The organism is Chryseobacterium luquanense (assembly GCF_026460945.1).
In the GTDB taxonomy this organism is placed as follows: Bacteria; Bacteroidota; Bacteroidia; order Flavobacteriales; family Weeksellaceae; genus Chryseobacterium; species Chryseobacterium luquanense.
Window position 1 is genome coordinate 115,344 of the sequence record NZ_JAOVZV010000008.1, and the last position, 57,671, is coordinate 173,014.

Genomic DNA, 57,671 nt, shown 5'->3' on the forward strand with positions numbered 1-57,671 from the left:
AAGGAAGTTTGGGGAGTAGGAACAGCAGTTGTTACAACAGTTTTCCAGGCTTTAGGTTATAATGGTGAAAAATTAGAATTGCCAAGACTTTCAGATGAAGAAAGTTTCGCAGTAACATTGAAAAATGATTTGGTTAATTTACAAACTAACCTTTCTGAAGATCCTTTCGGATGGAGAGTTTTGGTTGATCATGCTTTAGAAACAGTTTAATTTTAGAATTAAATATCAATATAAAGTCGGGAATTGCTCCCGACTTTTTTGTTGTTTGAAAATGTGAAAAATTTTCCTAAATTTCATTATTGTCAACTTTATTTCTGGATTTTAAAAGTATAAAAGCTAATCCTAATCCAAGTCCGGCAACCAAAGCAATTTTAGTTTTCTTTCCGGGAACAGGAACAATAGTTTCACCATAAATTCGATGCGGTTCTGAAGAAGGTTCAAGAACGTTACCTGATGTAGGTTCACCATTCTTCAACTTCATCATCAATCTCATTCCTGCAGAAGCAGTATTAATAATCATTTTTGGAAACATTTCATAAAGATTTACTAAAACTCTCGATTTTACATCCGGAAAAAGATCTTTCTGAGGTTCTTTTGCCAATTGTACAATTTTCTCAGCCGTATCTCTCGGATCTGATGCAAATGGCGGAACTTTAAAATCTAGTCCTGAAAATTTTGCAGAGTGAGAATTTCCTGTAGAACGCTGAATTTGTGGATAAAGATTAGCAATATGGATGTTTGCATAATCTGAAATTTCACCATGAAGACATTCCATCATTCCACGGATTCCAAATTTTGTTGAAGAATAAACTGCGCTGTAGGGAGCGGGCATAAATCCTCCAATCGAAACATTATTAATTAAAATTCCTTCGTTTTGTTCTTTAAAAAGAGGTAAAACTGAATATGCTCCATGCATATATCCGAAAAGATTGGTTTTAATAACCTGTTCGTGAACATCCATCGGGATTTCTTCAAATTTTCCGCTTGCCATAACTCCGGCGTTATTTACCCAGATATCGATTCTGCCAAATTCTTTTACAGCAGTTTTTAGCAAATTATCTACTTCTTCAGCTTTTGAAACATCAGTAGAAACGGCAATAGCATTTACACCAAGATCATTACAGATTTTTAAAGTTTCATCCAAAGCTTCCTGACCTCTTGCTGCAATAACGATATTGCAACCTTCAAAAGCAAAAGCTTCAACAGCAGCTCTTCCTACACCGCTGCTTCCGCCTGTTATAACGACGGTTTTACCCCGAAGACTTCTTTTTTCTAAACTGTTTTGTGATTTCATATTGTGGTATTTTATATTTAATATTAAATGTTAACAATAACCTATCTATTTTTACACCAAAAAGAGTTTTTAGCTATTAATTTTAAATGAAAACATTATATAATAAAAAAAACACGAACTTAAATTGTCCGTGTTTGATTTGAAATAATATTTAAATTGAGTGTTTTATCTGTATAAATCGAGTTCCAGAAAATTATTATTTTTCTGTAGTTCTTCTTTTCTTTCTTTTTCAACTAGTTTTAGCATCTCATCCTGTGAATACGTTTTTCCGTCAAAACTCACTGATACTGATATCGGAGCTGAAATATCTGACGAGCTTGAAATTTTACGCATATCTTTAACAGGATCTTTCTTATAATCTGCCCAAAGCTTTCTGAATTTTTCTTCATTTACTACGATTTCTCTGTTTTTCTTGTTGAGAATTTCATCAGAATCAACGACTAATTTTTTTGTTCCGATGAGCGTAAATTGATGATCTCCTTTAGAGTCTTCAGCTTTTACAATTAAACCGGGAAGACCGCATAATTCGTGAGGTCCGTCTTGGATTGGAAGTTCAGGAGCAAACCAGACATTCCATTTTCTTCCGTGGAAAATTGTTGTTGCTTTTTGAACATCATAACCTAAAACTTTAGATTTTTCTTTGCCGATTTTCCAATCTAATTTTTTATCATTAATAATTAAAAATTGATTTGAACTAATGCTTCTTTTTAATGTTCTTTTATAATCAGGATATGTTTTTATAACCTCTGTGCTTACTTTCGACTGTTTAAGATTTGTAAAATCAAAATGAGACTGTTGCGTTGCTTTTGCATTTTTAAAAGTTGCTGTCATTGTAGAATCATAAACTTGTTTTACCTGACTGTAAAATTTAGACCCTTTTGGTGTAGTCTGCAAAACCATGTTTTCAGAATCAGATTTGTCGCAATTTAGCGAGTCTGTTTTAAATTTGTATTCGTAAATAAACTGGTTAGATTGCGCAAGACAGAGCCCTGTAATCAGTAATAACAGGATAGAGAATTTGATTTTCATATAATTGATTAGTATTTAGAATGTAACGCTTTCTTCTTTATAATTGTAAATAATTACATGTGAATCTTCTCTTTTACCTGTTTTGTGAACAGATTTTGCTGCAAGTATTTTAAAGTTTTTCGGATGATAAATGGTGTATGTTCCATTTTCTGGATCGTAGATTACTTTTTCGGCGTTTTCAAAAGAAATATTTTCATCTTTCATCATGACATTTCCTTCGTAAATGGTAGTTTTTTCTTCTACATTTTTTTTAGATTTATCGGATTTAAATGTGAATGATTTGATGGTCTGTTTTTCCTGAGCAGTTGTATTCTGAGAAAATAAAAGAAGCATAAATATGCTTGAAATTGTAAACAGTTTTTTCATATATTAAATTTAGTAAAACGAAAATACAGATAAATCTCAATACAGTGGAAAATTTAATATTTCTTTATGAATTATAAAGAGACTTTAACTATATTTATCGTGATAATAATTAAAACAGATAGTTAAGCTGGGTAATTTTTTCTATTTATATCCTTTCAATTTTTAATTTCTCTGTTTCTTTTTAAGCTTTTCGATGAAATATTATTTTCAAAAGTGAAAGGAACAGATTTTAAAGTCATATTTTTTCCTGGAATTAGAACATTGAAATGTAAGTGTTCACCAGAAGTAAAACCTGTAGCTCCGCTCAAACCTATCGGTTGATTTATCTTTACAGCATCACCAACTTTTACAAAAGCTCCGTCTTTTTTTTAATGAACATAATCTGTAAATAATCCGCTGTGAGGATGATAAATGGTGATAAAATTAGCATAAGGAGTCCATTTTATATCATCTTTTCCAAATTCATAATCCTTAATTACGCCTACAACAAAACCATCATCTGCACTTGTGATTGTATCGCCAACTTTCAGATTAAAATCTATAGCATATCTTGAACCGTCTTCATTATGGCTAAAATTTTCGTTACTTGATTGCATAATGCTGTATGTTTTTCCTTTAGGAAAGGGAAGTGCAAGTTTGTTCTGCTTAATTTTTTTTCTTACATCTCCAAGTCTCTGTTTGAATCTAAAATTAAATTGTGAGTCATCCAGTTTTTTTGCTGATAATTTGATAGTAACTTCTGAATTCTCTTTGATAACTAATTGAATATTGTCATCAATAATCTTTTTATCTTTTAAATATTCCGAAAAAACATTTACTCTTAACGGAGAATATAAAGGATTTTTAATAGTTAAAGTAATTGTATCATTTTTATATTCAAAATTTCTATAGTTAGAAAATTGATAATACGTTTCTTTTGGAATTTCCTGTGCGTTATGAAAAGAAAAACAAAAAAGAAGAATGAAAAATATTTGTTTATGGAAATTCATGTATTGTATTTGCTTCAAAAATAAAAATTTTATCCCATTTTTTTGAAAATTAAAATACGGCATCTTATTTTTGGCTACAACAATCTTTGATTCGGTCACATTACTATTTTCATCATTTACCAACTTTGTACTGTAAAAATTAATCAATTAAAATTATTTAAAAATGAACACAAAAAAAGTATGGTTTGTAACCGGAGCATCAAAAGGTTTAGGTTTAACATTAGTAAAAAGATTATTGAATGAAGGATATTCTGTAGCTGCAACTTCTAGAAACCTATCTGAATTAAAAACTGCAGTCAATTCTGAAAGCGAATCTTTTCTTCCTCTGGAAATGGATTTAATCAACGAAAAAAATGTAGCCGAAGCAATTCAAAAAACAGTAGAATATTTCGGAAAAATTGATGTCGTTGTAAACAACGCAGGTTACGGACAATTGGGAACTTTGGAAGAATTAACTGACGACGAAAGCCGTAAAAATTTCGACACGAATGTTTTCGGTTCTCTGAATGTTATCAGAAAAATAATGCCACATTTGAGAGCTCAAAAAAGCGGTTCAATTATTAATATTGCTTCAATTGGCGGTCTTACCGGTGAATTTGCAGGTTGGGGAGTTTATTGTGCGACTAAATTTGCTGTTGTAGGATTCACAGAAGCTTTAGCGGCTGAAATAAAAGAATTTGGAGTGAATGCAACAGTTGTTTATCCGGGATATTTCAGAACAGATTTCCTTACCGGAGGTTCACTTCGCACTCCTGAAACCGAAATTACTGATTATACAACAGCAAGACAACTTCAAGTTGCGCACGAAGACGAAATTAATGGAAATCAGCCGGGAGATCCTGAAAAAGCTGCGTTAGCGATGATAGAATTGGCAGAAATGGAAAATCCACCAGTTCATTTAGTTTTAGGATCTGATGCATTTGGTATTGCAGGAAATAAATTAAATGCGCTTCAAAGTGAAATTTCTGATTTCAAAACTTTGAGTACATCAACAGATTATTAACTTTGTAAAGGCAACAGTTTCTTGCTGTTGCCTTATTTTTAAATTATGAATAACAGAAAATTATATTCCGTCAATAGTATCTCTGAGTTTCATAGAATCTCGGGATTGCCAAAACCGCAACATCCGCTCATCAGTTTGGTAGATTACAGCCTTGTAGATTATCAGATTGAAGAATCCGAAATCAGCTGGGTTCAGGATTTGTATTTTATGGGTTTTAAAAGAGACATTCAGGGGAAACTTCATTACGGGCAAAGTCAATATGATTTTGATGAGGGTTTGATGTGTTTTATTGCTCCTAGACAGGTGGTGAAAATGATAATCGGCAAGTCTGATGTAAAACCTTCAGGATATCTTCTCGCTTTTCACCCTGATTTTATTTGGAATACCTCTTTGGCAAAAATTATTCACAAATATCCGTTTTTTGGTTATGATGTAAATGAAGCTTTATTTCTTTCGGAAAAAGAAGAAGAAACGTTAATTGGTATTTTTAAAAGTATAGAGCAAGAATACCAATCCGGAATAGATCAGTTTACTCAAAACATCATTATTTCGCAGATAGAAGTAATTCTCAATTATTGTGAAAGATTTTACCAACGACAGTTTATTACACGTAAGAAAACCAATCATCAGGTTTTAGATAAGCTCGAAATTTTGCTTGAAGAATATTTTACCAATGAAAATATCATTAATAATGGACTTCCAACTGCGCAATTAATCGCCGAACAGTTAAATGTTTCGACCAATTATTTAAGCAGCTTGTTAAAATCTCTTACCGGACAAACCACACAGCAACACATCCACGGAAAACTGATTGAAAAAGCCAAAGAAAAACTGTCAACAACAGAACTTTCTGTAAGTGAAATTGCTTACGAACTGGGTTTTGAACATTCACAATCTTTCAGCAAATTATTTAAAGCTAAAACTGATATTTCGCCTTTAGAATTCAGGAAGTCTTTCAATTAAAATTTTAAGATTACATCTTTTCAGCTACAACAAATTACTTTTTGGATACAGATCCCAACAGATGAAAACTGAACTTTGTATCATTAAAAATATTTAAAATGAAAGTATTTGTTACAGGCGCTACAGGTTTCGTGGGAACTGCTGTAGTACAGGAATTATTAAAAGCTGGTCATACTGTTTTAGGATTGGCAAGATCAGAAGAATCGGCAAAAAAATTAATTGGTGCAGGAGCGGAAGTTCATCATGGAGATCTGAATAATTTAGAAAGTTTAAAATCTGGTGCTGAGATTGCTGACGCAGTGATTCATTTAGGTTTTGTACATGATTTTTCGAGATTTGAAGAAATGTGCAAACTTGATGGAAAAGTAATTGAAACCATCGGTGAAACGTTGATTGGAACGGATAAACCTTTTCTTATAACTTCAGGAACTGCTTTGTTTTCCAGAGATGGCTTAACCACTGAAAATGATTTGTCGGCAAACAACCCGCATCCCAGAATTGCTACAGAAAATGCAGCCGATGAAATGGCAGCGAAAGGTGTGAAAGTTGCGGTGATAAGATTATCGCCATCGGTTCATGGAGAAGGAGATAAAATCGGTTTTGTTCCATTATTAATTAAAATTGCAAGAGAAAAAAACGTTTCAGCGGTGATTAATGACGGAAATAATCATTGGCCGGCTGTTCACAGGTTTGATGCTGCAAAATTATATCGTTTGGCTTTGGAAAAACCATTTGAAGCAGGAATAAGATATCACGCCGTTGCCGAACAAGGAATTCCATTTAAAGCAATAGCTACAGAAATTTCAGGAAGATTGAATATTCCTTTAATTTCGATGAATTCTGAAGAAGCTGCGGAACATTTTTCATGGTTTACGCATTTTGCGAAATTAGATAATCTAACTTCAAGCGAAATAACAAGAAAAACCTTAGATTGGAATCCGCAACATCCGACTTTGCTTGAAGATTTAAATGGTTCTGTTTATTTTCCTGAACCTCAATAATTTGTATCTTTAATTATTAAAATCTGATTTAATTCTAAAAATTCAAATCATGTCTGATAATCAGCCCATAAGACTAAAAACAATATCTGAATTTCATACGTTACGGGGTTTACCAAAACCAAAACATCCATTAATCAGTGTGATTAATTTTGAAGATATGAAGAAAACTTCAGAAATCGGAAGGCAAAATCTGATGTTTGATTTTTTTATGATTTCCGTAAAACGGGATATGAGTCACAAATACAGATACGGTCAACAGGATTATGATTTTGATGAAGGCGTGATGTTTTGTATGGCGCCACATCAGATTTTGAGTGTAATAAGAGAAGAACAGGGTAAAAATCCTTCCGGATGGATGTTGATGATTCATCCGGATTTTCTTTGGAACACATCTTTGGCATCATCTATCAAGAAATATGAGTTTTTTGATTATTCGGTTAACGAAGCTTTATTTTTATCTGAAGATGAGGAAATAAAAATTCAACAAATCATCGAAAATATTAAGCAGGAATATCAATCGAATATTGATAAATTCAGTCAAAATATCATTATTTCGCAGTTGGAAACTTTGCTGAATTATTCCGAACGTTTTTATCAGCGTCAATTTATTACCCGTCACAAAGCTCATCATCAGTTTTTAGAAAAGCTTGAAATTTTGCTTAATGACTATTTTAAAGGTGAAAATATTATCAAAAATGGTTTGCCGACAGTTCAGTTTTTGTCTGAACAATTAAATATGTCGCCACAATATATGCGAAGTCTGCTCAAATCTTTAACCGGACAAACCACACAACAGATTATTCACGAAAAACTTATTGAAAACGCCAAAGAAAAGCTCTCAACAACCGAACTTTCCGTAAGTGAAATTGCTTATGAACTTGGGTTCGAACATTCTCAGTCTTTCAATAAATTATTTAAAGCTAAAACTGATATTTCACCTTTAGAATTCAGAAAATCTTTTAATTAAATTATTTTACGAGTTCACTTTCTAAGACAACATTTTTAACCAGACTTTCAAAGTAATAAAATAAATCGCTATTCTCATTCATCTGATTTTCAAGAATAATAATATTTAAATCTTTTTATGTTTTTGAGAAAAAGTATTGATACTTAAAGAAAAAACAATAAAAGCAGAAATTATCTTTTTTGAAATCATTATTTTGTGAATTTTAAAGATTCCAAGAATACTTATTTGAATGATTATCTAAATCTGAAATATTCATTTTATTTATATATTCTAAAAAATGGCGTGTTAATCATTATCTTTACCTAAGTTTTCTCATCAAAGAGATTTTCAAACTTACATTTTCATGCTCAATTCTACTCAATCAACTATTTCCAGAACGGTAATCTGGTCAATGTCAATTATTTCAGGTCTTGTCGTTGCCAATAATTATTACAATCAGCCTTTGTTAGGACTTATTTCAAAAGATTTAAATGTTACCGAAAGTGCAGCAGGAAAAATCTCTGTTTTAACGCAAATAGGGTACGCTTTCGGATTATTGCTGATTGTTCCGTTGGGCGATAAATTTTTAAGAAAAAGACTGATTTTAATTGATCTGATTTTAGTTTTTACAGCACTCTTGTGGATGACTTTCGCAACAGAATTATGGATGCTGTATGCAGCAAGTTTACTCATTGGAACCACTTCTGTTATTCCTCAGTTATTTGTACCAATTGCTGCAGAATTGTCTTCAGAAAAGGAAAAAGCAGCAAATATAGGACTGGTTGTTTCAGGATTATTATTAGGAATTTTATTATCTCGTTTTATTGGCGGAATTGTAGGAGAAATGTGGGGCTGGAGAAGCATGTTTGGAATTGCAGCGGGATTAATGCTTTTAGTGTGGGTTTTTGTCTACAAAATGATTCCTGAAATGAAACCCAATTTCAAAGGAACTTATTTCGAACTGATGAATTCTGTCTGGAATCTTGCAAGAACACAACCTGTTTTACAATTGGCATCTTTCCGTGGAGCAATGGCTTTTGGGTCGATGTGTGCTTTATTTACTACTTTAGTTTTTCACATGGAAAGACCACCGTTTGAAGTCGGAGCTTCTATTGTAGGAAGTTTTGGTTTGGCAGGTGCAGTTGGAGCTTTAGCCGCTGCAAAGGTTGGAAGTTTACAGAATAGAATGAGCATCAACAGAATTATTTTATATGCTCTTTTGATTTTGATTGGAAGTTGGGGATTTACTTATTTTGCAGGAAATACTTATTGGGGGCTTATTGTAGGAGTAATATTTGTTGATTTAGGAGTGCAGTCAAGTCATATTATGAATCAAACCAATTACTTTTTATTAAAAACCAATGCGGTAAACCGTTTAAACACTGTTTATATGGTTTCTTATTTTATCGGTGGTTCAATTGGAACTTACACTGCTTCTGTTGCATGGCAATATGCAAAATGGGAAGGTGTTTGTTTTGTGGGAGCTATGATGGGCTTGTTGGCTTTGGGTGCACATATTTTGTTTGCTAGGAAAATTAATGCCAAAAAATAATTAATATATTTATAAACAAAAGTAAAAATGAAAATAGAAATCTGGTCAGATGTAATGTGTCCGTTTTGCTATATCGGAAAGAAAAATTTTGAAAAAGCATTGGAAAATTTGCCTTTCAAAGATGAAGTAAAAGTAGAGTGGAAGAGCTTTCAGCTTGACCCGACTTTAGAGCAATCAGAAACAAAATCTACTGCCGAATATTTCAGAGAGAAAAAAGGTTTTCCTGAAGAACAGGCAAAACAAATGACGAATCAGGTAATTCAGATGGGAAAATCTTCCGGAATTGATTTTAATTTTGACAAAGCTTTGATTACCAACACCTTTACCGCTCACAAACTTCTTCATTTAGCTAAAAAATACAGTAAGTCTTCAGAAATGGAGGAGGAGTTATTCAAAGCTCACTTTTTAGATGGAAAAAATGTCGCAGATATTGAAACTTTGGTTTCTTTAGCTGTTTCATTGGGAATTGATGCTGAAGAAGCAAAAAACTCTTTAGAATCAAATGAATTTGATTACGAAATCAATCAGGATATTTTGGAAGCAAGAAATAACGGAATTACCGGTGTTCCATTTTTTATTCTGAATGGAAAATACGGAATTTCAGGAGCACAACCTGCAGAAGTTTTAAAAAATGCTTTGACTCAAACTTACGAAGAAACCATTGTTCCTTTTAAGGATAATTATTCTCAAGACAATCTTTCGTGTGATGCAGATGGTTGTTCAATTTAACATAATATAGTTTCATGATTTCATTAAATAACGAATTAACATATCCGATTTCAGAAACACTTTTTGTTTTTGCGTTGGATTATGAAGCAGGAAAAGTTTTCGATCACACCAGGAAATTGATTACAGGAATTGGAAAGGTAAACGCAGCAATTGCACTCACAAAAGCCATTCAGGAAAAGAAACCAAAACTGATTGTCAATCTCGGTTCAGCAGGAGGTTATGGCTTTTCAAAAGGTGGCTTGATTTGTTGTACAAAATTTATTCAAAGAGATATGGATGCTCAAGGTTTAGGTTTTAAAAAATTTGAAACGCCACTTTCCGGAATTCCAATAATTTTGGAAAACGGCCTCAAAATGGATAATTTACCAGAAGGAATTTGTGGAACGGGAGATAGTTTTGAGATGAATCACATCAACACAGAATATAATGTTATCGACATGGAAGCATATCCTTTAGCACTTATTGCGATGCAGGAAAATATTCCTTTTTTGTGTTTAAAATATATTTCGGATGATGCAGGAAGTGACGCAGCCGAAGATTGGTCGGTTCAGGTTCATCTAGCTTCAGAAGCTTTTAAGCAAATTTTATTTACAGAGATTTAAAAATTTAATACCAATCTAAAATCAAAAGATGAAAGCAATTATCTTAGAAAACGCAGGCGGAACAGAAAATTTAAAGATTACAGAAATTGAAAAACCATCGATTAAACAAGATGAAGTTTTAGTTGAAGTAAAATCTATAAGTATCAACCCAATAGATGTAAAAACCCGTTCAGGTAAAGGAGCTTATCAAAAACTAAAAGATGAAAATCCGTTGATTTTAGGTTGGGATATTTCTGGAATTGTTGTTGAAAGCAATTCTTCAAAATTTAAATTGAGTAATGAAGTTTTCGGGATGATCAACTTTCCAGGACATGGAAAAGCGTACTCAGAATTTGTTGTTGCTTCTGAAAATAATTTGTCATTAAAACCAAAAAACATCAATTTTGAAGAAGCTGCAGCATCAACTTTAGCGGCTTTAACGGCTTTACAGGCGATTCAAAAAGCAGAAGTAAAAGAAGGTCAGAGCGTTTTAATTCATGCGGCTTCGGGTGGAGTTGGGCACTACGCCGTTCAGATCGCTAAACATTTAGGAGCTTTTGTTACAGGAACTTCATCAGAAAAAAACAGAAATTTTGTCCTTAATTTGGGAGCCGATCAACATATTGATTATAAAAATTTTGATTGGGGAAAATTTGAAGAAAAGTTTGATTTTATTTTAGATACGATTGGCGGCGAAAATATCGATAATTCCATAAAAGTTTTAAAAGAAAACGGTATAATCATTAGTATTCCAAGTGGTTTGAATGATGATGTGGAAGAAAAAGCAGCTTCTGTCAATGCAAAAGGTTTTAAAATGTTAGTTAAGTCTGATGGAAAAGACATGGAAAAACTTGCCGAATTTTTGGAAAAAGGAGTTTTGAAACCTTACATTTATCAGGCTTTTAAGTTTGAAGAAATGGCAAAAGCACACGAAGAATTGGAAAAGGGAAGAACGGTGGGGAAAATTGTGGTTAATTTATAGATTTGAGGTGATTTTTTAAGATAATTTTAAAACAGGTTTCAGAATTAAATAAATAGTTTTACCATGAAAACTTCAACATAAATGAATCAAGCATATAATTTCTCATCATAAAATTTCGTCTGCTATTTTAACTTATGTTTAACTTCTAAATAAAGTTATTTTGGGAAGTATTTGAGAGTTTTAGCCGTACATTTATCAACTATAAATTTATAAATGATGGGGATACTTGATATGTTTACGGAGGAGATTGCAATAGACTTGGGAACTGCTAATACTTTAATCATACATAATAATAAAATTGTTATCGACGAGCCATCTATTGTTGCTATTGACCGTTTAACGGGAAAAGCAATTGCAGTAGGAACACAGGCAAAACTGATGCAGGGTAAAGCTCATGAAGATATTAAAGTGATCAGACCACTTAAAGATGGTGTTATCGCAGATTTTCATGCTTCTGAGCACATGATAAAAGAATTTATAAAACAGATTTCTGAAATCAAGGGAAAATTTATAAAACCGGCACTTAGGATCGTCATTTGTATTCCATCCGGAATTACAGAAGTTGAAAAAAGAGCGGTAAGAGATTCTGCCCAGAAAGTAAATGCAAAGGAGGTAATATTAATTTACGAACCAATGGCAGCGGCTATTGGAGCAGGTATTGATGTTGAAAGTCCTGAAGGAAATATGATTGTAGATATCGGAGGAGGTACTACAGAAATAGCGGTTATTGCATTAGGCGGTATTGTTGTAGATAAATCAATAAAATTGGCGGGAGATGTTTTTACGAATGATATTTCGTACTTTATCAGATCGCAGCATAATTTGGACATCGGTGAAAGAACAGCTGAAAGAATTAAAATCGAAATTGGTTCTGCTTTAGAAGAATTAGATTTTCCTTTAGATGATATTTCTGTTCAGGGAAAAGATTTAATTACTGGTAAGCCGAAAGAAATTATGGTTAGTTATAAGGAAGTTTTCAGAGCCTTAGACAAATCTATTATGAGAATTGAGGACGCAATTTTGGAAACTCTTTCCGTTACACCGCCAGAACTTGCAACAGATATTTATAAAACGGGAATTTTTCTTGCAGGAGGAGGCGCATTGCTTAACGGATTGTCAGAGAGAATTCACAGAAAAACCGGGTTGCCTGTATTTGTAGCTGAAGATCCTTTGCGAGCAGTAGTTCGTGGAACTGGCATTGCGCTTAAAAATAATCATAAGTTTAGATTTCTGATGAAATAAAAGTCTCCAGATAGATCGAAAATTTTCTGCAGAGATTTTATTTAAAAGAAATATCTTATTTATCAAGCTTCACAGACTCAAAACAAATAACTTATTGTATAATAGATTACTAAAGTCTATATTTTTAAATTGTATGAGTTGGAAAAAATATTCAATTTAACATAATATAAATTATAGGACTTTTTATAATCCAGGAAAAGGATAGTATTGCAGAGAATGTTTAGCATAATAATTGTTACTAAGTTATTCAACTAGATTAAATCAGTATTTAAAATTGATTTTAATTTATTTGAACAATAATTTTTAATTTCTTTTTAAATTGAAAACTGTTCAACGAAAAAGTTTTAACTGATTCTAAGCGATTAGGAATTATTTATTGAAATTTATCTATAAATTAATCATTATAAAATTTAACATAATATTGAAATTATGAAAAAGTATATTTTTCTCAGCGCATTTTCTGTTTTGTTGATGAACTGTAACAAAAAAACTGAAACAATAAATCCTGTAACAACCACAGATTCTGTAGAAACTCCTACAGAACCTGTGATAGATTCTTTAGGTTCAAAAACGTTCTGTTATGTAGGAGCTACCGGAAAAGACAGTGTTTTTATAAGTTTGGATAATAATCTCGGAACTTTTTCCGGGAAAATGGCTTATAAAAATCATGAAAAAGATAGTTCAAAAGGTGAATTGTCCGGCTTTAAATCTGGTGATACTTTAAAATTAACTTACGAGTTTGCTTCCGAAGGAACAACAAGCAAAAGAGATATTTTCTTTATTCAGAAAGGAAATACTTTGATAGAAGGAATTGGAAATCAGAAAGATGAAAATGGAAGAATGCATTATGCAGACGAAAAGAATATTTCTTACAAAGACGGTCAAAAATTGCAAACTGTAGATTGTAAATTCGTTTCAAATGCATTAAAATAAAATTCAATGATAATTAAACCAAATATTTATGCAAAATTTTAATGTGAAACCATTCATAAAAAATGAACTTATTGAAGAACTAAGAAAAAAATTTCCACAATATAAAATTCAAACCAGTTTTGGAGCATTACAAGTTCGTACCAGTGGTTTTACACTTACAGGAAATGTCAAAATCGATACTAACCCCGATACAGGAAAAATTACAACGACGACTCAGCTTGACTCCATGCCTTTTTTAATCATCATGTTTCCGATTGGGCTTTATGTTCTTGCGAAAAAACAGAAAATTAAAGCTTTTGAAAACGAAATTATCGAAGGTATAAAAGCCTCAATGAACTAGATATTTTAGATAGAAAGCAACTCAATTGAGTTGCTTTTGTAATTATAATTCACTGTTAGAAGTTTTAATAAATTCTTTAACAGCTTTATCCTGAGTATTCCAGGAAGTTATTAAGCGTATTGCTGAAAAATCTTCATCAATATTTTTCCAAATATAAAATTCAAACTTTTCAGATAAAACTTCAATCATTTTATTACTTAAAATCGGGAAAATCTGATTGGTATAAGTTTCAGATAAAAACGGTACTCCCCTTTCAGACAAAGCATTTTTGATCTTCATTGCTTGATGATTGGCATTTTTAGCTAAATCAAAATACAGATCATTCTGCATCAATTCCAAAAACTGTATTCCCAAAAGTCTTCCTTTTGCCAGCAACGCTCCTTTTTGTTTAATATTAAACGCAAAATCCTGCTGTAAATCTTTATTGTTGATGATAATTGCCTCACCCAATAAAGCTCCATTTTTAGTTCCACCCAAATAAAAAATATCAGTTAATTCCGCAATGTCTTTTAATGTTAAATCACTGATTTCAGAGCTTAAAGCGTGACCTAATCTCGCTCCGTCCATAAAAAGATAAAGATTATTTTCCTTACAGAATATTGAAAGGTCTTCCAGTTCTTTTTTAGAATAAATCGTTCCTAATTCGGTTGAATTTGAAATATAAACCAGTTTTGGCATTACCTGATGCGGAATATTTTTATGACTTTCCAAAACAGGGATAATATCTGAAGGATTCAGTTTTCCATCTTCTTTTTCTATGCTTAAAACTTTGTGTCCGGTTGCTTCAATTGCCCCGGTTTCATTATTTAAAATATGCCCTGTTGCTGCAGAAATTACACATTGATAAGGTCTTAAAATCGAAGAAATAACAATCAGGTTTGCTTGAGTTCCTCCCGAAACAAAATATACTTCAGAATCAAGATTTTCAATTTTATTTTTAATTAAAATTTTTGCTTTTTGAGAATATTCGTCTTCACCATATCCGGCTTGCTGATCGAGATTATTTCGAAGAAGAGATTCTAAAATCTGAGGATGACACCCTTCGGAATAGTCGTTTTTAAAAGAAAATTTCATAGTGTAAAATTAAAAAATCTTAAAATAACAAGACCAAAATTTAAAAAATATTTTGTTAGATTTGTAATGAAAATCATCTAACATTTTGAAAACAACATTAACAGAAGAAAATTATCTGAAGGCTTTGTTTCACCTAGTTGACCATGAAGGAAAAGTGACGATTAACGAATTGAGCAAATTTTTGAACGTAAAAATGCCCAGCGTTAATAACATGATGAAAAAATTCGCAGAGAAAAACTGGGTAATTTATGAAACTTACAAACCACTTAAAGTTACCGAAAAAGGAAGACGCGAAGCTGCTTTGGTAGTAAGAAAACACCGTTTAACCGAAATGTTTTTGGTTAAAAAAATGAATTTCGGCTGGGAAAATGTACATGAAATTGCAGAACAATTGGAGCATGTACATTCAAACGTCTTCTTTGATAAAATGGATGAAATTTTAGACTACCCTAAATTTGATCCGCATGGTGAACCAATTCCGGATAAAGACGGAAATATTATTTCGCAGGATTTACTAAAATTAAGCAACTGTAAAGTTGGTGAAACTGTAGTTTTTGCTTCTGTTACCTTATCTGATGACGCTTTTCTTAATTATCTTACGGAAAGAAATCTCCTTTTAAATACTAAGATTAAGATTATTAAAATTGAAGATTTCGACAAATCTGTCACAATAGAAATTTCAGGAAAAACTGAGGTTCTCAGCAAAAAAGCAACAGAGAAAATTTTAGTTAAGCATTAAAAATAAAAAAGCGGATTTTTAATCCGCTTTAAAAATATCATTTAATAATTATTTCAAATACTTAGTAATTGCCTCATCAGTTGGCTTCACTTTACTTACAAAGCTGTCGATTAATTTACCATTTTCATCAACTAAAAACTTTGTAAAATTCCATTGAATTTCTGTGTCTTTTACACCATTTAAGCTTTTTTCAGAAAGGAATTTAAAAATTGGAGCAGTGTCATCTCCTTTTACAGAAACTTTAGCCGCTAAAGGAAAAGTAACCCCATAGTTTTTCTGACAAAAAGCACCGATTTCCACATTTGTTCCAGGTTCTTGTCCGCCAAAGTTATTTGCAGGAAATCCAATAACGACAAGTTTGTCTTTATATTCATTCGACAACTTTTCTAGATCTGCATATTGTGGGGTAAATCCGCATTCTGACGCTGTATTGACAATAAGGATTTTCTTTCCTTTATAATCTGCAAAATTGATTGTTTTCCCTTCTTCAAGACCATCTACTTTGTAATCGTATATTGTTTTTGACATAACTTGTTTGGTTTTTACTTTAGAAACTTCACTTTTTTTCTGAGCGCAACTGTTAGAAAATGCGACAAAAGAAATTAGGACTATAAAAAACTTCTTCATTTTTGAATATTTATTTTAAAATTTAAAACTGTTTGCAGGAAATACTTTATTGATTTCTGCTTTATTGATAAGCATCACATAGTCACCATCTTTTTTAGCGCTTGATGATTCTAATCGGAATGGCATCATCAAATTTCCTACCTTTTTGTAATCTGAATATGTTAAAGTTTCCTCTTTTTTTATTTCTTTTAAAAGCATGAACGATTTTGTATCGAAATAATAGTAGTTTTTATTCACGTTTTTCGTAAGTTCTACTTTGTGACAGTAGATTTCTCCTACTTTTTCTTTACCTAAATATTTAGCTTCAAAGCCTTTATTTTCCCAATCGATGAAGTCATTATCAAAACTTTCAGGAACGTATTCTTTATACTCCTGAAGTTTATTGGTTGCATAATTCATTGCATAACCTTTGGAACCATCGTAACCTTCAATAGAAGTTTCTTTTCCACCAATTGTAATTACTGTTTTGGTTAAATTTGGTCTTTGCTGATATATTTTGATAGGATATTCGTCTTTAATTCCTAAAATTACTCTCCCCTGAAGTAATACTGAATTTAAAAGTTTCCAATTGGTTAATCCTCCCGATAATTCTATGTTTTTATCAATAATTTCTTTAGCAGTCTGAGCAAAAGATAATTGCGAAATAATCAGAACGAAAACGATAAGTAATTTCTTCATTAAATCAATTTATAAATCAAATATAAGCCTTTCTTGTCTAATGTAACAATCTATGAATCCAACCGTGTAACAAAATATCTAAATTCTGTAATGTCTTACTGCTTGGTGACTTTTCTTTACCATCTCAATTAGACTTTCAACTTTTTACCAGGCTCTTTTTACTTTAAACTTGATGTTACAACAACTTTTTTGCCTTTTCCAAATCCTCAGGTGTATCAATTCCGACTCCTATAAAATTGGTTTCTATCAGTTTGATTTTCATGCCATATTCCAAATAGCGGATGCACTCTATTTTTTCTGAAATTTCCAAAGGTTTCATTTCCAGTTTTGAAAATTGAAGCAATGCATGTTTTCTGAAAGCATAAACTCCAATATGTTTAAAATAATCAACATCGTATGAAATTTCTCTGTGAAAAGGAATCACGGAACGGCTAAAATATAAGGCAAAACCGTTATTGTCCGTAATTACTTTTACGTTATTCGGGTTTTCAATTTCTTCTTTTTCGTGAAGTTTTATTTTTAATGATGCTAAAGAAATTTCCTGATTGTCATCTTCTTTAAAAACCTGAATCAGTTGTTGCAAAGGTTCCAATTTTAAAAACGGTTCGTCTCCCTGAACGTTGATAACAATATCACAGTCGATATTTTGAACAGCTTCTGCAATTCGGTCGCTTCCTGTTTCGTGTTGACCTGTCATTACAGCTTTTCCGCCATGATTTTGAATTTCATTAAAGATTAATTCAGAATCTGTTGCTACAAAAACTTCATCAAAAAGTCCGGTTTCCACAACGTTTTGATACGTCGTTGTAATGACTGTTTTTTCACCCAAAATCTGCATCAGTTTCGCGGGAAAACGACTGGCTTCGTAACGTGCAGGAATAACAGCGATAATTTTCATTATTTAATTTTTCTTATTTATAATTAATTGTAGTTCTTCAACAGTGAATCTCACGCAGCCCGACTTGAACGGAGCTCTTTTTTGCAGAAACAAAGTGTAGGCAAAAAAGCGGGAGTGGAAGGCGGATAAAGCTGCCCAAATAAATTCGTTCGAAAACATGAACAAAAATAAAAATTGCCGAAGTACAAACCTTCGGCAATTTATGTGATTTTTCTTAAAACTCAAATTCTCCAATCAGAATTTTGCTATCATTTTCACGTTTATTTTCTTTCTGGCTCTGGAAAACAGCAATTTTTCTTTCCTGTCTTCCGTCTGAATAATACAAGTAAACTTCAGCCATAATTGTCGTTGGTCCTGAAAGAATATTCTGTCTTTCGCCAAAGAAATTGGTTTTGATTTTATACTTTCCTTTAACCGCTTTTTTCAGTAAAAACTGCTCCGGCCCGAAACCTTGCGTGAAATCATTGCTCAGTCTTCCACCGATTGCAGTTGATTTATGCTGGTACGAACAGTCTTCTCCTTTCGGATCTGTCACCCAAAGATCGATATCAGTGTTATCTTTATTCCAGTTGATCACCACACGAATATCTACCGGAAGATCTGCTTTCAGACGGTCATCAATTTTGCTTCCGTCAACATTTTTATTTTGCTTTAAAATATTGTTGATTTCCATAATCAGGATTTCTTCAATTCCGTTGTCTCTTATTGAAATTTCATCTGTAAATTCCTGATACAGCAGAGATTTATAAATATTTAAAGCTTCCTGCGGCTTTTTATTATCAACCAAAGCTAAAGCGTAATCTCGGAGACTCTGTGCATCAAAAGGTCGCCATTCCAAAATTTTCTGTGTAATCCACAGTTCTTTATCGTAATGACCTCTCTGTTTTAAAAGATAATAAATGGTTTTGTACAATTCTTCGTTTTCCAAATCTAATTCAGCCAATGTACTTAAAACCTTCAATGAAAGTTCTTTATCTCCTTTTTTGAACAGCAATTTAGAAATATCAAAATAATAAGATACCTGCTTCTCATGTTTTGAACGGTTTTCTAAATATTTCTGATAAATCACCTCCGTAGACTGCAAATTCTGGAAATCTTTCATGTATTCTGCAGTACTTTCTACATCCACCAAAGTGATTTTTCCTTTTGGTTGAAATTCTCTTTCTTCCATTTTAGCCGAACTTGAAACTTCCACTGCATAATCAGCAACAGGAGATGCCTGAACTTCCCTAACTGCATTTGGCGGTGCAGGTGCATCAACAACAGATTGATTAGTAACTCTCGGATATTTCTTTTTTTCTGCAGGTTTAAATTCTGTATTCCACCATGTTTTTAATTCTCTTGTTTTATCAAAGGCTTTGGATAAAAGATTTTTTCTCTGTTCCAAAACTCTGCCTTTGTTTTGAGAAATAATCTTATTATAATCAGCCAGTAATTCCTGTGGTGGCGTAATTTTGTATCGTACGTAATCGTTAATATCATCCAAAACAATCAAACTCGTATTTTTACTTACAACCCCAAACTGCTCACTGATATTTTTAATTTCCTGACGGTTTTTAGTAGAATTCAATTCCAGTTCATTGATTTTTCTTTGTGCCCAAAACTGAGCAATCTGCCAATTTTCCAGCTGTTGTGCTTTTGAAAAATCAACAGGCGTTTCAAATTTATCGTTTCCTACCAAAAAAACAGCAGTTAATTTTCCGGCATTTCCTGAAGAAATTCCAAAAATATTAACTGGTTCGCTGATGGCTGAACCGACATTGGGAAATAACTCCTGCATATTCGGATTTTCTTTAAATCCTAAAAAACGAACGGGCAATCTTTTGTAAGTTTTTAAAGCAGACTGCGTGTCCAGTTCATTTAAATTAATAAAATTTCCACTGGATTGATTCGCTAATAATTTAAGTAAATTAAAATCTGAAGTTGGCGTGCTGGTAATACTGTTTAAAGGCTTTTTAAATTTCATCGTTAAATCTCCAAAATTGGAAATTCCGTCTGAAAACAAAAGATACTCTTCTACTCCATTCATTTCCTTTAAAGCTCCGAAATCTGTTCCGCCATCATATTTTAGATTGAGAATTTTATTTTTCAGTTCGCTCCAGTTTCCTTGAGAAATACTGAATTCTTCAGCTTTGTCAAAGGTATTATTCAATAAAGAAAAAGAGACGGAAACATTTTTATTATCTGCAAAATATGCATCTAAAAACTGAAGTTCCTTATCCCGGTTTCGTTTCGAACCGCTGAAAGAATTATCCCAAATAATCGCAATTTTCTGAGATTTCGGTTTTTCTTTTACCGGAAAATCCAGTCCGACATTTGCTGCAAAATAAAATTTATCTCCTGAAGCTTTCTGCAAAACGACATTCGATGAATTTTGATTTTTAGGAATGGTTACTTTTAAACTTTCGCTGGGTCTAAAATCAATTTTATTGATTTCTGCAATCCATTGATTTCCCTGTTTCTGAAAAGCAAAACTTCCATCCGGATTTTCTAATATTTTAGGAACGTTTGCTGTTTCACTGATCCAAACCTTCAGATTAAATTTAGGAATCGTCGTTGCATTCGCAAAGCTTAAAAAATACTGATAATCGGAAGCAAAGTTTTTCAATTCCTGATGATAGGTGATCTGAATGGTTCGGATTCCGTTTTGTGGTAAAGGATAAATTCTTGTTCTGAAATTATTTCCTTCCACCTTTTCAATGATTCCCGGATCAACATTTCTTTTTTCAATGCTTTCAAAAACTTCTTTGGCTCTTTCCTTCGGAACGGGAACTGCATTTCTCAGTTTTCCATTGATATCCAAAGCATAACCGCTCACCGAAACCCCTTCCGGAAGTGGAAAAGTGAGTGTTCCTTCTAAAATTCTATTACTTGGATTATAAAATGTATACGTTGCTGTAGTGGTCGCCAGGTTTCCTAAAATTTTTGTATCGATTTTAGCTTCCTGAAGAATAACAGGATGTTTTTTTTCGTTTCCAACTTTCAAGGTTGGGATTTGTGCAAAAGCAACACTGAAAGCGAGTGTTGCCATAAGACTGATTATTTTTTTCATTTTATTTGGTTTTTATGCATTATATTATTCTTTGGTCTCTTGAGCAGATAAACCACCATAGACGGTATAGATTTTTTTAGCGATAATTCCGAAATTATAGCCCTGTACTTGTTCAACACCACTGAAATTGACTGCGATTAATTGTCCACAATTATTAAAAATCGGGGAACCGCTTGCACCATGCGTTGAAGTGACACTGTACTGAATTTTTGTTCCGTCAGATTCTTTACTGATTTGTCCGTTATATAACTGTACTTTAATTCCGGAAGTAGTTTGTGCCAAATCTTCGCCCAAAGGATAACCAATCATTACCGCTTTTTCACCAGGACGCAAAGTTTGGTCGTCGGTTATGGCATTGCTGAGATTAATAATGTTGACTACTGTATTAGGGGTCTCTTTTGTTGCTAACTGCAAAACTCCCAAATCAACTGACGAATCTTCAGACACTTTTTCGATAGTGCAAGGCAGCCATTCTTCGGCAGAATTATGTAGAGCGACAGAAATATCGACCGTTTTCATATATACATCAATTTGGTCTTCTGAAACGTAATCCTTCTGAGGGATTGAAGCTGCAATATCACCAGAAGTGGCAGCAGAATCTACAGCACCATCATTTGAACTTACAAATTCTTCGCCTCCGCCTTCTTCACTGTCGCCATCATTATCTCCGCCTTCTTCACCATATTCTGAAGATGCATTCCCCCAATTGGATGCGATAAAAGTTTCGTAACCATCTTCAGAAATATCTGTTGTAAGAATTGACGCAATTTTCCTGCGGATATTTGAGGCATCAGTATTAATTTTATCACTGTTTTCGGGAGAAATCCACGGTTGGAGAACATGGCTGTTGGAAATCATATTTCCCTGCTTATCGACAAAAAAAGCTGTTCCAAAAAGGGTTTCTTCAGTCGCTTCAGGAATATTTAATTGTATTTCTTTTCCTTTAATTTTAGCAAAAAAAGCATATCTGTGTTTTACCATTATGACTGCATCTTTGTAAGCATCATAAATTTTGGTATCACTATCTAAACATATGTTTTCGACGATAGGCTCAACCTGATGACTTTTGTAATAATCATATGCAAAATAGGAAGCTCCGCCCAAAAGAATGATTCCACCTAAACTAAAAAATGCAATTTTATAAGGATTCTTTTTCTTTTTTTCGGGTCTGGGTAAATTTTCTTTTGGTTTTTCTTCTACAAACTGTTCCTTGGTTTCATTTACAGGTTTTTCAGAAATGAGATTTTCTGATTCAGGATTTTGTGCTTCCGAAAAGTCATCAGAATGCGAATTATTGTTCTGTTGTGCTTGATTTTTATCCAACTCATTCTGGTTGGATTCATTTTTTTCATGATCCATTTGTGTTAAAATATTAATGTTTTATAATAAAAAAGTTGATTCTTACATTAAGAATCAACTTGTGGTATAAATTTAGAAAAATATTTTAGATTATTTCAAATTATTTAAAGCATTCTCCAACTTCGGCATCATTACTTCAATTTCACTGATATCTAAACCTCCAACAGAAGCTCTGAACCAAGGCTCAGATTTTGCTTCTCCAAAAGCTGAGAAAGGTACTAATGCAACTCCCGCTTCATTAATTAAATAGAAAACCAAGTCTGAAGAATTTTCAATCACTGTTCCGTCCGGTTTTGTTTTTCCGATATAATCTAATTTAATAGTAAGGTACAAAGCTCCCATCGGTTCGATACTTTCAACTGCCAAACCTTTTCCTTTCAAATCCTGAATTCCGTTGTGAAGAACTTTTAGACTCGCTTCTAATTTCCCTTTAAAATCATTGATAAATGTGTTTACATTATCAGCATTCTGGAAATATTTTGCAGTGGCTTCCTGCTCCGGTTTTGGAGCCCAAGCTCCAACGTGAGTCAATAAAGCTTTCATCTTATCGATGATGTTTGAAGGACCAAATCCCCATCCTACTCGAACTCCTGTCGCTGCAAGACATTTAGAAATACCTTCGATATAAATCGTAAACTCTCTCATTTCAGGGAAAAGAGAAACCGGATCAACGTGTTTTGCACCGAAAGTAAGATTAGAATAAATCTGATCATACATTAGATACAATGGCTTTTCGTCTGCACCTCTTTTGCTGTTTTCCTCCAAAATCATTTCACAGATTTCTCTCAACTGAGCTTCTGTGAACATAGTTCCTGTAGGATTTAAAGGCGAACAAAGGGCTAAAAGAACAGCACCATCTAAGTGAGGTTTTAATTCTGCAGCAGTCGGTAAGAAATTGTTTTCCGGAGTGGTCTTCACTTCAATTGCATCTGCAGAAGTAAGATATGCGTAATGATTGTTGTTCCAAGACGGTGTAGGATAAATTACTTTATCACCTTCATCAACAATCGTTTTATAAACTGCATAAATCAAAGGTCTTGAACCAGCAGTAATTAAAATATCATTTGCTGAATAGTCTAAATTCCATCTTGACTTTAAGTCTTTAGAAACTTCAGTTCTTAAAGACAACAATCCGTTTGCAGGCGGATAATTCGTCAAATTATTCTGATATGCTTTCTGAATTTCTTCTTTTAATTCTGCAGGGATCGGATACAAATTAGAATTCAAATCTCCAATCGTAAGATTAGCAATCTCTGCTCCTTTCGCCTTTAAATCATTTACTTCATTACCAATTTTTACAATTTCAGAACCAATGAGGTTCGCTGCTAATTTTGAAACTTTCACTTTTTATTATTGTTAGATATTAGATACTACATATTAGATGTTAGATTTAAAGTTGAAATCTAAAATCTAATTATATTAATTCAACTGAAGATCTTTTCTTACTTCTTCTATTTTTTGTTCTAAAGATTTTAAAGTCTCTTCAAAATCTTCTTTTGATGTAATATTTTCTTTAACAGAAACATAAAATTTGATTTTAGGTTCTGTTCCTGAAGGTCTTACGCAAACTTTTGTTCCGTCTTGAGTGTAATAAATCAACACATTAGATTTTGGAATATCATCCATGACGTGTTTTTCATTTTCAGAAACAACGAAATTGGTCTGCTCTTTAAAATCTTTAACTTCTTCAACTAAAGAACCAGCCAATGATTTCGGTGGATTTTCACGGAAATTCTTCATCATATTCTGAATTTCTTCCGCTCCGTCTTTACCTTTTTTAACGATATTGATTAAACCTTCATAGTACATTCCGGTTTCCTGATAAATTTCAATCAGATATTCATACATTGTTTTTCCGTTGGCTTTGCACCAAGCTGCAATTTCGCAAGCCAAAACAATACTTCCGCACGAATCTTTATCACGAACGAAATCTCCGGTCATAAATCCGAAGCTTTCTTCACCACCGCAAATGAATTTTTCCTGACCTTCAAAATCACGGATCATTTTTCCGATCCATTTGAAGCCAGTTAATCCAACTTTGCAGTCAACACCGAATTTTTTAGCAATGTCAAAGAAAATATCTGAAGTTACAATCGTAGAACCGATGAATTCTTTTCCGGTGATTTTACCTTGTTTTTTCCATTGGTCTAAAATGTAATACGTCAAAATCGTGTTACATTGATTTCCGTTTAATAACTGAATTTCGCCTTCTAAATTTCTGACAGCAATTCCCAATCTGTCTCCATCAGGATCTGTTCCGATAACGATATCTGCATTAGTAATTTTAGCTAAATCCATTGCCATTTCCAAAGCTGCAGGTTCTTCTGGATTTGGAGAATCTACCGTCGGGAAATTCCCACTTGGAATCATCTGTTCTTTAACCAAATCGATTTTCTTGAAACCTGCCTTTTCCAAAGCTTTCGGAACAGTTGTATAAGTCGTCCCGTGGATTGATGTGAAAACGATATTTAAATTTCCTTTTTCAACATCTTGGTAGGTAGAGTTTTCAATACAGGCATCGATGTACACTTCATCCTGCTCCTCTCCGATCCACTCGATTAAATCATCATTTCCGTCAAATTTAATTTCTTCAAATTTCACAGAATATACTTCATTGATAATCGCTTCGTCATGTGGCGGAACGATTTGCGCTCCGTCATTCCAATAAACTTTATACCCATTATATTCTGGCGGATTGTGAGAAGCTGTCAATACAATTCCTCCATTACATTTTCTGTCACGCACGGTAAAAGACAATTCAGGAGTTGGTCTGTGATTTTTAAACAACAAAACTTTAATTCCGTTTGCCGTTAAAACATCTGCCACTAATTTCCCAAATTCTTTTGAGTTATTTCGTACGTCATAAGCAATTGCAACACTGATTTCTTCACCTGGAAATTGCTGTAACATATAATTCGCAAGTCCTTGTGTTGCTTGACCTAACGTGTACTTATTTAAACGGTTGGTTCCTACACCCATAATTCCTCTCATTCCTCCTGTACCGAACTCTAATTCTCTGTAAAAAGAATCTTCCAGGTCCGGAGAATTGCTGTCGATTAAAGTTTGAACAGCATCTTTTGTTTCTTTATCGAATGTATCACTTAACCAAAGCTGTGCTTTTTCTAATGTTGTCATATTTGTATTTTGTCCGTTTTTATAGTTTGAATTTAATAAGAATTTTTCTTCATTGTCATTTCGAGGAACGAGAAATCTATTTTTTAAAAGAGATTCTTTTCTCCACTTCGTTTCGCTTAGAATGACATATAGTTTAATTTAATTTTTTGTTTTCAACCTTAGTTGTTTTCTCAATTTTAAAAGCTCTGATTGGATCATTATAATACACAAACTTCGCTGTGTTTTTTACATTTCCTTTCAATGAATCTTTAACGTTAACTTCCGCATAATTTCCGTTTTGAGAATCTATATTAAGATTAACAATCTTCCAATATGGTGCTATTAAACTTGCTGTATCAGATATTTTTATAACCGCATCTTTCGTTTCACCTAAAAAATTAGCGCGGCTTCTGTTTCTCATGTCAATTTCTGCTCTTCTTGAGTTTATTGAACCCATAAAAGTAGCGTAATTTTTTAAATTTAATCTAAAATTATCGGTTTTAATCTCACTAGAAATGTTCATTTCCACAGAATCTGAAAGCGAAACTTTCTCTAGATTATATTTTGAATAAATCGTAACATTGTAGAAATCTATCCCTTTTACCCCTCTACTTTCTTTAATTGAGAGTGTTTTATCATCCACATCAATATTCAGATTATCTGCAATATTTGGATAAGTTTCTACTTCTACAAAATTTTTAGGTCCTCTTGCATAAAATACACGAAACTTTCCTTCCAAATCAAGGTTTACAAATTCTTCTACATCAATTTCTTTCTTTTCCAAATTTCCTTTAGGAGAAATTTTACCACAAGAAACCACTGCCAACAATAATAAAGTATACACTGTATTTTTCATTTTCAAACTAATATAGTTGATATAAAACTGCAAAAATTACAAAAATTTCTATTCCCATTAAAACATACAAAGCCAATACTCTCCAAAGTAAACCTGGTTTTGAGTATGATTTTTTGAAAGCATTCCAAAAAGTAATTGCCGGAAAGAGAATAGAAAGACCGAATATAATTTTGTCGATGAAATTGAAAATCTTTGAAACAGGTTTCCATAAACCTATCAGACCTACAATATCACTCAACAAAAATAAGATTAAAATTCCTAAAAGACTAACAGTTGCAATGATAAAATGCTCTGCAATGTTGAGCTTTAATTTTTTAAAGATCAAATATCCGTTAATTGCCAACATCGGAATGATGACAAACAGTATTATTTTGGAATATTTTGAGAAAAAATCTTTTACATTTGAAATATCATCTGAAAGAACCTGAGCCGGATTAAATTGCTCGTAGTAATGATAACTCAAAACATTAAAACCAAAAAGAATCAGTAACAACGATATAAAATTGTTGTATCTGATTCTTTTTCCTGAAATATAATCAATCGCCGTTTTACCGGAATGAAATAAATATCTTTTAAAGTTGAGAAAAATTTAGCTTCAACATGCCAAATCGAATCTAGGATATCATTTTTAATGAGCGAATTAACTGTAATTCTTGCCGTGTCTGAATTCTGTCCGCAATGAGAACAATACTCACCGGAGAGAAAATGATCGCAATTCAGACAAGTTTTATTGCTCATTTTAATTCATTCAAGTAAAATTTTCTGTAAATATTGGATACCCTATCAAATATAAAAGAATAACCGAATCTATCGCTATCAAAATTTTGGTTAAAATAAATTTCTGACTTTTTACGATATGCTTTTCAAAATAATAGTTGAATACAAAAAGTAAAGCGGGTATTAAAAATATAAAAGCCTTTTTCTTAGCAACTTCCGTAACAGATTCTATTACTCTGAAATATTGCCAATACAATCCTATGAAGAAAAAGATAATTAAAACATTTATTAATATCAGAATTACTTTTTTAATCATTCTAGATTACTTCGTCGATATTATAATTCTTATGTTCTCTGTTGGTTCTGATAATCATTTCGCCTAAAAATCCTGCAATGAAAAGCAAAGTTCCCATCAACATCATCGTTAAAGCAATAAAAAACCAAGGATTATTCGTAATCAAATGTCCGTAAATTCCTCTTGCAACATCGATTAATTTTGAAACTCCCAGCCAAAACGCAGAAAGAAAACCGACGATAAACATAATCGTTCCAACAGCTCCGAAAAAATGCATTGGTCTTCCTCCAAATCTGCTTACAAACCAAAGTGTTACCAAATCTAAAAATCCACGAACGAATCTTTCGGTTCCGAACTTTGAAGTACCGTAAGGTCTAGCCTGATGCGGAACTTCTTTCTCTGTAATTCTTCTGAAACCTGCATTAGCAGCCAAAACAGGAATGTAGCGGTGCATATCGCCATAAACATCAATCGATTTTACGACTTGTTTTTTATATGCTTTCAGACCACAGTTGAAGTCATGTAAATACACTCCGGAAACTTTTCTTGCTGCTGCGTTGAACAGTTTTGAAGGTACATTTTTGGTCATCACATTGTCAAAACGTTTCTTTTTCCAACCTGAAACGATATCATAATTATCTTCAATCACCATTCTGTACAGTTCAGGAATTTCTTCCGGAAAATCCTGTAAATCGGCATCCATTGTAATAATTACATCACCGTTGGTTCTTGCAAAAGCTGCGTGTAAAGCTTGCGATTTTCCATAATTTTTGGAAAATTTTATTCCGTGGATTTGAGGATGTTGCACTTTCAGATTCTCAATAATGCTCCACGATAAGTCTGTACTTCCGTCGTCGATAAACCAAACTTCATATGAGAAGTTGCTGGTTTTGCAAACGTTATCAATTCTTGAAAAAAGTTCTTCCAAAGATTCTTCCTCGTTCAGTAACGGAATAACTATAGATAAATTCATTTAATTTTAATAAAAAATTATGCTTGATTAACGACTTCCTGATGGTTTGTTTTCTTTCTGAAAAACGCCCCGAAAAAGACAGACAAAACTACGTAAAATATAAGTATTGCTGCAAAATATCCCGAAAAATGACTCAGTGTCAACATATCTTTGTTTTTTATTGTTGCAGGATCAAACCTCTGAAGACTTTCCTGATATTTCTGCTCCAATTCGTCAATGTCTTTTTGATGCTTTAAAATTTGCTTTGCAGACTGATATTCTTTGTCTAATTCAGATTTTTGTCTTGCCACATATTGATAGTTCAACAGTTTTTTTGCATCAATATCGATGAAATTTAAGAAGGTGAAAATGCTTACAATCGATAAAATTCCGCCAATAAACATTGGAACGAAAGCTCTTTTAAAAGCTTCTTTAAAATTCATTTGATGTTTATTCCAGTGAGATTTTACAGACCAAAAGGCAAATAAAACGTAGAGAACAGGTAAAACAAACGCATTGACTTTCAATGTAGTATCAAAATATTCAACTCCTGAAAAGAAAGAATACACTACAAAAAAGATAACCATTGTAATGGCATAAAGTAAAATTCCTAAGGTAACTGGACTTTTCGTCATAATTCTGATTTTTAGAAAATTTCTTAAAAAATATTGGTCTAAATTTCAGCGTTTTAGCTTTAATAAAGGCTTTTTTGAAGATTTTTTCTGTAATAATATTTTTAAGTTTAAAATAAGTTCCTATCTTTGCAACGGCAAGTCCTAAACAACCAGCTCCTGAGAATCCTCCAGGGTGGGAACGCAGCAAAGGTAATTGGTTGAGCGGTGTGATTTAGGTAGCTTGCCATTTTTTTTATTTTATAGAAAAGAGATTAAGATGATTTTATTAAAATTACTTAATCTCTTTTTTTTGTTTATATATCGAAGCTTTCGCCCAATTTAGGTAAAACTAGTTCTATATTTTTATCAGCAAAATGTTTCGTTGCGCTATCATGATTAATTTCAATTGCTGGGAAAGTATCAAAATGACATCCTATAACTTTCGGAGTTTTTAATAATTCTGAAGCTGCGAAAGCTGCTTTTCTAGCACACATCGTGTAATGCCCACCAATCGGAAGGATTGATAAGTCTAAATTTCCGTACAAAGCCGAAAACAACTGCATATCTGCCATTACTCCGGTATCTCCAGCTAAATATACATTTTTCCCTTCCGGAAGTCTGAAAATATACCCTACAGGAACTCCACCATAAGTTCCGTCAGGAAACGAACTTGTATGATGAGCCGGAACCATAGAAATTTTTAAATCATCGATTTTTGCTGATCCTCCTAAGTTCACATCATCTGTATTTTTAGCATTTTTAAAATAAGCACAGATTTCGGGTTGACCGATAATTGTAGCTTCAGGATAATGTTGCAAAACTTCTCCTACATCAGCAATATGATCTCCATGAGCGTGAGTCAACAAAATATAATCGATTTTCTGAGCTGTAATATCAAAACCTGATTCTGCTTTTTTGTAATTATAAAAAGGATCACATAAAATCGTTTTGTCTTTATACGTGAACAAGAAACAGTTTTGTCCTAAGTATTGTATTTTCATTTTTAATTTATTTTTTGAATATTGCTAAAAAATATTTTTTATTTTAAACGCAAAGAGCACAAAGTTTTTTTTAATTGATTCGACGTTTTTAAGTTCGCAAAGGCGTTTCACTCAGCAAAGTTTTGAAAACTATTTCGATGGAAATTTATCTTCAATCAATCTCAGGTTAATTCCATGTTCAAGATAGGCTTTGCAACCATCTAAAACTGTTGTAAAACCTCCCGTATTATCATTGATTATTGCTAAAAGGTCGTCTTCGATTTGAAAATATCCGTAACTTTTGATGATGACAAGAGTTCCTTTTTCCATTTCTTTAAATTCATAATCAACGTTGGTTGCAGGACTTCCCCACTGTGTTTTTATCAGTTGATTTGGAATAATCTGATGAACTTTCACTTCAGATTTCGCACCGCACATTTCCCATTCCCAAAGAATTGTTTTGCCTTCTTCTAGCTTTCCGCTTGATTTGGTAAACCAAAAATTGGTTGTGATTTCCGGATTTATAAATGCTTCAAAAACTTCATTGATTGGTTTTCTGATTAACATTTGAGCTTGAACAAATATTTTAGTTTCCATAACAGAAAATTTAACTGAAATAATTAAGACCTATAGCCGTTAAAACAGCCATCATCAAAGTCGTAATTCCTACCTGTTTCAAAAATGGATCGAGTTGTTTTGGTTCTTTTACAGCCATAATGTTTCTTCTAAGTTTCATAATCGGAATCAACAAAATCATTACAATAAACACGTAATAATTTTGCATCTGAATAAAATTATTAATTCCTAAAAACACAAGAATCAGAATTAAAGGAAGTTGTAATAAAACCATTTCATAGATCATTGCATTTTTAAATCCTATTCTCAATGCAAGACTATTTTTTCCTGATAATCTGTCGCTTTCAATATCTCTCATGTTATTCAGATTAAGAACTGCCATACTCATCATTCCAATCGCTGTTCCCGGTAAAAGAATATCCCAAGAAAACGTTTTTGTAAACAGAAAATAACTTCCGCAAACCGAAACCAAACCAAAGAATATAAATACGAAAACATCACCCAATCCCATATATCCGTAAGGTTTTTTACCAACTGTATAGCCGATTGCCGCCAAAATACTTGCTACTCCCAATCCGATAAAAATATAAAATTCATTCATATATTCAGGTATAAAAGCAATGTATAAAAGGGCAATTGTTGCTACAAAAGATAAAATTGAGAACAAAATCACTGCATTTTTCATTTGTTTTGCTGTAATTCTTCCTGATGCGACCGCTCTAGCTTCAGCTTCCCCAATTCTTTTCGCATCAGTACCTTTTACGCCATCTCCGTAATCATTCGCATAGTTTGATAAAACCTGATACAGTAAAGTCACTAAAAGTGCCAAAGCAAAGATTTTCCAATCCCAAATTCCTCCATCTTCTTTGAGTCTCCATTTTGCAATGAAAGAGCCCATTATAATTCCGCTTAATGATAACGGCAATGTTCTAAGCCTTGCGGCTTTTATCCAATCGTTCATAATTGTAATTGATAAGAGATAATTGATTAATGATATATTGATCATCATTAATTAATCACCATTTATTTTTTTTGTATCTCTATTTTATAGATGCAGTAATTCAACAATTTTTTAAGCTTTATAAAGTTTAAAGCAACTATTTTGAATCGTCCAGCAGAGGTATAAAAAGTGATACTTCCCAAGTTTGTTTTTCTTTGCCAAAAATACTGAGAAATTTTCACAGTCTGAAGCTTTTCTATCTCGAAAGTTCGGTTATCAATGTCCCAAATTCCTGATTTTAATCGGATAAATCTTTCGCTATAGAATAATTTTAAGTTTTTGAAATAAATCAGGATGAAAATTTCAACTATAACAATATAAATAATCGTTAAGAACCAATACTTTAATAATAAATTTTCATCAATAATGAAAAATAAAACCAAAGGCAAAATGATAAACTGAAAAGTATTGACAATGATTAATCTGAAATTTGGCTTTAAACAATTTTCGAAAACAGGATTTTCTTTCCAAATTGTAGAAATTAATTTTGCCTTTTCATCATTTGAAATTCCGGGAACGGCAGAAATATTTTTCTCTTCTTCGTTTTTACCGATTTGAAGAAATTTCACAAAAGAAATCTTCATTTTTTTCTGAATCCAGTTCTGAGTTTCAGTAATGACCTGAACTTTTGATTTATTAACGATTGAATTTCGAGTCGTAAACAAACCATATTCAAAAGAAAAGCTCTGATTGTTTTCGGTGATTTTAAAATTGAAATATTTGATTAAAGTTTTAACCGAATTAATAATGATACCTAAAATAATTACAGCTAAAACAATTCCCAAAATCATAGGAATTGAGAAAGCAAGAAACTGAGATTCGATGGTGTCATAATCCAATTTTATATCAATTTCTACTTTTTGTAGCAAATTATTGATTTCAGAAAAACCGTAAATCAGCAAACTTACCAACGCCAAAAAACTTTGAATATAATTGGCAGTAATGCCATATTTTAAAATACTCAGTGTAGAAATTTTAAAACAACGAACATTCTTAACAGTCTCATTTTTGGTGATTTCAATACTTTCTTCTAAAGTATTTTCGAGTTTTGATTCTGCTAGTAGGTATTTCTTTAAATCAACCGCATTTTGTTTTGTCAAAGCCGAAATTTTCACTTCTTTTTCAGAACTTCCGGGAGTATCGATTTCAAGTTTATAAATATTAAAAAACCGATGTATAAAAGGTTGAGAAATATTAACTTCCTGAATATTTTCTTTTTTAATTTTAGTAACCGATTTATTGATTATTCCTTCATGGATAACAAACTCTTCGTTTTCTTTGTCGATGTAATATCTAAAATTATAATATTGTAAAACTGCAGCAACAATTAAAACAGCGAGTCCCGCAAGAATCGCAAGAATAATCATCCATGACTCTACCCTATCTTTTTTCACGAAAAAAAGAATGACAAAAACCCATAAACTTTTGATGACCATTCCAACATTGTATAGGAAAAGGAGAACAATACCGGTTTTGGATTGTCTTTGAGGCTGAAAAAAAGAATTATGCATTTTCTCCTCCATCTTCTCTATTTTCCTTTAAAATACTTCCACGGATATGATTATTGATTCCTTCTGCAACTTCTTCCGGTAAACCATTGATAGTGAGATCTCCGCCATTGACACCTGCTGTAAAAACAGAAACTGATTTTAACTGTAAGATTTTAGAAAACCAACCCTGCTCTACTTTGATGTGCTGAATTCTATTGAAAGGAACAATCATTAAAGTTCGTTTCAACCAGCCGTGTTGATATACTAAATCGTGCTCACGAATTGCATATTTTCTGAATTTAAAACCGATTAAAGTATTTAGAAATAGAAAAGCAATGATCACAAAAACTCCGATAATAATTGCCCAAAACTGAATTTCACTTAGATCAAAATAAAAGAAATAAAAAGCGATACTAACGATGCCAACTAAAAAAATAGAGAACAAAGCAATATTCAATAAAATAATCTTAAGGTATTTTGGCGAGACCGCTGTCAGTTTTAAATCACTAAAATCAGGAATTTCTAGGTCAAAAATCTGATGGTTTTGAAAGTTTTGATTCATAATGTGAAAAGCTCTCGCTGATTTTGCAGATGACGCAGATTTTTTATCATTAATATCTGCAAATTATTAGGAAAGATAAATTAAATATTAAAACTTAGTTTTGGTCTGAGCATAGCACAGTAAATTAACATTAGAAAGCCGAAAATAAGATAATACGATTCTTTTGGAGAATAGTGAATAAGTTTGTTCCAGAAGTTTGATGTTCTGTAATTGTAGTCATTCATATCAAATAATCCAGTTCCACAACCTATTCTTCCATCTATTCCGTAAAAAACATCATTATCTGCTTTTCGGTAGAGAACGTAAAAACTATTGGTTTCATCCATATCAAAACCATATCTTTCCTGTTTTGTTTTTAATGAGATGTTGAGTAAATTAACGATATCTGCGTAAACATTTTTGTCGGAAAGCTGAAATCTTATACCGGTTTGATCAATATCATTTTTTGCTAACTTATTAATTTCTTTGATGAAATTTTCTTCAGTTTTTGTATCAAAACCAGGCTTTACATTGATTGTTTTGTAAGTCCAACCTTCTTTCGGAACTTGCGTATATTCTGGAATTTTCTCCCCCTTTTTAGCTTTATAAGGAAGTCCAATATCCAATACTCTCATGTTCATTTGATTATAAACAGGATTTGCATAATACAGAAATAAAAGAGGAATTATAAGCGCACTGATCATTCCGGCAACATAATATATTTTTTTATGCTTTCTCATTTCAATTAATTTAGACTTCCCTAAAATTACAAAATAATAGGTAATGAAATCACTCATTACCTATTACCCATTCTTTATATTTAAGAAATCCACTGATCTTTTCCGAAATCCGGTTTTCTTTTTTCAAGGAAAGCATTTCTGCCTTCTTTTGCTTCTTCTGTCATGTATGCTAATCGGGTTGCTTCACCGGCAAAAACTTGCTGGCCAACCATTCCGTCGTCAGTAAGGTTCATTGCAAACTTCAGCATTCTGATAGAAGTTGGAGATTTTGCTAAAATTTCCTGAGCCCATTCGTAAGCGGTATCTTCAAGCTCATCGTGTGGAATTACTGCATTCACCATTCCCATATCGAAAGCTTCCTGGGCAGAATAATTCCTTCCTAAAAAGAAAATCTCACGTGCTTTTTTCTGACCTACCATTTTCGCCAAATAAGCAGAACCGTAACCACCATCAAAACTCGTTACATCAGCATCGGTTTGTTTAAAAATTGCATGTTCTTTACTTGCTAAAGTTAAATCACAAACTACATGAAGTGAGTGACCGCCACCAACTGCCCAACCCGGAACAACTGCAATTACCGCTTTTGGCATAAAACGGATCAATCTTTGAACTTCCAGAATATTCAAACGGTGTCTTCCGTCTTCGCCTACATAACCTTGTTGACCTCTTGCTTTTTGGTCGCCTCCGCTACAGAAAGCCCAAACTCCGTCTTTAGAACTTGGTCCTTCTCCTGAAAGCAAAACCACGCCAATTGACGGATCTTCTGATGCATCATAAAAAGCATCATACAATTCTGAAGTTGTTTTTGGTCTGAAAGCATTACGGATTTCCGGTCTGTTGAAGGCAATTCTTGCCACACCGTTGCATTTTTTATAAGTAATATCTTCGTATTCCTTTACGGTTTTCCACTCGATCATTTTGTAAAAATTTTCCCCAAATATACGGAATTAGGGAGAGAGTTTTGTGATACTCTTTGTTGAAATATAAGTAATGAGTAATTGGTAATAAGTAATGTGTTGTCAATTCGTTTCCTATCTGAAAAGGACGGTTTTTATTGAAATAATTCAAGAATATAAAGTTTGTTTAAGTAAATTGCCTAAAGAAAAATTTAATCAATGAAAATTTTCAAACTTTTTATTTATTCGCTTATTATACATTTCGTTTTATTTTCCTGCAAGAAAAATATTCCTTTTGATATGTCCAAAATACATGGTCAGTGGAAAATCAAAAGTGATACGATGCAAACAGGAGAAGTTTTGATTTTTAATACTGATAAAACTTTCACTTATAAAAGTGTTGGTCATATTGCAGAATCTTTTTCCCATGGAAACTGGAATATAAGAGAAGACTCTTTAATTCTTAACTCCATTATGCCAAATGAGTGTTTTTACGTATTTCCTTTTATTGAAAAATGTAAATCTTCACATGCTCTTACAGATGAATTAATCTACAAAACAAATTTAGAGTGTGAATCTCCAGCTTCAAATAAATTTTTCATAGAATTTAAAAATTCAAAATTTTTGATTAAAAAAGATTCGTTAATTCATTTTCTGGCTAATAAAAACTGTGAAGAAGTTCCAGAGAAAATTATTTTGCATCGTTAAAAAATAAAAGCCTACCCTCACGAATCGGCTTTTTCAATTTTACAATTTATCCAAAATCTTCTTAGGAAGAATTTTTTCTAATTGCTTTTTATATTCTTTATCTGCAAAAACGACTTTCCAGTTTTTCTTGTCTTTCGAAACGGCAACCATTTTCATGGGAGCGTTGATTACATAAGCTCTTTCTTTAGCCAAGTATTCTACAGTTCCTTTACCGTATTTTTTGGTAAGCATTTCTGAAATAGACTTTTTCATTTCTTCACTCATCGAGCTTACATCTGCTTTCAGTTTTAAATAATAACTTGAGATTGAGAAATTTTCTCCTTCAATCAATTCCGGTTTTCCGACTGAAATAAATTTCATATCCAAAACATCAATCTTTACAAATGGATTATTGTAGGTCATATTCAGCATTTGAGTGAACTGATCCTTTTTTACAATCGTAAAAAATTTGGGATAAATACTGTCAACCGTTTGATCCAGCTTTTTATATTTAATCGTGTTCACAAAATAAACCATCGATTTTCTAATTGCCTGATCGTCTGTATTAGTCTTTGTCTGGGCAAAACAAAATAGAGAAATAAATATGAATAATGTAGTGATGAATCTTGTCTTCATTTTAAATTATTTTAAAAAAAATATTGAGGTTTAAAGATTTAAAAGTAATAAAAAAACCGCCCTTTACAAGACGGTTTCAAATATTTTTATCAGTGTTGATTAAGGTACTTTTACCAATTCAACATCGAAAATTAACCAAGCGTTTGGCGGAATTACTCCTCCTGCTCCATTAGCTCCATAACCCATTGCAGGTGGAATCAATAAAGTAGCCGTTTCACCTTCTTTTAATAATAAGATACCTTCGTCCCAACCTTTGATTACTCTTCCAGTTCCTACAGGGAATTCAAGAGGTTCGTTTCTTTTGAATGAAGAATCGAATTCAGTACCATTTGTTAGTTTACCAGCATAATGTACCTGAACGTTATCTCCTGCTTTTGCAGATTTTCCGTCGGTTTTCTTAGTGATTTTATAGTAAAGACCAGATTCTGTAACCTGCATTCCAGCTTTTAATTCTTCTAAAGCTTTCTTTGCTTCAGCTTCAGCTTTTTCAGCCATTGCTTTGTTGTTAGCAGCAATTTTATCTTTTCCTTCGTTGAAAGTTTTTGCAGCATCATAGTTCTTGTACTCATCACCTTTGCTGAAAATACTTACTTTTTCAAGTACAATGTCAGTTTTTGGCTTATCCTGAGCTCCTTTTTCTACAGCAGCGATTGCATCAATCGTTTCCGTTCCGCTTACTACAGATCCGAAAATAGTGTGTCTTCCGTCTAACCAAGGTGTAGCAACTTCCGTAATGAAGAACTGAGAACCGTTTGTGTTTGGTCCTGAATTCGCCATAGAAAGAATACCTTTTCCTGTATGTTTAAGGTCGTTTTTCTCGTCTTCAAATTTATATCCAGGATCTCCGGTTCCGGTTCCTTTTGGATCACCACCTTGAATCATGAAATCTTTAATTACTCTGTGGAAGATTGTTCCGTCATAAAAAGGAACTCCTTTCGCTTTAGATTTATTATCAATTTTACCTTCTGCAAGACCAACAAAGTTAGCCACAGTTACCGGTGATTTTTTGTCTTCAAACTTTACAATCAGGTTACCTTTTGTAGTCTGAATATTAGCATAAAGTCCGTCTTTAAGCCCTTCGTAAGTTTCTTTGTCTACGTTCATTTTCTTATAAATTGGGGTACAGCTTAAAAGCGAAATGCTTGCCGCTGCTAAGATTATATTTTTGTTTAAGAATTTCATTTTACAGAACTTTTAATTTTATAATTAAAGGAATATCGTTATCAATTTTATTTTCGTCACCATAAGTGCCGTAAGCTAATGAGGAAGGAACGAGAAGGGTTATTTCTTCTCCATTCTGCATATATCGGAGTGCATTTTCTACGGCTTTAAGCTCATCAAAATGTCCGAATCTTGCATCATTTCTGCTTATAGATTTATCATAAATTTTAGTCTGATCAAAATCGTAAAGATCGTAAGAATACGAAACCGGAGAATCATCAGGTCTTCTTTCTCTTTTGTCTAAACCGTCAACAGTTGCCCAATAATTTAATTGTGTCGGGAAGAACTTTATGTTCTGACCTTTAATCCAATCCTGAATTTGCTGTCTTTCAATCGTATTGAGATTTTTCATACGGTTTTTGGAAACATCAAGATCACTTTGGCTCAAAACGCCACCAACCGGAGGATGCACCGGATTATTTCTTTTACAGCTGAATAAGCTTAAAACGGATATGAAGACTAATTTTTTCATAAAAACTTTTGCGAAAATAAGCATTTCGGGAATCAATAACAAAAGTTGTTGAATTTATTGAAATAAAACTGAGATTTAATTTTACTTACAGGTATTCAGATTAATTTTTTCTATGTTGTTTGCAGTGATAAGCTCTTTATCAAAATCATTGTAACAAAATGTATTGATATATCGATTCCCTTCTATTTTAAAATAGGTTAAAGGTTTCCCGGTGGTTTTTGTATTAAGGTATTTTATCCTGTTGTAAGAACAGTTGATCTCGGTAAGCTGTTTAAAGTTCTCAAAATTTAAACGTGATATTTCGTTATAAGAGCAGTCTATTCTTTCCAAATCTTTCAGATTGGTCATCTCAAGATTTCTAAGAAAATTATTTTCGCAACGTAAAATTTTTAGATTTTTTAAATGATTAATGGAGATTTCTGTAAGTTGGTTGCTTTCACAAACCAAATCCGTAAGTGCAGGAGTTTGAGATAAATCAAGTGATATTAAATCATTAGTTCCACAATGAAGTCTTTTCAGATTGGGAAGGCCTACAAGTTCAAGTTTTTTCAGAGAAGACCAACTGCAATCAATAAACTCTAATTTAGGCATATTTTTAAATGAAAGCTGACCGAGAGATTTATTAAATCCACAATCGAGATAAACTAAATTTTTTAGATTTTCAACACCATTTAAATCTTTCAGCGTTTCTGCTTTAATCATCAGCGTTTTAAGATTCTTAAAAATTTCAATTCCTTTTAAGGTAACAACTGGTGTTTTTTCAATGTTCAGCTGAGTAATTTTTTCTGCTTCTGCAGCTGAAATAATTCCGTCTTTGTTGGCATCAAGTTTTAAAGACTGATAGGAAGAATCTACAGCAATACTGTTTTCTTCGTTGGCGGAAAGAAGATATTTCAATAAGTTTTGATCAACTATTGCATTCTTTTTTTGAGTTTGTGCATTAAGAGATACACCGATTAAAAGCAACAATAAAATTTGTAAATATTTCATAGTGTTTTATTTGACGATAACTCTCCAACCTTCGCCTTTTCCGAGAAGCATGAGATCATTATTTTTTAGAGGTACAATTTTTAAGAGTCTGTTTTCTGCATAAGTAGAACCGTATTTCAGAAGTCTGTCTTCTAACAGTTTTCCATTTAAATCAAATTTCAGATATACAGAAGAAGTTCCGGTTTGGTGCATTTCACCTACCATATGTAACTCATCATTTACAATTGCGGCGTCATAAAGCATTTCTGTAAATTTTCCTTTGTCTGGAGAAGGAATGTAGTTGAACTCTTTTACCTTTTCAAAGTTCATATTAAAAACTTTCACAGTGGCATTTCTTATGTTAATCTTTTTCGCTGTAAGTTCATCTGTATATTTTATGCCTGCAACATAAATCAGGTCTTTGTGCACAATTACTTTTCTACTCAGAAAATCTGATTCAGATATTTTTTTATGCTTTGTAATTTTGTGTGTTGAGAGATCATATTCCAGAATATACGTTTTGTATTTGGTGGCATAAATATTTTCTTTATCTCTTTCGTCGACGCCGTTGGTAATGATATACAGCTTATTGTTGACCAACGATGCCGAAAAATCATATTTATTATAGAAATCAAACGGAGGTTCGATATAGCTGATCACATGATTGTCTATTTTCTGTAAATCGTTCGAGATAAAAGTAACATTCAGCTCAAGATCACGATAAAAACCAGAGTCTGAAATAACATAAAAGCCGTCTTTTATATTAAAAACCATAGGATCCTGGGTAACACTTGCAGATACAGATTCTATTAATTTGTCCTGTAATACATCAAGATTATCATTAATTTCTCTCAGCCATAAATAGGCACGGTCATCTATTTTCTTTGAGCCTAATTGTATAAATCTGTTATTATTGATGCTGTAAACCGTTTTCATAAAAGATTCTTTCTTGTAATCTTTATTTTCTCCAAGCGTGGTTTTCTTCATCAGTTTTCCGGTCTTATCGATTTTAATGATGGCGGAATTGTGTTGGGTATTATCTTCTTCTACAAAATTTTGCCCTGCAATGAGGTAGCCGTCCTTCGTTTCCACTCCTGCTTTTGCAAAATTATTATCTATCGGAAAATAGTTGCTGTTGAGTTTAAAATCTTTATCATTATTAATATTGGTATTCTGTGCAAAGTTGATTGCTGCAGCGGAAAGTCCAACAATAATCTGAGTTTTAAAAAGTATAGTTTTTATGGTCATACAATGAATGATGAGTTTTTGAACGACGACAAAATTGTAAAAATTATTTAATGTGGACAAATGTTCAATAAAAACGAGAACCTTTAGAGATTCCCGTTTTTTATGTAACCACCCTGTCAAAAATTCTTCGAATTTTTGACACCCCTCCTTTGGAGGGGAATTTTTGCAATTCGATTAGCTGTTGTTTATAGGTTTATTTTGCGTAGAATTTTTCGCAGCTTTTACCTGTTCATTTAAATCGAGGTATAAAAGTTTCCAGTCTGGGACGTCTTTCATGGCGGTAATGATGTTGAGAAAAGATTTTATTGTTTTCTCTAAATCTCTGCGGATTGCCGTTGCACTTTTCATCTGTCTGAGTTGGGCATTTGCTCCAGCCTGTTCGGCAAATATCAGTTCGAAAGCCTCATGTTTAGATTTCATGTTATTAAAAGCAGCTACCAGTGATAGCGTATTGAGTTTTTGAATATTTTCAGGTTTTTCAAGATCTTCGATGAGTTTTTTCATTTGAGCGGTTTGGGTTGAATAACTCTCTCTGTCCATATCTATTCCGTAGAGTCTGAAAATCTGATAGAGATCTTTGGCAAACTGAAAGTTGGATAAAGTCGTCATTTTTCGGTAACCGTTCAGAAAGTTTTTCAAGACTTTGAAAGCATTGTCTCGTTCTGCGTCTGCATCGGCAACGCTCACTCCTTTACCGCTGTAGATTTGTTTGGTGTAAACCTCATCGTAGTCTGCATACATCGTTTTGAGTTCTGTAAGCAAAGGATGATTGCTGATTACAGGGAAATTTCCTGATTCTGAAGAATTGATCAATCTCTGAGAAAGAGTAGCCAAATCTTTGGTACTCAGTTTTGATAATATAATTTTCATACAAAAATGTGTTTTAATTGTTAATAATATAATAATTACAGGTTTTAAATGTAAATAAAATGTTGTTTTGTTCCAAACATTTTGTGGGAAACAAAACAATTTTGTGTTTAGTCTCAAACAAACTGCGGGAGACTTCCGCTAATTGTGTTTTGTTACCAACAGTTTGCGGGAAACAAAAGTAAAAGTTGTTTGGTTACCAACGGTTTGTTTGAGACTGAAGGAGGAGTTGTGTGGTTTGAAACGGATGCTTTTGAATGGTTAAATTTTCCGTAGAAATACTTGAGGTTTTGAATTAGTTAGTTTTTATTTTTACTGCTTGAAAGAAAAATATTTTATCTTATCCTCATTTAATAATAAAAACTATGGAACTTAAAAAGTATAACGAAAAAAAAGACTTCTTACTATTGTTTATTATTCTACTTAGTGTCGTTTTGTTGATTTATTCATTTTATTATATTTATCAATATTATGGAATGAATAATTTAATTATTTCTGTACCTAAAAATAGAAATAATGATGGAGAACTATTAAATCCAAATGAAATTGGTGATAGCATAGGGGGAACATTAAATCCAATAATTGCTATAACTGCATCAATGTTAACATTTCTTGCTTTTTATATTCAATATAAAGCTAATAAATCCCAAAAGGAGATTTTTAATTTAAGTTTAGATAATGAAGTTTCAAAGCTAACCAGAGAGAAGGACATAAAAGAATCAGAGGTTATAAAGTACTACCAAACCAATCTAAAAATCTTCAAAACTTTAATAGAATCAATGATTGTTTATTTTGAAGAGAATGGAAGGTTTGCAAAGAAATTTATTGAAGAAGAAAGAAATTTTCTATTAGGAAGTAACATATTAAGATATTCTACAGATTCTAGTTTTAAATATTTTGAGAAATTGGAATTTCGCGAAATTTATAATTCTATAGTTTATTATTTTAATGAAAGATATCCAAGTATTGATTGGGAGGATGATTTCATTGAGGTATTAAATATAATAGAATTTTATAATGAGTTTTTAAATGAATCTCGTGATACATTCAAAAAACATTCAACATCAAAATACAAAAATTTAACAGAAGTTGGATTAAAATTAGATGAAAAAATGGGTGACGTTTTTATTGATGAAAAATTAAATACTCATAGTTCTCTTTTGTCATATTTAAAAATTATTCATAATCGAGATGAAAAGGGAAATTTTATTATTCCAAATGAAATTTTCTCTCAAAAAGGTGTAGATTTTCAAAGTTTACAGATTGAGTTTTTTAATAATTTTATTCCTCATCTTAAAAGTTTATATGATATTTATAAAACACCATATTACAAAGATATGTTAGAAAGTTTTAGCAAAATGAATAAAAGTATTGGAACTGAAATTTTTCAGACAGATAATTATTTACATAATTTAGAGTTAAATTATCAGCAATATTACAATTTGGAAAATACGGATTATCCTTTACAAAAAGTTAAAGAATTTATTGCTAAAATTTATTTTGATTAAAATAGATGTTTTGATATAAAATTGTGTGTTAAACAAAAAAAAACCTGCTCAACAGCAGGTTTTTACATATATAAAATTAAAAATCTTAATGTCCAGATTTCGCATCCGCATCCTGTTTCACATGCCCTAAATATTTGGTACAGTACGCACCAAAAATCAAGATTAACACATAACAAAAAACAGGAATGATGAATGAATTCTGAACCCCGAAAATATCGGCTAAATATCCCTGGAAAATAGGAACAATCGCACCTCCTAAAATCGCCATTACCACCAATGATGAACCTTGGCTGGTATATTTTCCTAATCCTGAAATCGCCAAAGTATAAATATTAGAGAACATAATCGAGTTGAAAATTCCAATTCCTAAAATGCTGTACATTGCCAGTTCGCCATGATTTAACATCGCCGAAATCAATAACAAAACATTGATTCCTGCAAAAATAGATAAAGTTCTTGCCGGAGCAGATTTTCCTACAAAAAATGCAGCAAAATTTAAAACAATAAATACTAAAAAGAAACTAATTTGTGAAAACGTCAAATCAACAATGCTGAAAATTACTAAGAAAACCGCTGCTGCAGCTCCCAACATATACAATGCTTTCTTCGTCTGACTGATTGAATGATTTAAAGAAATTGCTCCCAGGAAACGGCCGATCATTGCACCTCCCCAATACAGAGAAAGATAGTTTTTGCTGACTACTTCATTAAGGTTCATAACCTGAGGCTGCTCAAGGAAACTGATAATGAAACTTCCCACCGCTACTTCCCCACCTACGTAACAGAACATCGCCAAAACTCCGAACAAAAGATGCGGGTACTGAAGTGCTCCCAAACCTTTTACAATTTCCTCTTCTTCACTCTGAAAAGAAGGAAGTTTTACCTGAGAAATCAATAAAGCCACCAGTAATAAAATTCCCGCAAAAATCAGATAAGGAATTCTCGTTGCCACCGCAGAGAACGAACCATCATCGGCAGAGAAAAATTCAAAGATCAAATGACCGCCTAACACAGGAGCAATTGTTGTCCCGAATGCGTTGAACGCCTGCGTCATATTTAGTCGGCTCGATGCCGAATCTTCTGAACCCAAAAGTGAAACATAAGCATTTGCGGTAATTTGCAAAACCGTAAAGCCTAATCCTAAAACGAATAATGCTCCTAAAAACATTCCGTAAGATGAGAACGTTGCTGCGGGATAAAATAAAATACATCCAAATGCTGCAAGGAAAATTCCGAATAAAATTCCTTTTTTGTACCCTACTTTGTTAATGGGATCACCACTTATTGTGGATACTAAAAAGTAAATTAATGAACCTATAAAATAAGCTCCGAAGAAACAGAACTGCACCAACATTGATTTGAAGAAGGTCAGATTGAAGAGCTGTTTCAGGTATGGAATAAGGATGTCATTCATACATGTAATGAATCCCCACATAAAAAATAAAAGCGTAATGGTAATCAATGGAACGGTATAATTCCTCTTTGACTTTACTTCATTTTTGATCATATACATTTAATTTAAAAAAGAGGTTAAAGATAACCTCTTTTGTTGATATTATCTTAATTTGAGACAATAAATTTTATACTAATTGTTCACATTTTATTGCCAGAATCCGTCAATTCGAGTGAAATTCTGAAAGAATTTTATATCGAGAATCATTTTTTTTAGACTAAAATTATCGATACAATTTTTCCACTTTGTGGCAAAAATCACTCGAATTGACGAATTTTCCCTTCAAATTAAGCTGTTGTTATTTAACAATTAAGGTTTCAAATCTTCAAACTTTTTATCAGCAGGGAAAACGTGTTGCACTTTTTCCACCACCAATTCTTTTGGTAGCGAGAAATCTGCAGTCTGTTTAATGTCCAATGAAGACGCTCCTACAGACACTTTGTAATTTCCTGCTTCTGCAACCCAAGCGGATTTTGCGGTGATGTAAGAAGCCAAATCTTTCGGATTTAAAGTCAGAGTGATGGTTTGAGATTCTCCGGGTTTTAAATCTTTTGTTTTGGCGTAGGCTTTCAACTCAGATTTAGGTTTGTCGATGGATTGGTTAGGAGCGGAAAGGTATAATTCTACCACTTCTTTTCCTGTCACTTTTCCGGTATTTTTAACTTCAACCGTTACTTCTAATTTATTATTGAAAGTTTTAGAATTCAGTTTTAAATTGCTGTAAGCAAAGTCGGTATAAGATTTACCGAAACCAAATTCATAAGAAGGTTTCACATTGAAGGTATTGAAATAACGGTAACCCACATAGACCCCTTCCTCATACGTCACTTCTTTCGGATTATCGACAGGAACGCCAGGGAAATTCTTTGCTGATGCGTGGTCAGAATAATTGACGGGAAAAGTCATCGTCAGTTTTCCTGAAGGATTTACTTTTCCGGAAACGACGTCAGCTACGGAATGACCGCCTTCCTGACCTGGCTGCCAAGCCAAAAGAATAGCATCGACTTTGTCTTTCCACGAAGCCGTTTCGATGACGCCACCGATATTTAAAATTACCACGACTTTTTTCCCTTTTGCGTGGAATGCTTTGGAGATTTTATCCAGCATTTCGATTTCTTCCGTTGCCAGATTGAAATCTTCGTTCACCACTCTATCGCCGCCTTCTCCGGAGTTTCTTCCTAAAGTTACGAAAGCAATTTCTGAAGTTTCTGCTTTTTTAGCGATGAATGTATCATCCATTTTCATTTCAAGAAGTCTTTCAGGCAATGCTAAAATTCCTCTTGCTTTTCTTCTTTCTTTTTCGGCTGTGACTTCTTTTTCCGCGTGAGGTTTGTACAAATCAACCAATTCTTTGTCTAATTTGTAGCCAGCTGCATTTAAGCCTTCCAATAAAGAAACCGTGTGTTTGTTGTTGACACTTCCACTTCCCGTTCCGCCTGTAATCCAGGCATAAGAAGTCACTCCGAATAATGAAACTTCTTTCTGTTTATCGGCAAATGGCAACGCATTTTTCTCATTTTTAAGCAAAACCATTCCTTCTGCAGCAGCGTTTCTCGTCACTTCTGCATTTTGCGTTAAGTTAGGTTTATCGCTGTATTTATACTGTGCGAAAGTCGGTGTTTTGAAAATATATTCCAGAATTCTTTTTGCATTTAAATTTGCTACGTCCTGAGACAATTTACCGGAATTTAAAGCTTCCAACAATACTTTTTTCTGCGCCGGAATTCCCGGCATTAACAGGTCATTTCCTGCATTCATTTGTTTTACCACATCGGAAATTCCGCCGTCTTTAATCGATTCAAATCCCGGGAAACCTCCAAACCAGTCGGTCATTACAATACCTTTAAAGCCCCATTCATTTCTCAAAACCTGAGTCAGTAAATCTTTAGAATCTGAAGTGTAAACGCCATTTAGTTTGTTGTAAGACGACATCACCGTCCAGGGCTGAGATTCTTTCACCGTAATTTCAAAATTTCTCAGATACAATTCTCTCATCGCTCTTTCAGAAACGTGTGCATTGATGGTCAAACGGTTGGTTTCCTCATTGTTCGCAGCGAAGTGTTTGATGGAAGTTCCGACACCTTGAGACTGAATTCCGTTTACAATAGCAGCAGCAGTTTTCCCTGAAATTAAAGGGTCTTCAGAGTAATATTCGAAGTTTCTTCCGTTCAATGGATTTCTCTGAATGTTGAGAGCTGGAGCCAAAAGTACATCGACTCCATACTCCTTCACTTCATTCCCCATTGCTTTTCCAACTTTTTCCAGCAAATCTTTATTCCAAGTTGAAGCTAATGCAGTTCCCACAGGAAATGCTGTTGCATAATACGTTTTTGAATCATTATCTCTTGTTGGCTGAATTCTCAAACCAGCCGGACCATCGGCAACAATCGTCGCAGGAATTCCGAATCTGTCAAAAGAATCTGTTCCACCGGCAGCTCCTGGAACCAAACCTTGTTTTGAATCTCCAACAGGACCTGTCAGTACTTCGATTCCTGGCATTCCGGTTCCTATTAATAGATTCACTTTTTCTTCGTTGGTCATTTGCTTGATGATGGCGTCGATTCTTCTGTCAACAGAAAGTCTTGTGTCTTCCCAAACATCTAATTTCCCGTTTTTGTTGGAATCTTTAAATGTTTTTCCGTCAACCGTTACCGTTGCATTTTTAGTCTGCGCATTCGCAAACGGCGATGCCGCCAATAAAGCCAGGAATAATCCTGAATATTTTGCTTTCAGAGAAAGTCCTATCAGCGTTGATATATTCTTCTGCATAATTCTATATTTTTTTTACTTTTTGTTATTGAATAATTTTAGTTTTGAGTAGAAATCTTCGAACATTAATAGAGTGTCGAGTTGGGTGTACACTCTAATGTTTCTTCCATTCGGATTGTATTCGTAAAGTCCATTATCATTGATTTTCGGAGCATTTTTGATAACGTAAGAACTCGATGACGGGTCGGCTTCAAATGATGATTGTAAAGCCGTAAGCAAAACCAAAGGTGAATCTCCCATTATATAAGTCTCCCCGATTTTCAGATTGAATTTCTGAACCATTTCCATTAAATCCTCGATTTTTTTGGTCAGATAAGCTCCGGTTTTTCCTTCTGGTTTAACTTTCGTTACGAGTTCTGCGTAAGACATCAAAGTCTGTCGGTAAGCATTCCTCGGAATTTGCCAAATATTTAAATTCGATTCGTTGAAAACAACCTGTGCTGCTTTGATATCGATTCCTAAATTATATTCTAAAGGTGTGTAACCTGGAGGTGGCGTTGCCAAATCTTGATATTCCGGACCTCCAATCCAAACGACAACAATTTTGTCAGCGATTTTTGGTTCGATTAAATAAGCGCTCGCCACTTCTGTCAAACCTGCGCCGCAAACCACGAATAAAGGATTCTTTACATCTTCCTTCATCGCCTCTGCAACGATGGCTTTTGCACCTTCGGAAGCATTGGGTGTTTTCAAATCCTTCAATTGGTCATTGGAACCTTGCAGAACGTTGAATCTGTTTTTCAAACTCATTACTTCCAACATTTCGTTGACTTTCTTCACAGCATTTTCCGCGGTAATATTTGATTTATCAAACGGGTCGCCTGGTTTCAGATGAGAACCGATAATTCCTTTTATTTCTGTAGAAGGCGAAAGAATCTGATGAACGAGCTGAAACAATCCGTCGGGGTCGCCACCAAAATCGTTGTCGACAATGACACGATAGCGAGGTTTTACGTATTTATCCATTTCTGAAATCACGGGAGACGACTGTGCGGACACAGCCATTGCCGCAAAAAAAGAAACGATATTAAAAAATGATTTCATTCTTTTAGGTTGAACCACAAAAGGCACAAAAGTTTTTTGACACATTAGTCACATCAGATTTAAGTTTTAAAACTTTGAAAATAAAAGAACACATTAGCTGAAAATCAAAGATTTTCAAAAGGTTTTATGCTCTTTAAAAAGTTTAGTGTTCAAACTTTACAATTAATAAAGCTTTTGTGACTTTTGTGGTTAAATTTTAAGGTTTATAAAAACTTGTGAAATTTCAGCCAGTCTAAATACACATCAGACCATTTGTCAACAGGCAGATTCTGTTTTCCCATTCCGAAACCGTGACCGCCTTTTTCGTAGATGTGAAGTTCGGTGGGCTGTCCTGCTTCGAGCCATTTGTTGTACAACAGAACTGATTTCGGAGCGAGTTTCAATTGGTCATCACTTGCAGCACAAATAAATAATGGAAGCGATGCTTTAGGTATTTCCGTGTCTAAAATCTCCTGACTTGGTCCGCCATAAATAGAAGCTGCGAAATTTGGTAACGTTGAAGCATCTTTGCTGTGAAGAACGCTTTCCAGAATTACACTTGCCCCAGCAGAAAACCCGATAACCCCCAATTTTTCAGGATTGATATTCAATTCTTTGGCGTGGGTTCTGATGTAAGTAATTGTGGTTTTGATGTCCTCTCCTGCCATTTCCTTGATAGGAGCTGTATTTGCATCAAAAGCTTTTCGGTCTTTGATGCTTTCCATCATTTCTTTGGCCGGGTCGTTGGATTTTGTTTCCAATAATCTGTATTTTAAAACGACTGCTGTGATTCCGTTTTCTGCTAATTTTTTGGCAACATCAATTCCTTCTCTGTTGATGGATAAACTTTGAAAACCGCCACCCGGAGCAACAACGATTACCGTTCCGTTGGCTTTCGCTTTATCAGCTTCGAACAATAACATTGAAGGTTGCGCGACGTTGAAAACGACTTCGGTTTTGAACAATTCATTAAATTGCTGCGCTTCTTTCTGCGTCCAGTTTTCTGTTCCCGGCGCTTTTCCTTTGTATAATGGAATTGATTTTTGAGCGTTGATGGTGCTTAATCCTAAAAGGAATGCACTTGCTATGATTAATTTTTTCATTTTGATTTGATTTTAATTTTTAAACGCAAAGTGCGCTAAGATTTTTTTTAGCAATTCGCTGTTTTTAAGTTCGCAAAGGCGTTCTACTTAGCAAAGACAAACAATTAGATAACAGTTTGGTTGTCATTCCGTAGGAATCTAAGCTCAGTATTTCAAATATCATTATTGAGATTCCTACGGAATGACAAAAATGCCGTTGACTTATCTCAATAATTTTAACAGTGAATCTCACGCAGCCCGACTTGAGTGGAGCTCTTTTTGTTATTGCGATTGCTGAAAAGTTCAACTTGTTGACTCAGTTTCTTCGCAATGACAAAAAAGCGGGAACGGAAGGCGGAAAAGCTGCCCAAAATATTCTAGTAAAAAGAAATGAGACCGCACATAATGCCCGGTCTCAAGACATCAATTAACCTATTTTTGATGAACTATTGCTTATGATATTTTTGAGTTCTGGCATCTTTAATCACACCAGACCAGTTCATTCCATACCCGAAATCGTAGTTGTGACTTTCGGAATCTTTGTGCGTTTCCATATCGTAAGGAACATCTTCTTTCTGTTTTTCAACCGTCGCCATATTCGCAGGCATCTGAAGCGGAAGCAATCCTGAAGGCTCGTATTTTCCGGTCACGATATCCACAACAGCCTGATTTGACACGTTGAAATTCATCAGAATTGCGTCTGCGTGTTTTTCGAATTCATTAAAAATCATCGGCTTGGAAGCGGTGATGGAAACGATTACCGGCTTTCCGTTCATTGCTTTGTACGCATTTTCAATGGCTAACAAATCCGTAAAATTGGTCGCTGTAGATGTTTTGTTTTTGAAGGTTCTGTCGTGTACATTGGGCGCAACAACAGGGTCTCCTGCTGCGATACTTTTTTCACGGGCTTCTGTTGCGGTGTACGTTTGGTACTGAAGAGAAATCGGGACATAACCGTTTCCGCCTTCTTTGGCATCAACATCGCTGTAACCGCCTTCTTCACTGTGAGGACTTTTCACGAAAACCAAGGCAAAATCAGCTTTTGCAGGGTCGTCGGTCACGTTAAAATGCTGCTTCACTTTTTCGATATCGACAGGATATTGCAAAGATGGTCCGGTATAAATCCCCCACCAGTTGAAGGTTGCCGGAGAATATCGCTTCGGAATGTAAGCCGTCTTTCTTTCTTTGATAGGAAGAATATTGGCTTTGTTTTTAAGCATCACGATGGATTTTACCTGAGCTTCGTAACCTGCTTTCATAAATTCTGGATTACCAACTATTTTCTTGGTTTCTTCCGTGTTTACGTAAGGGTTTTCAAACAATCCGGTTCTGAAGAAATTTCTCAACAGACGAACGGCTGACTGCTCAAATTTTGCACGGTAGGCTTTTTCGCCGTGTTCCTTAACGCCCATTTGGTAGGCTTCCAGAACTGGAGCTTTGTCATTGTTTCCTCCAAATTGGTCAACGCCAGCTTCCAAGACTTTGTAATGACGTTCTGCGATGGACAATTTTTCTGCGCCCCAAGGTTTTCCGGCAAATCCTCCCGGAGATTTTGGTTCGTCTGCGGTGATGAGCCAATCGGTGCAAACTACGCCGTCGTATTTGTATTTTCCACGAAGTAAATCGGTGATGAGATATTTGCTGTAACCGTTTCCAACGTTTTCTCCATTTTTCGTATCCTGATTAAAACTTATCGTATAATAAGGCATTACCGCAGAAGCTTCTTTGGTTCCGCCATTCAGTTTGAAAGCCCCTTCAGTAAAAGGTTTTACGTGGTTTTGGAAATTATTCCCCGGATAAACTGCGTATTTTCCCATCGCCCAGTGACCGTCACGACCGCCTTCTTCAGGTCCGCCGCCTGGCCAATGTTTGACCATTGCATTTACACTTTTGCCTCCCCAACCGTTTTTACTTCCGATGGTTGTCTGGAAACCGTCGATGTAACCTCTTCCCAAATCTGCTGTCAACTCAGGACTTTCCGAGAAAACGTAAGCAATTCTGTACCAACGGGGTTCTGTTCCCAAATCGATTTGAGGAGATAAAGCCGTTGAAATTCCCAAGGCTCTGTATTCCTGCGCGGCGATGTTTCCGAATTTCTTCACCAATTCCGGGTCGAACGTTGCGCCCATTGCCAAACCGTCCGGCCAAAGAGAGATTTGTCCGCCCGCTCCTTCATTGAATTCTGCCGTTACGGTTGCCGAATGTCTCGGGTCTGTACTGTTGTTGGCAGGAATTCCCAATCCTAAACCTTCGATGTATGCCTGAATATTATTGCTCCATTTTGCTGCGATTTCCGGAGATTCTACTGTCGTTACCAAAACGTGACGAAGATTATCTTCCTTTAAAAATTTCTTCTGCTGGTCTGTTAAATCGAAAGCTTTGGCGCCGCTTTCTTTATAGAACATTCCGTTGTACTTTCCTGCTCTGAAACCTTCTGCAGGCGCCGGAACTGATTGGTGACCGCTGTACAACATCAATCCAGCAATCTGTTCCACCGACATTTTTGATGCTAAATCTTTGGCTCTTTCGTCAACCGGAAGTCTCCAGTCTTCGTATTTATCAAGCTTTCCGTTTTTGTTTAAATCTTTAAATTTATTTCCGCCAACCGTCAAAATCTTCACTCCTGAATCTGCAGAATATCCTAAAACCGGACCTTTGGAATTGGTCACAGTTTGAATGTTTTGAGCAAATGTTGTTACTCCTAAAAATAATGCGGCAACATTTAAAACTGTTTTTTTCATTATTAAAATTTTAGAAATTAAAGCTTACAGAAAACTGTCCTGTCAATGGCATAATGTATGTTCCTGTCAACAATTTTCCGTAGTATGGATTGGCATCGGTAATCAGTTCAGCTCCGTTGATGGTGCCGCTGGCTCCTCTCTGGTTTAAGAAGTTGATAACGGTTGCGCCAAGGTTGATGTTTTTGTTCACCGTATAACTTACTCCGCCGAAAGTTTCCCATCTTGGTGCGAAGTATAAAGCGTTTGTAAGGTTTGCATATTGTTTTGAGAAATATCTGAAACTTGCCCAGAATCTCCATTTGTCAATCGTATAACTTGGGTCGATTTCCATCAGCACTTTAGCAACTCCTAAAACATTATTGTCGTTGTAATCGTAAGCTGTTCCGAAAGCATTGAAATTGAATTTCTTGTAAACAGGATTCTGTAAAGTCAATAGATAATGTAGGTTAAATCCTTTGAAAGGTTTTACCACAAAATCGGTTGTCCATCCAATCGTCTGAATATCATAGTAAACCGTAACGTTTTGAGCCTGAGTCGTATTCGCTGGGTTGACCAAGTTATATCTGTTCAGGTTGTTGTTCTTTTTAAGATAAGTCGCCTGAGAAATCAACTGAATGTAATCTGTATTCCAGAAAATTCCCAACGCTCCCAACGGACTTTTAATCTTGTTGGTGTTAGGTTCGAAAGCCTGAGAATAACTTTCCAGTCTTCTGTTTTCTTCAGTATATAAAGCGTTTGCGATAACACCGAAGTTTTTGCTGATGTTGTAAGTCGCATTTAAACTACCTCCAATCTGGTAAAAACTTTGATTGATTTGATTAAACTGGCTCGGGTCTGTGAAATTAAATCCAACTGTTCTCGGCGTTAAAGAATATTCTCCATCCAGGATGTGGTTTTTCAAATGCAAACCGTAGCTTAGGTTGAAATTATCAGAAACTTTCCATTCGTCTGTTCCGTACACTGAAAGTTTATTTTCCGTTCCACTGTGGAATTCTCCTCCTGCATTGTAATTATAAAATCCGTCTGCATCAGTTGTCGGGCCAATCAGTCTTTGAGGTTGTGGTTCAGTAGTCTGGAAGAAAAACGACCTGTTCGACGTGAATTTATCGATATTATAATATTGTTCTAAAATGCCAACGGTCACATTGTGATTTCCCAATTGTTTGTTCAATGAAAAACGTCCTGCGATATTGGTAATCGGTGTGGAAGGCGTGTGCATTGCTAACTGAGTTCCAACCGCTCCGGTGTACGCCTGACCTGTTGAAGCAATCGTGTAACCTGAAGCCGCATCAGCATTGAAAATACTTAAAGGAATGATGTTAGAAGATTTCGCGGTAGCAAAGTGTGCTCTCGTTGAGAATTTGAAATTCCAGCCGTTGTTCAGTAAGTAATTACCGAAGATATCGATGTTGTGAGATGTATTTCTGCTGTCGTTTCCATCCATATTTGCCCAGTAGGTTTGTCCGGAAAAGATGTCTTTCATTTTGATTTGTCCATCTCTCACCACATAAGAATCCCTACCTATTCTGAAATTGTCGAGCTCAGTTACTTTACCTTCCGGTCCGTATTGGAAAACGGCATAATTGGTAATGCTGTAAGAATCCGCGTATTTGTATTGAATCGAGATTTTTCCTTTATCATCATTAAAATATTTGGTAACTCCTGCTCTGAAAATCTTTGTTTCATCTACATTTCTTGTAAAACCCAATTTATAAGTGCTCGGGTCGAAGTTGGCAAAAGCGCCAACGGTGTACGTCCAGCCATTTTTAGAAATCGGTCCGGAAACATTCACGTCTCCTTGTAACCATCCAAAAGTACTTGTCGTGAACTTTCCTTTTAATTTAAAATCTTTGGTTCCGGTTTGAGAATAAGAGTTCACTGCAAAACCAAGGTCGCCCATTGTATTTGCAAGCTGGTCCATTTTCAATAATCCGGTTTTTTCCAAGCCTACGCTCTGTCTCCAGGTTTTGTTGGGAAGCTCAGGCCAGAAAAAATAAACGGCAGGCAAATCGTTTTCAAGAATTGTAATTCCACCCACTGTTGATGGCAAACCGATATTCACGTCCCTTGGACTCGTGTTGTTGGCTGCGTTCAACATTACGTTTCTGTTGTTGTCTTCTTTGGACGACGTGGTCACAGTTTTTACGCCTTCTTCATTTTTAGCAGCAGCATTGATAGCGGTTTTCACTGCAATACTGTCAGTCTTTTCCTGTCCAAAAACTGTGGCGAAGGAAAGTATCAGTCCAAGAGCTGAAATTTTAGTTAAAGATTTTCTCATGTTTTATTATATAGTTTGTTTCTGTTTTTATAAGACAAAATTTATCCTTCAGCCGAAGTTTTTCAGCTGTTATTTTTTAGATTTTTTTTAAATTAAATTTGGAAAAGATAAATTTTGAGAACGATATTGTCCTAGTAGATAAGTGCTGTTAAAAATTTACCTTGCAATATTTAACCTGGTGCTAAAAAAGGATAAAATATATTCATGATAATTGTTTGTTCTTTAATGCTTCAATAAGAAGCATTACAAGTCTACAGTAAAATTTTAAAATGAACAAAAAAATTGTTAATAAAAATTAATATTGTTTATAATTAATTGATTATAAGTTTATTAAAATTAAATTTATTAACTAAAAATCATTAGTTCTTAATGAATCAATGATAAAAATCATAATTAAAAACTCCCAAAATTGATGTCAAATCATGAAATTTAGCATAACAGTTAAATTTTAATGTTAAATTTGTCTTATTAAGAATTTCTTATTATTAATATGGATCCACAACAGCAATTTTTAAAAAAGTCCGAAGAGGCTAAAGATTTATTTATTCCGCATTTATCGACTGATCCCGTAGTTTTTGGGTTTGATCAAAGTGAGCTTAAAGTATTATTGCTTCAAATGACCTACCGCAAACAATGGCTTTTACCAGGTGGATATGTAAAAAAAGATGAAGATTTGGATGCTGCTGCTGAAAGAGTCTTGAGAGAAAGAGCAGGAATTTCAGATGTTTATTTAGAAGAATTTGCAGTTTTTGGTAAAAAAAATAGAAGTGAATTTTATTTTGAAGATTTTGATGAGTCTCTATGGCATAAGCAAAGATTTATTTCTATAGGATATTATGCTCTATACAATCCTGACAATGCTAATCTGATCATCGATGAATTTAGTGAAAAATGTGAGTGGATTTATTTGAGTCAGCTTTCAGAAATTGAATTGGCGATGGATCATCGTGAAATTATTGAAAAAGCTTTATTAACTTTAAGAGAAAGAATTTCATACAAACCAATTGGTTATAATCTTTTGCCTGAGAAATTTACGCTTTCAGAATTGCAGAAATTGTATGAAACCATTTTAGGAAAAGAACTCAACCGAGGAAATTTTTACAGAAAAATAAAGAATTTGGGAATTCTCAGAAAACTAGATGAACAGCGTCGCGGTGGTGCTCACAAGTCTCCAGATCTCTACTCTTTTGACGAAGAAAATTATAAAAAAGCTTTAGAAAACGGCTTAAATAATTGGTAGCAAAAAAATCCTGAATTAATCAGGATTTTCTTTTATGGTAAGTCTAATTGTCTCTGAAACTCCTCAATATATTTTGCCAAATGTAGTCCGTCTGCCAAACCGTGATGCGCTTCAATGGAAACCGGAAGATATTTTTTCCCTTCACGAATACTGAATTTTCCGAATGCAATTTTAGGAATACATTCTTTAGGATCAAAATTGGTAGGATGTAAAATCGTTGAAAACGAATTCCATGGAATTGTTGTGTGTCTGATGTGATTGATTGGCAGAATGTCATTGCTAATGCCTAATCCCGTTGAATTTTGTACAGCTTTTATTTCTTTTTCCAACTCTTCATTAAAAGTTTCGAAATTTTCCGAATAATGAAAAAATGAAAATCCGAATGTTCCATCAGCTCTTCCAATTGTTCCTCCAACGTGTACTTCATCATACAAAATCACTTTTCCATCAACAATTCTGAGTTTTAGTTCATCCACCGTATTGATTGCCACCATTGATTTATAAAGATAAACAGCATAAAATGATTTGCCTTCTTCTTTGGCTTTATCGTAAGCTTTTGTGCAGTCTACTTCCGTTGTAAATCCGAAATACGGACTCTTCATCTTCGAAAAAAATTCAAAATGTTCCTTTCTGTTCCAGCTTTCAATATCTATTACCTTCATTGTTTTACTTTTTGCAAATTTCAGTAAGATTTATTGATTTTAAAAATAAGATTCGAATAAAATTATACGTGATTTTGTAATTTAAATTCAGAAGGATTCATCTTATTTAAATTTTTGAAATAATTGGTTAAGTGACTTTCATCTGTAAACCCAAACTCAAAAGCAATCTGCTTCATCGTCATCTGTCCGGACTGAATTCTTCTTTCAATTAATTTCAGTTTGTAATCCGTAATGTAATTTCGGTAGGTTACGTCAAAATTTCTTTTAAAATAAGCACTGAAATAGGTTTTTGAAATATTAAAATGTTCAGAAATAGTATTTATTCTGATTTTTTCAGGCATATAAATATGCTGATGAATGTAGGAAATCAGATCATCTTTTTGCGGCGCTCCATTATCAATTCTGATATTGAGTCTTAATGATGCCTCCCGAATCAATCCGAAAAGTGAAAGCACCTGAAAAAACACAATCGGTGAATCTGAAATCCTGTGGTAATCGCTGTACTGAAATATATTTTCAACAGTCTTTCGAAGAATGGTTTTGCAGGGTTCATCAAAGATCAGTTTTTCTTCCTTCAGCAAATGATTTCTCATAATTTCTGTTGGAGTTGCTATGACGAGATGATCCGGAGACAGATGTTTATTTCCTTTAAAATAAGCATCATTAAACTTGATAAAATAAAAGGTGGTCGATTTTTTGATTTCAAATAAATGCTCGTCATCAGGAGAGATGAGGTACAAATCTCCTGCTTTATAAGGAATGACAATCTGATTGATATGATGATTGCCGGAACCTTTTGAAATGTATACCAATTCGTAGTATGTATGACTGTGCCTCGGAAAAGGATACACTGTTGCTTCGAAAGTATCAATCTCTAAAGGTTCAAACTGTTTTCGTTTCATAGTTTAAATTTACAACTTGTTAAACGATTTCTACAAGCAAAAATCTTTTTTTATTGACAAACTTTGTAGGAAGTCTTGCTGATTAAAGTTTAAAATAGATTCTTTTTTAAGTGAGATAAAGACTTTTCAGACACATCAATTAAAATATTATATATGAATTTTATTAAAAAACTATCAGGGATTCTGGTGGCTGCAACCGTTCTTTTTTCGTGCAGTCAAAATAAAAAAGAAAGTTCCAATACTGAGAATAAAAACATTCTTTTTGAGAATGTGATGCTCATCGATGGCAAGGGCGGTCAGCCCATTCAGAACACTAAAGTGCTGGTTAAAGATGGAAAGATTGCTGCTGTTGGAAACGATATCTCTGATGACGACGCTCAGAAGATCGATTTAAAGGGAAAAACAATGATTCCTGCATTGATTTCTGCCCATTCACATGTGGGAACTTTAAAGGGAACGACCACAGTTCCTGAAAATTATACGAAGGAAAATATTTTGTCTCAACTAAAGAAATATCAGAATTACGGCGTACTCAATGTCATGTCTATGGGAACTGACAGACCTTTACTGTTCGAAAGCGCTTTAAGAGAAAAATCTGCGAAAGGAGAAATTGACGGAGCAAGAATTCATTCTGCAGGATATGGCTTCGGTGTTACTGATGGTGCTCCACCACTCGATTTTGCAATGGATAAAGTGTTCAGACCGAAAACTGTGAAGGAAATTCCTGCGCAGATGGACAGTTTAAAAAAGATTAATGCTGAGCTG

At 33.7% G+C, this 57,671-nt stretch carries 55 protein-coding genes, 1 other RNA gene and 1 pseudogene (2 of these 57 cut by a window edge); 19 read left to right on the forward strand and 38 right to left on the reverse strand.

Features of this window, described 5'->3' with window-relative positions:
• Window positions 1-210, forward strand: partial view of a branched-chain amino acid aminotransferase gene (locus tag OEA66_RS08725; RefSeq protein WP_267281005.1) — the end only. The gene continues 861 nt to the left of window position 1, outside the view; the window shows 210 of its 1,071 coding nt (coding positions 862-1,071); the start codon falls outside the window, past its left edge; its stop codon occupies window positions 208-210.
• Window positions 211-286: 76 nt separating this feature from the next.
• On the opposite strand, the gene OEA66_RS08730 is transcribed toward OEA66_RS08725, so the two are convergent.
• The 5 genes and pseudogenes from OEA66_RS08730 to OEA66_RS08745 all read right to left on the reverse strand — a co-directional run bounded on the left by OEA66_RS08730 (window position 287) and on the right by OEA66_RS08745 (window position 3,678).
• Window positions 287-1,294: an SDR family NAD(P)-dependent oxidoreductase gene (locus OEA66_RS08730; protein WP_267281006.1), complete on the reverse strand. Its 1,008-nt coding sequence runs from the start codon at window positions 1,292-1,294 to the stop codon at window positions 287-289.
• Window positions 1,295-1,459: 165 nt separating this feature from the next.
• On the reverse strand, window positions 1,460-2,323 hold the full coding sequence (locus OEA66_RS08735; protein ID WP_267281007.1) for a GLPGLI family protein: 864 nt from the start codon (window positions 2,321-2,323) through the stop codon (window positions 1,460-1,462).
• Window positions 2,324-2,338: 15 nt separating this feature from the next.
• Window positions 2,339-2,689, reverse strand: a complete 351-nt coding sequence (locus OEA66_RS08740; protein WP_267281008.1) for a hypothetical protein — start codon at window positions 2,687-2,689, stop codon at window positions 2,339-2,341.
• 155 nt (window positions 2,690-2,844) lie between these two features.
• Window positions 2,845-3,030: pseudogene (locus tag OEA66_RS20520) on the reverse strand (M23 family peptidase); the annotation flags it as partial.
• 27 nt (window positions 3,031-3,057) lie between these two features.
• The gene (locus OEA66_RS08745) at window positions 3,058-3,678 is read right to left on the reverse strand and encodes a hypothetical protein (protein ID WP_267281009.1); all 621 of its coding nucleotides are present in this window, start codon (window positions 3,676-3,678) and stop codon (window positions 3,058-3,060) included.
• A gap of 163 nt (window positions 3,679-3,841) precedes the next feature.
• Between OEA66_RS08745 and OEA66_RS08750 the strand changes: the two genes are divergently transcribed.
• From OEA66_RS08750 to OEA66_RS08800, 11 genes are all read left to right on the forward strand, one after another.
• Complete coding sequence (locus OEA66_RS08750) at window positions 3,842-4,681, forward strand: oxidoreductase (protein ID WP_267281010.1); 840 nt, start codon at window positions 3,842-3,844, stop codon at window positions 4,679-4,681.
• A 45-nt stretch (window positions 4,682-4,726) separates the two neighbouring features.
• Entirely contained in the window at window positions 4,727-5,644 is a 918-nt protein-coding gene (locus tag OEA66_RS08755) for a helix-turn-helix domain-containing protein (RefSeq protein WP_267281011.1), read from the forward strand.
• A gap of 98 nt (window positions 5,645-5,742) precedes the next feature.
• On the forward strand, window positions 5,743-6,645 hold the full coding sequence (locus OEA66_RS08760; RefSeq protein WP_267281012.1) for an SDR family oxidoreductase: 903 nt from the start codon (window positions 5,743-5,745) through the stop codon (window positions 6,643-6,645).
• A 49-nt stretch (window positions 6,646-6,694) separates the two neighbouring features.
• A complete protein-coding gene (locus tag OEA66_RS08765; RefSeq protein ID WP_267281013.1) occupies window positions 6,695-7,612 on the forward strand; it encodes a helix-turn-helix domain-containing protein in 918 nt (305 codons plus the stop codon).
• 343 nt (window positions 7,613-7,955) lie between these two features.
• A complete protein-coding gene (locus OEA66_RS08770; RefSeq protein WP_267281014.1) occupies window positions 7,956-9,143 on the forward strand; it encodes an MFS transporter in 1,188 nt (395 codons plus the stop codon).
• A gap of 27 nt (window positions 9,144-9,170) precedes the next feature.
• Entirely contained in the window at window positions 9,171-9,872 is a 702-nt protein-coding gene (locus OEA66_RS08775) for a DsbA family oxidoreductase (RefSeq protein WP_267281015.1), read from the forward strand.
• Window positions 9,873-9,886: 14 nt separating this feature from the next.
• On the forward strand, window positions 9,887-10,474 hold the full coding sequence (locus OEA66_RS08780) for a 5'-methylthioadenosine/S-adenosylhomocysteine nucleosidase family protein (protein WP_267281016.1): 588 nt from the start codon (window positions 9,887-9,889) through the stop codon (window positions 10,472-10,474).
• Window positions 10,475-10,502: 28 nt separating this feature from the next.
• On the forward strand, window positions 10,503-11,435 hold the full coding sequence (locus tag OEA66_RS08785) for an NADP-dependent oxidoreductase (RefSeq protein WP_267281017.1): 933 nt from the start codon (window positions 10,503-10,505) through the stop codon (window positions 11,433-11,435).
• A gap of 216 nt (window positions 11,436-11,651) precedes the next feature.
• Complete coding sequence (locus OEA66_RS08790; protein ID WP_267281241.1) at window positions 11,652-12,677, forward strand: rod shape-determining protein; 1,026 nt, start codon at window positions 11,652-11,654, stop codon at window positions 12,675-12,677.
• A 429-nt stretch (window positions 12,678-13,106) separates the two neighbouring features.
• On the forward strand, window positions 13,107-13,610 hold the full coding sequence (locus OEA66_RS08795; protein WP_267281018.1) for a hypothetical protein: 504 nt from the start codon (window positions 13,107-13,109) through the stop codon (window positions 13,608-13,610).
• A gap of 28 nt (window positions 13,611-13,638) precedes the next feature.
• Entirely contained in the window at window positions 13,639-13,950 is a 312-nt protein-coding gene (locus OEA66_RS08800; RefSeq protein ID WP_267281019.1) for a hypothetical protein, read from the forward strand.
• A gap of 42 nt (window positions 13,951-13,992) precedes the next feature.
• Here OEA66_RS08800 and OEA66_RS08805 read toward each other — a convergent pair whose 3' ends face one another.
• Window positions 13,993-15,024 carry a threonine aldolase family protein gene (locus tag OEA66_RS08805; RefSeq protein ID WP_267281020.1) on the reverse strand — a complete coding sequence of 344 codons (1,032 nt, stop codon included), beginning with the start codon at window positions 15,022-15,024 and terminating at the stop codon, window positions 13,993-13,995.
• An 85-nt stretch (window positions 15,025-15,109) separates the two neighbouring features.
• On the opposite strand from OEA66_RS08805, the gene OEA66_RS08810 reads away from it, so the two are divergent.
• Entirely contained in the window at window positions 15,110-15,763 is a 654-nt protein-coding gene (locus tag OEA66_RS08810; protein WP_267281021.1) for a metal-dependent transcriptional regulator, read from the forward strand.
• Between the two features lie 48 nt (window positions 15,764-15,811).
• Here OEA66_RS08810 and OEA66_RS08815 read toward each other — a convergent pair whose 3' ends face one another.
• From OEA66_RS08815 to OEA66_RS08865, 11 genes are all read right to left on the reverse strand, one after another.
• Window positions 15,812-16,390 carry a glutathione peroxidase gene (locus OEA66_RS08815; RefSeq protein WP_267281022.1) on the reverse strand — a complete coding sequence of 193 codons (579 nt, stop codon included), beginning with the start codon at window positions 16,388-16,390 and terminating at the stop codon, window positions 15,812-15,814.
• Between the two features lie 15 nt (window positions 16,391-16,405).
• Window positions 16,406-17,068: a histidine kinase gene (locus OEA66_RS08820; protein WP_267281023.1), complete on the reverse strand. Its 663-nt coding sequence runs from the start codon at window positions 17,066-17,068 to the stop codon at window positions 16,406-16,408.
• 175 nt (window positions 17,069-17,243) lie between these two features.
• Complete coding sequence (gene kdsB / locus OEA66_RS08825) at window positions 17,244-17,966, reverse strand: 3-deoxy-manno-octulosonate cytidylyltransferase (protein ID WP_267281024.1); 723 nt, start codon at window positions 17,964-17,966, stop codon at window positions 17,244-17,246.
• 214 nt (window positions 17,967-18,180) lie between these two features.
• On the reverse strand, window positions 18,181-21,018 hold the full coding sequence (locus tag OEA66_RS08830) for a DUF2135 domain-containing protein (protein ID WP_267281025.1): 2,838 nt from the start codon (window positions 21,016-21,018) through the stop codon (window positions 18,181-18,183).
• 24 nt (window positions 21,019-21,042) lie between these two features.
• Window positions 21,043-22,377, reverse strand: a complete 1,335-nt coding sequence (locus OEA66_RS08835) for a S1 family peptidase (protein WP_267281026.1) — start codon at window positions 22,375-22,377, stop codon at window positions 21,043-21,045.
• 90 nt (window positions 22,378-22,467) lie between these two features.
• Window positions 22,468-23,721, reverse strand: a complete 1,254-nt coding sequence (locus OEA66_RS08840; RefSeq protein WP_267281027.1) for a pyridoxal phosphate-dependent aminotransferase — start codon at window positions 23,719-23,721, stop codon at window positions 22,468-22,470.
• Window positions 23,722-23,796: 75 nt separating this feature from the next.
• Entirely contained in the window at window positions 23,797-25,512 is a 1,716-nt protein-coding gene (locus OEA66_RS08845; protein ID WP_267281028.1) for a phospho-sugar mutase, read from the reverse strand.
• A 133-nt stretch (window positions 25,513-25,645) separates the two neighbouring features.
• Window positions 25,646-26,347 carry a GIN domain-containing protein gene (locus tag OEA66_RS08850; protein WP_267281029.1) on the reverse strand — a complete coding sequence of 234 codons (702 nt, stop codon included), beginning with the start codon at window positions 26,345-26,347 and terminating at the stop codon, window positions 25,646-25,648.
• Window positions 26,348-26,354: 7 nt separating this feature from the next.
• Window positions 26,355-26,840 (reverse strand): hypothetical protein, encoded by a 486-nt coding sequence (locus OEA66_RS08855; RefSeq protein ID WP_267281030.1) that lies wholly within the window; start codon window positions 26,838-26,840, stop codon window positions 26,355-26,357.
• Window positions 26,841-27,381: 541 nt separating this feature from the next.
• Window positions 27,382-28,332 (reverse strand): glycosyltransferase family 2 protein, encoded by a 951-nt coding sequence (locus OEA66_RS08860; protein WP_267281031.1) that lies wholly within the window; start codon window positions 28,330-28,332, stop codon window positions 27,382-27,384.
• Window positions 28,333-28,349: 17 nt separating this feature from the next.
• On the reverse strand, window positions 28,350-28,946 hold the full coding sequence (locus OEA66_RS08865) for a DUF4199 domain-containing protein (protein ID WP_267281032.1): 597 nt from the start codon (window positions 28,944-28,946) through the stop codon (window positions 28,350-28,352).
• A 132-nt stretch (window positions 28,947-29,078) separates the two neighbouring features.
• Between OEA66_RS08865 and ffs the strand changes: the two genes are divergently transcribed.
• Window positions 29,079-29,175: signal recognition particle sRNA small type (gene ffs, locus OEA66_RS08870), an RNA gene on the forward strand.
• A gap of 64 nt (window positions 29,176-29,239) precedes the next feature.
• On the opposite strand, the gene OEA66_RS08875 is transcribed toward ffs, so the two are convergent.
• The 7 genes from OEA66_RS08875 to OEA66_RS08905 all read right to left on the reverse strand — a co-directional run bounded on the left by OEA66_RS08875 (window position 29,240) and on the right by OEA66_RS08905 (window position 35,169).
• Window positions 29,240-29,926, reverse strand: coding sequence for a metal-dependent hydrolase (locus OEA66_RS08875; RefSeq protein ID WP_267281033.1), 687 nt, complete (start codon window positions 29,924-29,926; stop codon window positions 29,240-29,242).
• 129 nt (window positions 29,927-30,055) lie between these two features.
• Complete coding sequence (locus OEA66_RS08880) at window positions 30,056-30,502, reverse strand: SRPBCC family protein (protein ID WP_267281034.1); 447 nt, start codon at window positions 30,500-30,502, stop codon at window positions 30,056-30,058.
• A gap of 10 nt (window positions 30,503-30,512) precedes the next feature.
• Entirely contained in the window at window positions 30,513-31,442 is a 930-nt protein-coding gene (gene menA, locus OEA66_RS08885) for a 1,4-dihydroxy-2-naphthoate octaprenyltransferase (protein WP_267281035.1), read from the reverse strand.
• Window positions 31,443-31,504: 62 nt separating this feature from the next.
• A complete protein-coding gene (locus OEA66_RS08890) occupies window positions 31,505-33,004 on the reverse strand; it encodes a PH domain-containing protein (protein ID WP_267281036.1) in 1,500 nt (499 codons plus the stop codon).
• On the reverse strand, window positions 32,985-33,533 hold the full coding sequence (locus OEA66_RS08895) for a PH domain-containing protein (RefSeq protein ID WP_267281037.1): 549 nt from the start codon (window positions 33,531-33,533) through the stop codon (window positions 32,985-32,987). The genes OEA66_RS08890 and OEA66_RS08895 overlap by 20 nt, the downstream gene beginning before the upstream one ends.
• 80 nt (window positions 33,534-33,613) lie before the next feature.
• On the reverse strand, window positions 33,614-34,309 hold the full coding sequence (locus OEA66_RS08900) for a hypothetical protein (protein ID WP_267281038.1): 696 nt from the start codon (window positions 34,307-34,309) through the stop codon (window positions 33,614-33,616).
• A gap of 23 nt (window positions 34,310-34,332) precedes the next feature.
• Window positions 34,333-35,169 carry a 1,4-dihydroxy-2-naphthoyl-CoA synthase gene (locus OEA66_RS08905; protein WP_034676149.1) on the reverse strand — a complete coding sequence of 279 codons (837 nt, stop codon included), beginning with the start codon at window positions 35,167-35,169 and terminating at the stop codon, window positions 34,333-34,335.
• 321 nt (window positions 35,170-35,490) lie between these two features.
• Here OEA66_RS08905 and OEA66_RS08910 point away from each other — a divergent pair, with 321 nt between their 5' ends.
• The gene (locus OEA66_RS08910) at window positions 35,491-35,856 is read left to right on the forward strand and encodes a hypothetical protein (RefSeq protein ID WP_267281039.1); all 366 of its coding nucleotides are present in this window, start codon (window positions 35,491-35,493) and stop codon (window positions 35,854-35,856) included.
• A 39-nt stretch (window positions 35,857-35,895) separates the two neighbouring features.
• Here OEA66_RS08910 and OEA66_RS08915 read toward each other — a convergent pair whose 3' ends face one another.
• From OEA66_RS08915 to OEA66_RS08940, 6 genes are all read right to left on the reverse strand, one after another.
• Entirely contained in the window at window positions 35,896-36,471 is a 576-nt protein-coding gene (locus tag OEA66_RS08915) for a hypothetical protein (protein WP_267281040.1), read from the reverse strand.
• A 99-nt stretch (window positions 36,472-36,570) separates the two neighbouring features.
• Complete coding sequence (locus OEA66_RS08920; protein WP_267281242.1) at window positions 36,571-37,575, reverse strand: peptidylprolyl isomerase; 1,005 nt, start codon at window positions 37,573-37,575, stop codon at window positions 36,571-36,573.
• 79 nt (window positions 37,576-37,654) lie between these two features.
• Window positions 37,655-38,164, reverse strand: coding sequence for an FKBP-type peptidyl-prolyl cis-trans isomerase (locus OEA66_RS08925; protein WP_267281041.1), 510 nt, complete (start codon window positions 38,162-38,164; stop codon window positions 37,655-37,657).
• A gap of 81 nt (window positions 38,165-38,245) precedes the next feature.
• The gene (locus tag OEA66_RS08930) at window positions 38,246-39,154 is read right to left on the reverse strand and encodes a leucine-rich repeat domain-containing protein (protein WP_267281042.1); all 909 of its coding nucleotides are present in this window, start codon (window positions 39,152-39,154) and stop codon (window positions 38,246-38,248) included.
• A gap of 6 nt (window positions 39,155-39,160) precedes the next feature.
• Complete coding sequence (locus OEA66_RS08935) at window positions 39,161-40,381, reverse strand: hypothetical protein (RefSeq protein WP_267281043.1); 1,221 nt, start codon at window positions 40,379-40,381, stop codon at window positions 39,161-39,163.
• 174 nt (window positions 40,382-40,555) lie between these two features.
• Window positions 40,556-41,251, reverse strand: coding sequence for a DUF6261 family protein (locus tag OEA66_RS08940; protein ID WP_267281044.1), 696 nt, complete (start codon window positions 41,249-41,251; stop codon window positions 40,556-40,558).
• A 362-nt stretch (window positions 41,252-41,613) separates the two neighbouring features.
• Between OEA66_RS08940 and OEA66_RS08945 the strand changes: the two genes are divergently transcribed.
• Window positions 41,614-42,756 (forward strand): hypothetical protein, encoded by a 1,143-nt coding sequence (locus OEA66_RS08945; RefSeq protein ID WP_267281045.1) that lies wholly within the window; start codon window positions 41,614-41,616, stop codon window positions 42,754-42,756.
• Window positions 42,757-42,841: 85 nt separating this feature from the next.
• Here the strand turns inward: OEA66_RS08945 and OEA66_RS08950 are convergent, their stop codons facing one another.
• The 4 genes from OEA66_RS08950 to OEA66_RS08965 all read right to left on the reverse strand — a co-directional run bounded on the left by OEA66_RS08950 (window position 42,842) and on the right by OEA66_RS08965 (window position 49,104).
• On the reverse strand, window positions 42,842-44,263 hold the full coding sequence (locus OEA66_RS08950) for a sugar MFS transporter (protein WP_267281046.1): 1,422 nt from the start codon (window positions 44,261-44,263) through the stop codon (window positions 42,842-42,844).
• A gap of 255 nt (window positions 44,264-44,518) precedes the next feature.
• On the reverse strand, window positions 44,519-46,978 hold the full coding sequence (locus tag OEA66_RS08955; RefSeq protein WP_267281047.1) for a glycoside hydrolase family 3 C-terminal domain-containing protein: 2,460 nt from the start codon (window positions 46,976-46,978) through the stop codon (window positions 44,519-44,521).
• Between the two features lie 15 nt (window positions 46,979-46,993).
• Window positions 46,994-48,022 (reverse strand): nucleoside hydrolase, encoded by a 1,029-nt coding sequence (locus OEA66_RS08960; RefSeq protein WP_267281048.1) that lies wholly within the window; start codon window positions 48,020-48,022, stop codon window positions 46,994-46,996.
• Window positions 48,023-48,225: 203 nt separating this feature from the next.
• Window positions 48,226-49,104, reverse strand: a complete 879-nt coding sequence (locus OEA66_RS08965; protein WP_267281049.1) for an alpha/beta hydrolase — start codon at window positions 49,102-49,104, stop codon at window positions 48,226-48,228.
• A 221-nt stretch (window positions 49,105-49,325) separates the two neighbouring features.
• Here OEA66_RS08965 and OEA66_RS08970 point away from each other — a divergent pair, with 221 nt between their 5' ends.
• Window positions 49,326-49,514, forward strand: coding sequence for a hypothetical protein (locus OEA66_RS08970; protein ID WP_267281050.1), 189 nt, complete (start codon window positions 49,326-49,328; stop codon window positions 49,512-49,514).
• 15 nt (window positions 49,515-49,529) lie between these two features.
• On the opposite strand, the gene OEA66_RS08975 is transcribed toward OEA66_RS08970, so the two are convergent.
• Both OEA66_RS08975 and OEA66_RS08980 read right to left on the reverse strand, forming a co-directional pair.
• Window positions 49,530-51,824 carry a glycoside hydrolase family 3 protein gene (locus OEA66_RS08975; protein ID WP_267281051.1) on the reverse strand — a complete coding sequence of 765 codons (2,295 nt, stop codon included), beginning with the start codon at window positions 51,822-51,824 and terminating at the stop codon, window positions 49,530-49,532.
• A gap of 10 nt (window positions 51,825-51,834) precedes the next feature.
• On the reverse strand, window positions 51,835-54,102 hold the full coding sequence (locus OEA66_RS08980) for a TonB-dependent receptor (RefSeq protein WP_267281052.1): 2,268 nt from the start codon (window positions 54,100-54,102) through the stop codon (window positions 51,835-51,837).
• Between the two features lie 490 nt (window positions 54,103-54,592).
• Between OEA66_RS08980 and OEA66_RS08985 the strand changes: the two genes are divergently transcribed.
• Window positions 54,593-55,342: an NUDIX hydrolase gene (locus OEA66_RS08985; protein ID WP_267281053.1), complete on the forward strand. Its 750-nt coding sequence runs from the start codon at window positions 54,593-54,595 to the stop codon at window positions 55,340-55,342.
• Between the two features lie 32 nt (window positions 55,343-55,374).
• On the opposite strand, the gene OEA66_RS08990 is transcribed toward OEA66_RS08985, so the two are convergent.
• Together OEA66_RS08990 and OEA66_RS08995 are read right to left on the reverse strand one after the other, a co-directional pair.
• Window positions 55,375-56,004 carry a chloramphenicol acetyltransferase gene (locus OEA66_RS08990; RefSeq protein WP_267281054.1) on the reverse strand — a complete coding sequence of 210 codons (630 nt, stop codon included), beginning with the start codon at window positions 56,002-56,004 and terminating at the stop codon, window positions 55,375-55,377.
• Between the two features lie 62 nt (window positions 56,005-56,066).
• The gene (locus OEA66_RS08995; protein WP_267281055.1) at window positions 56,067-56,906 is read right to left on the reverse strand and encodes a helix-turn-helix domain-containing protein; all 840 of its coding nucleotides are present in this window, start codon (window positions 56,904-56,906) and stop codon (window positions 56,067-56,069) included.
• Window positions 56,907-57,059: 153 nt separating this feature from the next.
• On the opposite strand from OEA66_RS08995, the gene OEA66_RS09000 reads away from it, so the two are divergent.
• Window positions 57,060-57,671 carry the start of an amidohydrolase family protein gene (locus OEA66_RS09000; protein ID WP_267281056.1) on the forward strand. 765 nt of this gene lie beyond the right edge of the window, so only the first 612 of its 1,377 coding nucleotides appear in the window; the start codon lies at window positions 57,060-57,062; its stop codon lies beyond the right edge, outside the window.

Coding starts and splice junctions, on each gene's coding strand:
- OEA66_RS08790 (WP_267281241.1), top strand. CDS start 11,652: ATGGGGATACTTGATATGTTTACGGAGGAGATTGCAATAGACTTGGGA.
- OEA66_RS08845 (WP_267281028.1), bottom strand. CDS start 25,512: ATGACAACATTAGAAAAAGCACAGCTTTGGTTAAGTGATACATTCGAT.
- OEA66_RS08985 (WP_267281053.1), top strand. CDS start 54,593: ATGGATCCACAACAGCAATTTTTAAAAAAGTCCGAAGAGGCTAAAGAT.
- OEA66_RS08955 (WP_267281047.1), bottom strand. CDS start 46,978: ATGCAGAAGAATATATCAACGCTGATAGGACTTTCTCTGAAAGCAAAA.
- OEA66_RS08880 (WP_267281034.1), bottom strand. CDS start 30,502: ATGGAAACTAAAATATTTGTTCAAGCTCAAATGTTAATCAGAAAACCA.
- OEA66_RS08860 (WP_267281031.1), bottom strand. CDS start 28,332: ATGAATTTATCTATAGTTATTCCGTTACTGAACGAGGAAGAATCTTTG.
- OEA66_RS08865 (WP_267281032.1), bottom strand. CDS start 28,946: ATGACGAAAAGTCCAGTTACCTTAGGAATTTTACTTTATGCCATTACA.
- OEA66_RS08755 (WP_267281011.1), top strand. CDS start 4,727: ATGAATAACAGAAAATTATATTCCGTCAATAGTATCTCTGAGTTTCAT.
- OEA66_RS08850 (WP_267281029.1), bottom strand. CDS start 26,347: ATGAAAAATACAGTGTATACTTTATTATTGTTGGCAGTGGTTTCTTGT.
- OEA66_RS08765 (WP_267281013.1), top strand. CDS start 6,695: ATGTCTGATAATCAGCCCATAAGACTAAAAACAATATCTGAATTTCAT.
- OEA66_RS08950 (WP_267281046.1), bottom strand. CDS start 44,263: ATGATCAAAAATGAAGTAAAGTCAAAGAGGAATTATACCGTTCCATTG.
- OEA66_RS08805 (WP_267281020.1), bottom strand. CDS start 15,024: ATGAAATTTTCTTTTAAAAACGACTATTCCGAAGGGTGTCATCCTCAG.
- OEA66_RS08750 (WP_267281010.1), top strand. CDS start 3,842: ATGAACACAAAAAAAGTATGGTTTGTAACCGGAGCATCAAAAGGTTTA.
- OEA66_RS08815 (WP_267281022.1), bottom strand. CDS start 16,390: ATGAAGAAGTTTTTTATAGTCCTAATTTCTTTTGTCGCATTTTCTAAC.
- OEA66_RS08730 (WP_267281006.1), bottom strand. CDS start 1,294: ATGAAATCACAAAACAGTTTAGAAAAAAGAAGTCTTCGGGGTAAAACC.
- OEA66_RS08745 (WP_267281009.1), bottom strand. CDS start 3,678: ATGAATTTCCATAAACAAATATTTTTCATTCTTCTTTTTTGTTTTTCT.
- OEA66_RS08915 (WP_267281040.1), bottom strand. CDS start 36,471: ATGAAGACAAGATTCATCACTACATTATTCATATTTATTTCTCTATTT.
- OEA66_RS08770 (WP_267281014.1), top strand. CDS start 7,956: ATGCTCAATTCTACTCAATCAACTATTTCCAGAACGGTAATCTGGTCA.
- OEA66_RS08785 (WP_267281017.1), top strand. CDS start 10,503: ATGAAAGCAATTATCTTAGAAAACGCAGGCGGAACAGAAAATTTAAAG.
- OEA66_RS08940 (WP_267281044.1), bottom strand. CDS start 41,251: ATGAAAATTATATTATCAAAACTGAGTACCAAAGATTTGGCTACTCTT.
- OEA66_RS08890 (WP_267281036.1), bottom strand. CDS start 33,004: ATGGAGGAGAAAATGCATAATTCTTTTTTTCAGCCTCAAAGACAATCC.
- OEA66_RS08930 (WP_267281042.1), bottom strand. CDS start 39,154: ATGAAATATTTACAAATTTTATTGTTGCTTTTAATCGGTGTATCTCTT.
- OEA66_RS08820 (WP_267281023.1), bottom strand. CDS start 17,068: ATGAAGAAATTACTTATCGTTTTCGTTCTGATTATTTCGCAATTATCT.
- OEA66_RS08900 (WP_267281038.1), bottom strand. CDS start 34,309: ATGAGTGATTTCATTACCTATTATTTTGTAATTTTAGGGAAGTCTAAA.
- OEA66_RS08945 (WP_267281045.1), top strand. CDS start 41,614: ATGGAACTTAAAAAGTATAACGAAAAAAAAGACTTCTTACTATTGTTT.
- OEA66_RS08735 (WP_267281007.1), bottom strand. CDS start 2,323: ATGAAAATCAAATTCTCTATCCTGTTATTACTGATTACAGGGCTCTGT.
- OEA66_RS08800 (WP_267281019.1), top strand. CDS start 13,639: ATGCAAAATTTTAATGTGAAACCATTCATAAAAAATGAACTTATTGAA.
- OEA66_RS08980 (WP_267281052.1), bottom strand. CDS start 54,102: ATGAGAAAATCTTTAACTAAAATTTCAGCTCTTGGACTGATACTTTCC.
- kdsB (WP_267281024.1), bottom strand. CDS start 17,966: ATGAAAATTATCGCTGTTATTCCTGCACGTTACGAAGCCAGTCGTTTT.
- OEA66_RS08780 (WP_267281016.1), top strand. CDS start 9,887: ATGATTTCATTAAATAACGAATTAACATATCCGATTTCAGAAACACTT.
- OEA66_RS08910 (WP_267281039.1), top strand. CDS start 35,491: ATGCAAACAGGAGAAGTTTTGATTTTTAATACTGATAAAACTTTCACT.
- OEA66_RS08925 (WP_267281041.1), bottom strand. CDS start 38,164: ATGAAAAAATTAGTCTTCATATCCGTTTTAAGCTTATTCAGCTGTAAA.
- OEA66_RS08835 (WP_267281026.1), bottom strand. CDS start 22,377: ATGGATCATGAAAAAAATGAATCCAACCAGAATGAGTTGGATAAAAAT.
- OEA66_RS08775 (WP_267281015.1), top strand. CDS start 9,171: ATGAAAATAGAAATCTGGTCAGATGTAATGTGTCCGTTTTGCTATATC.
- OEA66_RS08965 (WP_267281049.1), bottom strand. CDS start 49,104: ATGAAAAAATTAATCATAGCAAGTGCATTCCTTTTAGGATTAAGCACC.
- OEA66_RS08960 (WP_267281048.1), bottom strand. CDS start 48,022: ATGAAATCATTTTTTAATATCGTTTCTTTTTTTGCGGCAATGGCTGTG.
- OEA66_RS08875 (WP_267281033.1), bottom strand. CDS start 29,926: ATGAAAATACAATACTTAGGACAAAACTGTTTCTTGTTCACGTATAAA.
- OEA66_RS08935 (WP_267281043.1), bottom strand. CDS start 40,381: ATGACCATAAAAACTATACTTTTTAAAACTCAGATTATTGTTGGACTT.
- OEA66_RS08740 (WP_267281008.1), bottom strand. CDS start 2,689: ATGAAAAAACTGTTTACAATTTCAAGCATATTTATGCTTCTTTTATTT.
- menA (WP_267281035.1), bottom strand. CDS start 31,442: ATGAACGATTGGATAAAAGCCGCAAGGCTTAGAACATTGCCGTTATCA.
- OEA66_RS08990 (WP_267281054.1), bottom strand. CDS start 56,004: ATGAAGGTAATAGATATTGAAAGCTGGAACAGAAAGGAACATTTTGAA.
- OEA66_RS08920 (WP_267281242.1), bottom strand. CDS start 37,575: ATGAACGTAGACAAAGAAACTTACGAAGGGCTTAAAGACGGACTTTAT.
- OEA66_RS08895 (WP_267281037.1), bottom strand. CDS start 33,533: ATGAATCAAAACTTTCAAAACCATCAGATTTTTGACCTAGAAATTCCT.
- OEA66_RS08905 (WP_034676149.1), bottom strand. CDS start 35,169: ATGATCGAGTGGAAAACCGTAAAGGAATACGAAGATATTACTTATAAA.
- OEA66_RS08830 (WP_267281025.1), bottom strand. CDS start 21,018: ATGAAAAAAATAATCAGTCTTATGGCAACACTCGCTTTCAGTGTTGCT.
- OEA66_RS08760 (WP_267281012.1), top strand. CDS start 5,743: ATGAAAGTATTTGTTACAGGCGCTACAGGTTTCGTGGGAACTGCTGTA.
- OEA66_RS08975 (WP_267281051.1), bottom strand. CDS start 51,824: ATGAAAAAAACAGTTTTAAATGTTGCCGCATTATTTTTAGGAGTAACA.
- OEA66_RS08795 (WP_267281018.1), top strand. CDS start 13,107: ATGAAAAAGTATATTTTTCTCAGCGCATTTTCTGTTTTGTTGATGAAC.
- OEA66_RS08995 (WP_267281055.1), bottom strand. CDS start 56,906: ATGAAACGAAAACAGTTTGAACCTTTAGAGATTGATACTTTCGAAGCA.